The 54,693-nt window shown below is 63.5% G+C and carries 56 protein-coding genes (2 of these 56 running past the window's edge); 33 read left to right on the forward strand and 23 right to left on the reverse strand.

Going from position 1 to position 54,693, the window contains the following annotated elements; translation table 11 throughout:
* The 3 genes from PSELUDRAFT_RS16345 to PSELUDRAFT_RS16355 form a co-directional block, all read left to right on the forward strand.
* Positions 1–319, forward strand: partial view of an ABC transporter permease gene (locus PSELUDRAFT_RS16345; RefSeq protein ID WP_088967839.1) — the 3' end only. The gene continues 365 nt to the left of window position 1, outside the view; only the last 319 of its 684 coding nucleotides appear in the window; its start codon lies off the left edge, out of view; its stop codon occupies positions 317–319.
* Positions 320–359: 40 nt separating this feature from the next.
* Positions 360–1,529: a PLP-dependent aspartate aminotransferase family protein gene (locus tag PSELUDRAFT_RS16350; RefSeq protein ID WP_088967840.1), complete on the forward strand. Its 1,170-nt coding sequence runs from the start codon at positions 360–362 to the stop codon at positions 1,527–1,529.
* A gap of 102 nt (positions 1,530–1,631) precedes the next feature.
* Entirely contained in the window at positions 1,632–2,069 is a 438-nt protein-coding gene (locus tag PSELUDRAFT_RS16355) for an Lrp/AsnC family transcriptional regulator (protein WP_088967841.1), read from the forward strand.
* Positions 2,070–2,215: 146 nt separating this feature from the next.
* On the opposite strand, the gene PSELUDRAFT_RS16360 is transcribed toward PSELUDRAFT_RS16355, so the two are convergent.
* A complete protein-coding gene (locus PSELUDRAFT_RS16360; RefSeq protein WP_088967842.1) occupies positions 2,216–4,252 on the reverse strand; it encodes a Cache 3/Cache 2 fusion domain-containing protein in 2,037 nt (678 codons plus the stop codon).
* Positions 4,253–4,606: 354 nt separating this feature from the next.
* Here PSELUDRAFT_RS16360 and mnmC point away from each other — a divergent pair, with 354 nt between their 5' ends.
* From mnmC to PSELUDRAFT_RS16375, 3 genes are all read left to right on the forward strand, one after another.
* On the forward strand, positions 4,607–6,601 hold the full coding sequence (gene mnmC, locus PSELUDRAFT_RS16365; RefSeq protein WP_088967843.1) for a bifunctional tRNA (5-methylaminomethyl-2-thiouridine)(34)-methyltransferase MnmD/FAD-dependent 5-carboxymethylaminomethyl-2-thiouridine(34) oxidoreductase MnmC: 1,995 nt from the start codon (positions 4,607–4,609) through the stop codon (positions 6,599–6,601).
* Between the two features lie 176 nt (positions 6,602–6,777).
* Positions 6,778–9,351, forward strand: a complete 2,574-nt coding sequence (gene clpB / locus PSELUDRAFT_RS16370) for an ATP-dependent chaperone ClpB (RefSeq protein ID WP_088967844.1) — start codon at positions 6,778–6,780, stop codon at positions 9,349–9,351.
* A gap of 246 nt (positions 9,352–9,597) precedes the next feature.
* A complete protein-coding gene (locus PSELUDRAFT_RS16375; protein ID WP_088967845.1) occupies positions 9,598–11,580 on the forward strand; it encodes a site-specific recombinase in 1,983 nt (660 codons plus the stop codon).
* Between the two features lie 87 nt (positions 11,581–11,667).
* On the opposite strand, the gene PSELUDRAFT_RS16380 is transcribed toward PSELUDRAFT_RS16375, so the two are convergent.
* Together PSELUDRAFT_RS16380 and PSELUDRAFT_RS19520 are read right to left on the reverse strand one after the other, a co-directional pair.
* On the reverse strand, positions 11,668–11,892 hold the full coding sequence (locus tag PSELUDRAFT_RS16380) for a hypothetical protein (RefSeq protein WP_088967846.1): 225 nt from the start codon (positions 11,890–11,892) through the stop codon (positions 11,668–11,670).
* Positions 11,893–12,243: 351 nt separating this feature from the next.
* Entirely contained in the window at positions 12,244–12,618 is a 375-nt protein-coding gene (locus PSELUDRAFT_RS19520; protein WP_157725163.1) for a hypothetical protein, read from the reverse strand.
* A gap of 163 nt (positions 12,619–12,781) precedes the next feature.
* On the opposite strand from PSELUDRAFT_RS19520, the gene cyoA reads away from it, so the two are divergent.
* From cyoA to cyoE, 5 genes are read left to right on the forward strand one after another with little or no spacing between them, the layout of a single operon-like run.
* On the forward strand, positions 12,782–13,714 hold the full coding sequence (cyoA, locus tag PSELUDRAFT_RS16385) for a ubiquinol oxidase subunit II (RefSeq protein WP_088967847.1): 933 nt from the start codon (positions 12,782–12,784) through the stop codon (positions 13,712–13,714).
* 7 nt (positions 13,715–13,721) lie between these two features.
* Positions 13,722–15,761 (forward strand): cytochrome o ubiquinol oxidase subunit I, encoded by a 2,040-nt coding sequence (gene cyoB, locus PSELUDRAFT_RS16390; protein WP_088967848.1) that lies wholly within the window; start codon positions 13,722–13,724, stop codon positions 15,759–15,761.
* A gap of 6 nt (positions 15,762–15,767) precedes the next feature.
* Positions 15,768–16,385, forward strand: coding sequence for a cytochrome o ubiquinol oxidase subunit III (gene cyoC, locus PSELUDRAFT_RS16395; RefSeq protein WP_088967849.1), 618 nt, complete (start codon positions 15,768–15,770; stop codon positions 16,383–16,385).
* Positions 16,385–16,711 carry a cytochrome o ubiquinol oxidase subunit IV gene (gene cyoD, locus PSELUDRAFT_RS16400; protein ID WP_088967850.1) on the forward strand — a complete coding sequence of 109 codons (327 nt, stop codon included), beginning with the start codon at positions 16,385–16,387 and terminating at the stop codon, positions 16,709–16,711. The genes cyoC and cyoD overlap by 1 nt, the downstream gene beginning before the upstream one ends.
* Complete coding sequence (gene cyoE / locus PSELUDRAFT_RS16405) at positions 16,669–17,634, forward strand: heme o synthase (RefSeq protein ID WP_231895244.1); 966 nt, start codon at positions 16,669–16,671, stop codon at positions 17,632–17,634. Before cyoD ends, cyoE begins: the two co-directional genes overlap by 43 nt.
* Positions 17,635–17,810: 176 nt before the next feature.
* On the opposite strand, the gene PSELUDRAFT_RS16410 is transcribed toward cyoE, so the two are convergent.
* Together PSELUDRAFT_RS16410 and speB are read right to left on the reverse strand one after the other, a co-directional pair.
* Positions 17,811–18,917 carry a polyamine ABC transporter substrate-binding protein gene (locus PSELUDRAFT_RS16410; protein WP_231895245.1) on the reverse strand — a complete coding sequence of 369 codons (1,107 nt, stop codon included), beginning with the start codon at positions 18,915–18,917 and terminating at the stop codon, positions 17,811–17,813.
* Positions 18,918–18,937: 20 nt separating this feature from the next.
* On the reverse strand, positions 18,938–19,903 hold the full coding sequence (gene speB / locus PSELUDRAFT_RS16415) for an agmatinase (RefSeq protein ID WP_088968545.1): 966 nt from the start codon (positions 19,901–19,903) through the stop codon (positions 18,938–18,940).
* 124 nt (positions 19,904–20,027) lie between these two features.
* On the opposite strand from speB, the gene PSELUDRAFT_RS16420 reads away from it, so the two are divergent.
* Positions 20,028–20,909, forward strand: coding sequence for a LysR substrate-binding domain-containing protein (locus PSELUDRAFT_RS16420; RefSeq protein WP_162291272.1), 882 nt, complete (start codon positions 20,028–20,030; stop codon positions 20,907–20,909).
* Between the two features lie 316 nt (positions 20,910–21,225).
* On the opposite strand, the gene PSELUDRAFT_RS16425 is transcribed toward PSELUDRAFT_RS16420, so the two are convergent.
* Positions 21,226–21,978, reverse strand: a complete 753-nt coding sequence (locus PSELUDRAFT_RS16425) for a UTRA domain-containing protein (RefSeq protein WP_088967853.1) — start codon at positions 21,976–21,978, stop codon at positions 21,226–21,228.
* 285 nt (positions 21,979–22,263) lie between these two features.
* On the opposite strand from PSELUDRAFT_RS16425, the gene PSELUDRAFT_RS16430 reads away from it, so the two are divergent.
* The 8 genes from PSELUDRAFT_RS16430 to PSELUDRAFT_RS16465 are packed head-to-tail and all read left to right on the forward strand — an operon-like array spanning position 22,264 to position 30,168.
* On the forward strand, positions 22,264–23,313 hold the full coding sequence (locus PSELUDRAFT_RS16430; protein WP_088967854.1) for an ABC transporter substrate-binding protein: 1,050 nt from the start codon (positions 22,264–22,266) through the stop codon (positions 23,311–23,313).
* Between the two features lie 9 nt (positions 23,314–23,322).
* A complete protein-coding gene (locus tag PSELUDRAFT_RS16435; RefSeq protein ID WP_088967855.1) occupies positions 23,323–24,132 on the forward strand; it encodes an alkaline phosphatase family protein in 810 nt (269 codons plus the stop codon).
* Positions 24,129–25,019, forward strand: coding sequence for an ABC transporter permease subunit (locus PSELUDRAFT_RS16440; protein WP_088967856.1), 891 nt, complete (start codon positions 24,129–24,131; stop codon positions 25,017–25,019). The genes PSELUDRAFT_RS16435 and PSELUDRAFT_RS16440 overlap by 4 nt, the downstream gene beginning before the upstream one ends.
* The gene (locus PSELUDRAFT_RS16445) at positions 25,009–25,779 is read left to right on the forward strand and encodes an ABC transporter permease (RefSeq protein ID WP_088967857.1); all 771 of its coding nucleotides are present in this window, start codon (positions 25,009–25,011) and stop codon (positions 25,777–25,779) included. The genes PSELUDRAFT_RS16440 and PSELUDRAFT_RS16445 overlap by 11 nt, the downstream gene beginning before the upstream one ends.
* A 10-nt stretch (positions 25,780–25,789) precedes the next feature.
* Entirely contained in the window at positions 25,790–26,806 is a 1,017-nt protein-coding gene (locus PSELUDRAFT_RS16450) for an ABC transporter ATP-binding protein (RefSeq protein ID WP_088968546.1), read from the forward strand.
* A gap of 1 nt (position 26,807) precedes the next feature.
* Entirely contained in the window at positions 26,808–27,476 is a 669-nt protein-coding gene (locus PSELUDRAFT_RS16455) for an HAD family phosphatase (RefSeq protein WP_088967858.1), read from the forward strand.
* 45 nt (positions 27,477–27,521) lie between these two features.
* Entirely contained in the window at positions 27,522–29,147 is a 1,626-nt protein-coding gene (locus PSELUDRAFT_RS16460; RefSeq protein ID WP_088967859.1) for a Na/Pi cotransporter family protein, read from the forward strand.
* Between the two features lie 22 nt (positions 29,148–29,169).
* Positions 29,170–30,168 (forward strand): sugar phosphate isomerase/epimerase, encoded by a 999-nt coding sequence (locus PSELUDRAFT_RS16465; RefSeq protein ID WP_088967860.1) that lies wholly within the window; start codon positions 29,170–29,172, stop codon positions 30,166–30,168.
* A 294-nt stretch (positions 30,169–30,462) separates the two neighbouring features.
* Here the strand turns inward: PSELUDRAFT_RS16465 and PSELUDRAFT_RS16470 are convergent, their stop codons facing one another.
* A complete protein-coding gene (locus tag PSELUDRAFT_RS16470; RefSeq protein ID WP_088967861.1) occupies positions 30,463–31,494 on the reverse strand; it encodes a 1-aminocyclopropane-1-carboxylate deaminase/D-cysteine desulfhydrase in 1,032 nt (343 codons plus the stop codon).
* A 281-nt stretch (positions 31,495–31,775) separates the two neighbouring features.
* Between PSELUDRAFT_RS16470 and PSELUDRAFT_RS16475 the strand changes: the two genes are divergently transcribed.
* Together PSELUDRAFT_RS16475 and PSELUDRAFT_RS16480 are read left to right on the forward strand one after the other, a co-directional pair.
* A complete protein-coding gene (locus tag PSELUDRAFT_RS16475) occupies positions 31,776–32,441 on the forward strand; it encodes a helix-turn-helix domain-containing protein (protein ID WP_197693893.1) in 666 nt (221 codons plus the stop codon).
* A 296-nt stretch (positions 32,442–32,737) separates the two neighbouring features.
* Complete coding sequence (locus PSELUDRAFT_RS16480; RefSeq protein ID WP_231895246.1) at positions 32,738–33,037, forward strand: hypothetical protein; 300 nt, start codon at positions 32,738–32,740, stop codon at positions 33,035–33,037.
* Positions 33,038–33,143: 106 nt separating this feature from the next.
* Here PSELUDRAFT_RS16480 and PSELUDRAFT_RS16485 read toward each other — a convergent pair whose 3' ends face one another.
* On the reverse strand, positions 33,144–34,058 hold the full coding sequence (locus PSELUDRAFT_RS16485) for a LysR family transcriptional regulator (protein ID WP_088967862.1): 915 nt from the start codon (positions 34,056–34,058) through the stop codon (positions 33,144–33,146).
* Between the two features lie 142 nt (positions 34,059–34,200).
* Here PSELUDRAFT_RS16485 and PSELUDRAFT_RS16490 point away from each other — a divergent pair, with 142 nt between their 5' ends.
* The 4 genes from PSELUDRAFT_RS16490 to PSELUDRAFT_RS16505 all read left to right on the forward strand — a co-directional run bounded on the left by PSELUDRAFT_RS16490 (position 34,201) and on the right by PSELUDRAFT_RS16505 (position 38,568).
* Complete coding sequence (locus PSELUDRAFT_RS16490) at positions 34,201–35,199, forward strand: agmatine/peptidylarginine deiminase (protein WP_197693894.1); 999 nt, start codon at positions 34,201–34,203, stop codon at positions 35,197–35,199.
* Positions 35,200–35,229: 30 nt separating this feature from the next.
* Positions 35,230–36,147: an N-carbamoylputrescine amidase gene (aguB, locus tag PSELUDRAFT_RS16495; RefSeq protein ID WP_088967864.1), complete on the forward strand. Its 918-nt coding sequence runs from the start codon at positions 35,230–35,232 to the stop codon at positions 36,145–36,147.
* 77 nt (positions 36,148–36,224) lie between these two features.
* Positions 36,225–37,325, forward strand: a complete 1,101-nt coding sequence (locus PSELUDRAFT_RS16500) for an extracellular solute-binding protein (RefSeq protein ID WP_197693895.1) — start codon at positions 36,225–36,227, stop codon at positions 37,323–37,325.
* A gap of 220 nt (positions 37,326–37,545) precedes the next feature.
* Complete coding sequence (locus PSELUDRAFT_RS16505; protein ID WP_157725164.1) at positions 37,546–38,568, forward strand: agmatine/peptidylarginine deiminase; 1,023 nt, start codon at positions 37,546–37,548, stop codon at positions 38,566–38,568.
* 131 nt (positions 38,569–38,699) lie between these two features.
* Here the strand turns inward: PSELUDRAFT_RS16505 and PSELUDRAFT_RS16510 are convergent, their stop codons facing one another.
* Positions 38,700–39,125, reverse strand: a complete 426-nt coding sequence (locus tag PSELUDRAFT_RS16510; protein WP_088967867.1) for a thioesterase family protein — start codon at positions 39,123–39,125, stop codon at positions 38,700–38,702.
* A gap of 159 nt (positions 39,126–39,284) precedes the next feature.
* Here PSELUDRAFT_RS16510 and PSELUDRAFT_RS16515 point away from each other — a divergent pair, with 159 nt between their 5' ends.
* Positions 39,285–39,848 carry a thymidine kinase gene (locus PSELUDRAFT_RS16515; protein WP_088968548.1) on the forward strand — a complete coding sequence of 188 codons (564 nt, stop codon included), beginning with the start codon at positions 39,285–39,287 and terminating at the stop codon, positions 39,846–39,848.
* Positions 39,845–40,234, forward strand: coding sequence for a hypothetical protein (locus tag PSELUDRAFT_RS16520; RefSeq protein WP_088967868.1), 390 nt, complete (start codon positions 39,845–39,847; stop codon positions 40,232–40,234). Before PSELUDRAFT_RS16515 ends, PSELUDRAFT_RS16520 begins: the two co-directional genes overlap by 4 nt.
* A gap of 9 nt (positions 40,235–40,243) precedes the next feature.
* Here the strand turns inward: PSELUDRAFT_RS16520 and PSELUDRAFT_RS16525 are convergent, their stop codons facing one another.
* From PSELUDRAFT_RS16525 to PSELUDRAFT_RS16540, 4 genes are read right to left on the reverse strand one after another with little or no spacing between them, the layout of a single operon-like run.
* Positions 40,244–40,708 carry an SRPBCC family protein gene (locus PSELUDRAFT_RS16525; RefSeq protein WP_088967869.1) on the reverse strand — a complete coding sequence of 155 codons (465 nt, stop codon included), beginning with the start codon at positions 40,706–40,708 and terminating at the stop codon, positions 40,244–40,246.
* Positions 40,709–40,718: 10 nt separating this feature from the next.
* Positions 40,719–41,369, reverse strand: a complete 651-nt coding sequence (locus PSELUDRAFT_RS16530; protein ID WP_088967870.1) for a DUF1571 domain-containing protein — start codon at positions 41,367–41,369, stop codon at positions 40,719–40,721.
* A gap of 27 nt (positions 41,370–41,396) precedes the next feature.
* Positions 41,397–41,813 carry a quinol oxidase gene (locus tag PSELUDRAFT_RS16535; protein ID WP_088967871.1) on the reverse strand — a complete coding sequence of 139 codons (417 nt, stop codon included), beginning with the start codon at positions 41,811–41,813 and terminating at the stop codon, positions 41,397–41,399.
* A gap of 21 nt (positions 41,814–41,834) precedes the next feature.
* Positions 41,835–42,194, reverse strand: coding sequence for a hypothetical protein (locus PSELUDRAFT_RS16540; RefSeq protein ID WP_088967872.1), 360 nt, complete (start codon positions 42,192–42,194; stop codon positions 41,835–41,837).
* A 252-nt stretch (positions 42,195–42,446) separates the two neighbouring features.
* Here PSELUDRAFT_RS16540 and PSELUDRAFT_RS16545 point away from each other — a divergent pair, with 252 nt between their 5' ends.
* Entirely contained in the window at positions 42,447–43,394 is a 948-nt protein-coding gene (locus PSELUDRAFT_RS16545) for a chromate resistance protein ChrB domain-containing protein (RefSeq protein ID WP_088967873.1), read from the forward strand.
* The gene (locus tag PSELUDRAFT_RS16550; RefSeq protein ID WP_088967874.1) at positions 43,391–44,563 is read left to right on the forward strand and encodes a chromate transporter; all 1,173 of its coding nucleotides are present in this window, start codon (positions 43,391–43,393) and stop codon (positions 44,561–44,563) included. The genes PSELUDRAFT_RS16545 and PSELUDRAFT_RS16550 overlap by 4 nt, the downstream gene beginning before the upstream one ends.
* A 24-nt stretch (positions 44,564–44,587) precedes the next feature.
* Here the strand turns inward: PSELUDRAFT_RS16550 and PSELUDRAFT_RS16555 are convergent, their stop codons facing one another.
* The 5 genes from PSELUDRAFT_RS16555 to PSELUDRAFT_RS16575 are packed head-to-tail and all read right to left on the reverse strand — an operon-like array spanning position 44,588 to position 48,638.
* On the reverse strand, positions 44,588–45,391 hold the full coding sequence (locus PSELUDRAFT_RS16555; protein ID WP_088967875.1) for an alpha/beta fold hydrolase: 804 nt from the start codon (positions 45,389–45,391) through the stop codon (positions 44,588–44,590).
* A gap of 58 nt (positions 45,392–45,449) precedes the next feature.
* A complete protein-coding gene (locus PSELUDRAFT_RS16560) occupies positions 45,450–46,670 on the reverse strand; it encodes a pyridoxal phosphate-dependent aminotransferase (RefSeq protein ID WP_197693896.1) in 1,221 nt (406 codons plus the stop codon).
* A gap of 2 nt (positions 46,671–46,672) precedes the next feature.
* Complete coding sequence (locus PSELUDRAFT_RS16565; protein ID WP_197693897.1) at positions 46,673–47,314, reverse strand: RraA family protein; 642 nt, start codon at positions 47,312–47,314, stop codon at positions 46,673–46,675.
* Positions 47,311–47,973: an RraA family protein gene (locus PSELUDRAFT_RS16570; protein ID WP_088967878.1), complete on the reverse strand. Its 663-nt coding sequence runs from the start codon at positions 47,971–47,973 to the stop codon at positions 47,311–47,313. Before PSELUDRAFT_RS16570 ends, PSELUDRAFT_RS16565 begins: the two co-directional genes overlap by 4 nt.
* Positions 47,970–48,638, reverse strand: a complete 669-nt coding sequence (locus tag PSELUDRAFT_RS16575; RefSeq protein ID WP_088967879.1) for an RraA family protein — start codon at positions 48,636–48,638, stop codon at positions 47,970–47,972. Before PSELUDRAFT_RS16575 ends, PSELUDRAFT_RS16570 begins: the two co-directional genes overlap by 4 nt.
* A 104-nt stretch (positions 48,639–48,742) precedes the next feature.
* On the opposite strand from PSELUDRAFT_RS16575, the gene PSELUDRAFT_RS16580 reads away from it, so the two are divergent.
* A complete protein-coding gene (locus PSELUDRAFT_RS16580) occupies positions 48,743–49,651 on the forward strand; it encodes a LysR family transcriptional regulator (RefSeq protein ID WP_088967880.1) in 909 nt (302 codons plus the stop codon).
* Here PSELUDRAFT_RS16580 and PSELUDRAFT_RS16585 read toward each other — a convergent pair.
* The 4 genes from PSELUDRAFT_RS16585 to PSELUDRAFT_RS16600 all read right to left on the reverse strand — a co-directional run bounded on the left by PSELUDRAFT_RS16585 (position 49,648) and on the right by PSELUDRAFT_RS16600 (position 51,924).
* Positions 49,648–50,043, reverse strand: a complete 396-nt coding sequence (locus PSELUDRAFT_RS16585) for a VOC family protein (RefSeq protein WP_088967881.1) — start codon at positions 50,041–50,043, stop codon at positions 49,648–49,650. The genes PSELUDRAFT_RS16580 and PSELUDRAFT_RS16585 overlap by 4 nt on opposite strands.
* A gap of 20 nt (positions 50,044–50,063) precedes the next feature.
* Positions 50,064–50,924: a DMT family transporter gene (locus PSELUDRAFT_RS16590; protein ID WP_088967882.1), complete on the reverse strand. Its 861-nt coding sequence runs from the start codon at positions 50,922–50,924 to the stop codon at positions 50,064–50,066.
* 183 nt (positions 50,925–51,107) lie between these two features.
* The gene (locus PSELUDRAFT_RS16595) at positions 51,108–51,461 is read right to left on the reverse strand and encodes a hypothetical protein (protein ID WP_088967883.1); all 354 of its coding nucleotides are present in this window, start codon (positions 51,459–51,461) and stop codon (positions 51,108–51,110) included.
* Between the two features lie 109 nt (positions 51,462–51,570).
* Positions 51,571–51,924: a YkgJ family cysteine cluster protein gene (locus PSELUDRAFT_RS16600; protein WP_088967884.1), complete on the reverse strand. Its 354-nt coding sequence runs from the start codon at positions 51,922–51,924 to the stop codon at positions 51,571–51,573.
* Positions 51,925–51,953: 29 nt separating this feature from the next.
* On the opposite strand from PSELUDRAFT_RS16600, the gene PSELUDRAFT_RS16605 reads away from it, so the two are divergent.
* Positions 51,954–53,174 carry an alkaline phosphatase family protein gene (locus tag PSELUDRAFT_RS16605; protein WP_088967885.1) on the forward strand — a complete coding sequence of 407 codons (1,221 nt, stop codon included), beginning with the start codon at positions 51,954–51,956 and terminating at the stop codon, positions 53,172–53,174.
* 147 nt (positions 53,175–53,321) lie between these two features.
* On the opposite strand, the gene PSELUDRAFT_RS16610 is transcribed toward PSELUDRAFT_RS16605, so the two are convergent.
* On the reverse strand, positions 53,322–54,317 hold the full coding sequence (locus PSELUDRAFT_RS16610; RefSeq protein WP_088967886.1) for a hypothetical protein: 996 nt from the start codon (positions 54,315–54,317) through the stop codon (positions 53,322–53,324).
* Positions 54,318–54,532: 215 nt separating this feature from the next.
* On the opposite strand from PSELUDRAFT_RS16610, the gene PSELUDRAFT_RS20040 reads away from it, so the two are divergent.
* Positions 54,533–54,693, forward strand: partial view of a methyl-accepting chemotaxis protein gene (locus PSELUDRAFT_RS20040; RefSeq protein ID WP_304440658.1) — the 5' portion only. 1,105 nt of this gene lie beyond the right edge of the window; only the first 161 of its 1,266 coding nucleotides appear in the window; its start codon is at positions 54,533–54,535; its stop codon lies beyond the right edge, outside the window.

Raw genomic sequence — 54,693 nt, forward strand, 5'->3', positions numbered from 1 at the left:
CGTACCTGCTGGCGAAAAAGAAGCCGCAGCCAGCTTCGGCATGAGTCGCTTCATGATTACCTGGTTCATCGTGGTGCCGCGCGCCATTGGCATCGTGGCGCCCACGCTTGGCAACGAAGTGATCCTGCAGCTCAAATCCACCGCACTCGCCAGCACCATCACCGTGCTGGATCTCACCGGCGTTGCGCGCAGGTTATCCATCCAGGCCTACACCACCGACGCGCTGCTGCTGGCCGGCCTGATCTACGTCGGCGTCACCGCCCTGCTGTCCAGCCTGCTCAAGCTCGGCGAGAACAGGCTTAACCGGCACCTGCGCTAATCGAACAGCCATGCACCGCCAAGCACAAAGCGAGAACACTATGGAATACCAAATGGAAACCCTGGCCATCCACGCCGATGGCACCGTCTGCGCCGAGAAAACCGTGGCTCCAGCCATTCACTACTCGGCGGTATTCAAGGCCGATGACAGCGCCGAATTCATCGAGATGTCCAGCGTGCCGCAACACCCGCGTAACTACACACGCTACGGCAATCCGGTACACGAGCGGGTGAAGAAACTTGTGGCCGACCTGGAAGGCACCGAGACCGCGCTGGTCACCGCCTCCGGCATGGGCGCAATCGCCACCACCATCCTGGCGCTGGTAAAAGCCGGCGACCACGTGATCGGCCAGACGCGCCACTATATGAGCACCGCCAAGATGCTGGACGACATGCTGCAGCGCTTCGGCGTCGAAGTGACGCTGGTGGACCAGACCGATGCAGCCGCGTTCGAGCGGGCGATCCGCCCCAATACCAAGTTGATCGTGCTGGAAACACCGGTCAACCCCCTGCTGATGCTGACTGATATCGAGGCTGTCACCCGCGTGGCCAGAGCGCGCGGCATCCTCACCATGGCGGACAACACCTTTGCCTCCCCGATAAACCTGCGCCCGCACACACTCGGCGTCGACATCGTGGTTCATAGCGCCACCAAGTACCTGGGCGGTCATCATGATATGACCGGAGGCGTCATCTGCTGCAGCAAGGCACTGGCCGAGGACATCTGGCACACCCATATCACACTCGGTTCGGTGCTATCGCCGATGGATGCCTGGCTGCTACTGCGCGGCATGCGCACCCTGCCGATGCGCATCGAGCGGATCAACGCCAACGCGCTGGAACTGGCAGCTTTCCTTGAGCAGCAGCCACAGATCGAGCGGGTGTATTACCCTGGGCTTGCGAGCCATCCGCAGCACGCACTGGCGTGTCGGCAGATGAAAGGCTTCGGCGGCGTCGTGGCCTTCGGCGTCAAAGGTGGCTATGCCGAAGCGGAGCGGCTGGTATCTGCACTCAAGGTGCCACACAACGCCGGCAACCTCGGCGGGGTGGATTCGCTGGTCATCCATACTGCGGCAATGTGGGCCGGCACCATGAGTGCGGCACAGATGGCGGCAGCCGACATCCCGGTCAACTTCATCCGCTACTCGGTCGGCATCGAGCATATCGACGATCTCAAAGCCGATCTGCTGCAAGCACTTGCCACGCTGTAAACCGTCAGGGCGGCGCTGCCGCCCTGTTCGTCAAATGTGGTCCCACCACGCCATTGGTTCCAAACTGCGGCGTGGCCGCCCTATTTCCATCCGCGGGGAAGTATGAAACTGGATACCCTCGACCACAAAATCCTCGACGCGCTGGGCGCAGATGCCCGCCTCCCGCTCGCCACACTGGCCAGCCAACTGGGCTTGTCACGCCAATCGGTACGCCAGCGCATAGATAGGCTGGAGGGCCATAAGGTCATTGCCGGCTATACCATTCGTCGCGCCACGCCGGAGGCCGCCGAGCAGGTGCGGTCGGTACTGCTGGTTTATCGCAAAGATCGCATGCGGGGCGCCGACGTCACCAGCGCCATTGCCAAAATTCCGGAGGTGACCAGTTGCGTGGTGCTAAGTGGAGAGATTGACCTGATGGTGCAGCTTAATGCTGACTCCCATGCACGGGTAAATCAGATCTGGAGCGAGATCAGCGCGCTTGCCGGCGTGCAGAACATTACTACCTGCTTCGTGCTGGCGATGCTGGTAGACAGGCAATGATTTGGATATGAGGCATTCAAGCAGATAGCAACTGGTCGGATTCGCTACCACCAAATGATGTACATACGCTGCATATAAAAATGGCCGACTCATTTATTGAGCCGGCCATTTCTTAATAGCGAGCAGAAAAACCGGCCCGTTGCCGCTCAGGTGCGGAACAGGTTTACCTCGTCGCGCAGCGCATTGGCGAGGCCGCTCATCTGCTGCGCGGTTTCGGCGGAACGGTTGGCCGCATCGTTGCTGATACTGGCCAGGCTGGCCACCTGCGCTACCTGCGCCACGATCTGCTCCACGCTGGCGCGCTGATCCACCAGCCGCTGGTGAATCTGCGTCACCACCGCCATGGTTTCGCGCGAGGCATCCAGGATGCTGTCGATGGCCAGTCGCGCCTCGCCGGTGATGGCGGCGCCGTTGGCAGCCAGCGTCACCGACTGGCGCATGGCATCCACCGCCGAGCCGGTGGCCGTCTGCATGGAGCCGATCATGCCGGTGATTTCGCCGGTAGCGGCACTGGTGCGCTCGGCCAGCTTGCGCACCTCGTCGGCCACCACGGCGAAGCCGCGCCCGAACTCGCCGGCGCGCGCCGCTTCGATGGCGGCATTCAGCGCCAGCAGGTTGGTCTGCTCGGCAATGTCATGAATCACATTGATGATGGTGGAAATCTGCCGCGCGCTGTCTTCCAGGCTGCGCAGGCTGCCCGCCGCGGCATCCAGCGTGCCGGAGATGCGGTTTACCTCTTCCACCGCCGCCACTAGGCTGCGGCTGCCCTGGGTTGCCGCCTCGCCGGAAGCGTTGGCCGCACGGCTGGCTTCACCAGCCACCTGCTCGATGTGCAGCACGCTGCCTTCCAGCTGCTGACCATAGCCATGCATCAGCGTGGCGCTTTCGCGCTGCTCGCCGGAGGAATGCGCCGCCGCCGCAGCCTTGTCGGCCAGCTCGCGTGCGGCCAACTCCAGGTCGGTGGCGTGCCCGCTGGTGCGGTTCAGCGCATCGCGGAAGTTTTCCAGCAGGCTGTTGATGGCATCCGCCACCTCGCCCACCTCGTCGCGGCGCGCCACTTCGATGCGCCGGGTCAGGTCATGGCTGTCACGCACCTCGCCCACCGCGCGCACAAGGGTACGCACCGGGCGCCCCACCAGGCGACCGGTAAGCAGCCACAGCGCCAGCGACATCAGCACCAGCAACAGCACGCAGCCGCCGATCAGCCCCTGCAGCAGCAGGCGGTTGTCGCGCTGCAGCTCGCTGGACAGCTCGTCGCTGACGATCAGCCAGCCCCAGGCATCCAGCCGCTGCCAGCTCAGCATGTGCTCCACCGGCTTGCCGTTGTCGCCAGGCAGGCGCACCGTCATGCTGCCTTCCTTGCTGTCCAGAATGCTCTTCAGGTACGGCTGGCCGCCGGCATCCAGGTCCTTTTCGATGCTGCGCCCGGACAGCTTGTCGTGCAGCACGAAGCGGCCGTAATCGCGGCCTCCCTTGTTCACATCCACGATCCGGATGTGGCCGGAATCGCCGATGCGCACCTTGGTCAGGCGTGCCAGCAGGCCGCCCACCCCTTCGCTGGCCCCCACCGCCACCGAGGTGGCGCCGATCACCTTGCCCTGATCGTCCTTGATCGGGCTGAAGCTGACCACGTATTCCTTGTCGTACAGCACCATCTTGCCCTGGTATGGCATGCCCTCCAGCAGGCGCTGGTAGGCGGCGCTGTCGCGCTCCAGCTTGGTGCCGACCGCGCGCTTGCCGTCGCCGGTAAGCATCGAGGTGGAAACCCGAATGAAGTCGTCGCCCTGGCGCACCAGCACGGCGGAGCCGTTGCCGCTGCGCACCATGAATTCGCTGGCCAGGTCGTGATTGTTATTGATCACCAGGCTGCCGGATTTCAGCATCGGCAGCGCGCCGGCACCTTCCACCTCGGCCGTCTGCCCCGGCGTCAGCTGGATGGGGGCGGGAAAGCCGGCCACGAACATGTGCTCGAACTGCGCGGCGGAAATCTTCAACGCATCGTCAAAGCCGCCGATCATATTGATGGACTGGCTGATCAGCTGCTGCTGCACCGCCTGGGTACGCGCCATCAACAGCTTTTGCGAGAAGTAATAGGCCGGCAGCATGAAAGCGGCTACCAGTAGAACCATCAACACGACCTGGGCCAATACCAGTCGCGTGCCGATACGCATCGCGTGCTTCATTTCTGTCTCCACGTTTTGGGCGGTGGCGTCACGGCGTGCATGCGCCACATCTGTAATAGACCTCTGATTCTATAGGGTCTATTGAAGCCGACATGCAAAATATCGGCCAGCCCGCCAGCCCTCGGCATGAGCTGTCGATTGTAGACAAGCGAATATCTATACAATTCATGCGCTTGCCGGCTTTCCCGCACATTCGATAGCTGTGCCTTGCACACCACACCCCTGCCGCCGCGCCGCCACAGGCCACTGCCGCGCCCTGATCTGGAGCAAGTTCCAAACGCCGGCCATACCTCGCCAGCGCGGGCAAGGGCATACTATGCATCTTTGTGCAGCATTACCGACCCGAACACGACCATGCCTTCCCCCACACAGCCCGCCCGCCTCGACTGGAGCAGCGGCCAACCCGTGTCCAGCGATTACAACGACATTTACTTCTCCCGCGACAGCGGCCTGGACGAAACCCACCACGTTTTCATTCACCACAACCAGCTGCCACAGCGCTTTGCCGCATTGGCAGATGGCGCCTTGTTCAGCATCGGCGAAACCGGCTTTGGAACCGGCCTCAACTTCCTGGTGGCATGGCAGAGCTTTCTGCAGCACGCCCCGGCCGGCGCCCGGCTCGCCTTCGTCAGCACCGAAAAGCACCCGTTGCTGCCGGATGACCTGCAACGCGCACTGGCCATGTGGCCGCAGCTGGCGCCGCAGGCGCAGCAACTGCTGCAGCAATACGCCGAGCTGCCTCCCGGCTGGCACCGCTTCGTGCTGCAGGATGGCCGCATCAGCCTGACGCTGCTGGTAGGCGATGCGCTGGACACCCTGCCGCAGCTGGATGCCAGCATCGATGCCTGGTTTCTGGACGGCTTCGCGCCCAAGCTCAACCCGGACATGTGGCAGCCGGCGCTGTTCGCACAGCTGGCGCGCCTGTCGGCACCGGGGGCGACGCTGGCCACCTTCACCTGCGCCGGCATCGTGCGCCGCGGGCTGGCGGAAGCAGGTTTCAGTGTAGAAAAGGTGGCCGGACATGGCAGCAAACGTACGATGACCCGCGGCCAACTGCCGCAGCCTCCGGCGCAGGGCTGGCAGGCGCCTTGGTATGCGCGGCCACAACCGGCAGCAGGCGAGCGCAGCGCGCTGGTAATCGGTGCCGGCATTGCCGGTGCCAGCGTGGCACACAGCTTGGCCGTGCGCGGCTGGCAGGTTACCGTGCTGGAGCGCCAGCCGGCGCCGGCCAGCGAAGCCTCCGGCAACCCGCAGGGCGTGCTGTACACCAAGCTGTCGCCGCACTTCACCCCGCTTACCCGCCTGCTGCTGTCCGGCTACAGCCACAGCCTGCGCATGCTGGCGCAGCACCTGCCGCCGGGCGAAGACAGCTGGCAGCAGTGCGGCGTGCTGCAACTGGCCTACGATGCCGACGAAACCAAACGCCAGCAGGGGCTGGCGGGCGCCGGCCTGCCCGATGGCGTGCTGCGGGCGGTGGATGCCGGGCAAGCCTCCACCATTGCCGGCATCGCGCTGCAGCAGTCCGCGCTGTTCTTTGCGCAAGGCGGCTGGCTGCACCCGCCGGCACTGGTGCGGCAGCTGCTGAGCCACCGCAATATCCGGCTGGTAACCGGCGTCAGCATTAGCGAACTGAGCCGCGAACCGGGCAGCGGGCAATGGCTGGCCACCGCAGCGGACGGCAGCAGCTACCGCGCCCAGGTGGCGGTCCTGGCTACCGCCAACGATGCGCGCCAGTTCACCGCCGCCAGCCACCTGCCGCTGAAGCCGATACGTGGCCAGGTTTCCACCCTGCCGGCCACCGCTGCCAGCCGTGCCCTGCGCAGCGTGATCTGCGGGGAAGGCTATATTTCCCCGGCGCGCCACGACAGCCACTGCCTGGGCGCCACCTTCAAGTTCGAGCAGCCGGCCGGTGCCACCACGCCGGGCGAGCACGAGGAGAACCTGGCGATGCTGGCCGGCATGGCGCCGGCGCTGTACCAGGCGCTGGGCGGCGACAGCCTGGGCGCGGCAGATTGCGGCGGCCGCGCCGCGCTGCGCTGCACCAGCCCGGACTACCTGCCGCTGGCCGGCCCGCTGGTGGACAGCGCCGCCTTTGCCGCGCAGTACGCCATGCTGGCGCGCGATGCCACCTTGCAACCGGACACCCCCGCGCCCAACCTGCCCGGTCTGTATGTCACCACCGGCCACGGCTCGCGCGGCATGGTAACCGCCCCGCTGTGCGGCGAGGTGCTGGCCAGCCTGCTGGAAAACGAACCACTGCCGCTGCCCAAGCCACTGATGGACGCTCTGCACCCCAGCCGCTTCCTGCTGCGCGGCTTGATCCGCAACAAAAAGCCCCAGCCCGGCTGACAAGGTTGGCCGCATGCGGCCAACCTTTCTCCACCAGCCCGCGCCCAGCGCGGGCTGTTTTTTTGTCTACCATCAAACCACGCAGCATTCGCGACCACCGCACATGGCAGGAGCTTGAAATCCGGCAACCCCCTCCCAAACTTGCAGGTATTCAAGCTTTAGACGAGGAGCACAGCATGCGATTCGACAAACTGACCACCAAGTTCCAGCAAGCGCTGGGTGAAGCCCAGAGCCTGGCACTGGGCGAAGACAATGCCTATATCGAGCCGCAGCACACGCTGCTGGCCATGCTGGACGACGCCGACAGCGGCGTGGGCAGCCTGCTGGCCCGTGCCGGCGTCAACACCGGCGCGCTGAAGACCAGCCTGCGCGACGCCATTGCCCGCCTGCCCAAGGTGTCCGGCACCGGCGGCGAGATTACCGTGTCGCGCGAGCTTGGCAGCCTGCTCAACCTCACCGACAAGGCAGCGATGAAGCGCGGCGACCAGTTCATTGCCAGCGAGCTGTTCCTGCTGGTGCTGGCCGACGACAAGGGCGAAACCGGCCGCCTGCTCAAGCAGCACGGCGGCAGCAGCGCCGCCATCCACGCCGCGGTGGACGCGGTGCGTGGCGGCGACAATGTGGACAACGCCGATGCCGAAAACCAGCGCGAGGCGCTGAAGAAATTCACCCTGGACCTGACCGAGCGCGCCCGCGAAGGCAAGCTGGACCCGGTAATCGGCCGCGACGACGAAATCCGCCGCGCCATCCAGGTGCTGCAGCGCCGCACCAAGAACAACCCGGTGCTGATCGGCGAGCCGGGCGTGGGCAAGACCGCCATCGTGGAGGGGCTCGCGCAGCGCATCGTCAACGGCGAAGTGCCGGAAAGCCTGAAGCACAAGAAGCTGCTGGTGCTGGACATGGCCGGGTTGATTGCCGGCGCCAAGTTCCGTGGCGAGTTCGAGGAACGGCTGAAGGCGGTGCTGAACGACATCGCCAAGGATGAAGGCAACATCATCCTGTTCATCGACGAAATCCACACCATGGTCGGCGCTGGCAAGGCCGATGGCGCCATGGACGCCGGCAATATGCTCAAGCCGGCGCTGGCGCGCGGCGAACTGCACTGCCTGGGCGCCACCACGCTGGACGAGTACCGCAAGTACATCGAGAAGGATGCCGCGCTGGAGCGCCGCTTCCAGAAGGTGCTGGTGGACGAGCCGACGGTGGAAGACACCATCGCCATCCTGCGCGGCCTGCAGGAGAAGTACGAGATTCACCACGGCGTGGACATCACCGACCCGGCCATCGTGGCCGCCGCCGAGCTGAGCCACCGCTACATCACTGACCGCTTCCTGCCGGACAAGGCCATCGACCTGATCGACGAGGCCGCCAGCCGCATCAAGATGGAGCTGGATTCCAAGCCGGAGGAAATGGACAAGCTCGACCGCCGCCTGATCCAGCTCAAGATCGAGCGCGAAGCGGTGAGACGCGAGACCGACGAAGCCTCGAAAAAGCGCCTGCAGTTGATCGAGGAGGAAATCGAGACGCTGTCGCGCGACTACGCCGACCTGGAGGAAATCTGGAAGGCCGAAAAAGCCAGCCAGCAGGGCAGCCAGTCGATCAAGGAAGAGATCGAGCGCGTGAAGCTGGAAATGGAAGAGCTGAAGCGCCAGGGCAACTGGCAGCGCCTGGCCGAGCTGCAGTACGGCAAGCTGCCGCAGCTGGAAGGCCGGCTGAAGGATGCCGAAGCCGCCGGCAGCAGCGACAAGCCCAACCGCCTGCTGCGCACCCAGGTGGGCGCCGAGGAAATTGCCGAGGTGATCGCGCGCATGACCGGCATTCCGGTATCCAAGATGCTCACCGGCGAGCGCGAAAAACTGCTGCACATGGAACAAGAGCTGCATCAGCGCGTGGTGGGCCAGAACGAGGCGGTAACCGTGGTGGCCGATGCCATCCGCCGCTCGCGTTCCGGCCTGGCCGACCCCAACCGCCCGTACGGCTCCTTCCTGTTCCTCGGCCCCACCGGCGTGGGCAAGACCGAGCTGTGCAAGGCGCTGGCCGGCTTCCTGTTCGACAGCGAGGAGCACCTGATCCGCATCGACATGTCCGAGTACATGGAGAAGCACTCGGTGGCGCGGCTGATCGGCGCTCCGCCCGGCTACGTGGGCTACGAGGAAGGCGGCATGCTCACCGAGCAGGTACGCCGCAAGCCGTACAGCGTGATCCTGCTGGATGAAGTGGAAAAGGCGCACCCGGACGTGTTCAACGTGCTGCTGCAGGTGCTGGACGACGGCCGCCTGACCGACGGCCAGGGCCGCACCGTGGACTTCAAGAACACGGTGATCGTGATGACGTCCAATATGGGCAGCCAGCACATCCAGAGCATGGCCAGCGATGACTACCAGGTGGTGAAACTGGCGGTACTGGCCGAGGTGAAAACGCACTTCCGCCCCGAGTTCATCAACCGCATCGACGAGATGGTGGTGTTCCACAGCCTGGGCGAGACACAGATCAAGTCCATCGCCCGCATCCAGCTGAAACGGCTGGAGTCGCGCCTGGCCAAGCTGGACATCAGCCTGCAGGTGAGCGACGAGGCGCTGAGCCTGATCGCCGATGCCGGCTTCGACCCGGTATATGGCGCGCGGCCGCTGAAGCGCGCCATCCAGAGCGAGATCGAGAACCCGCTGGCCAAGGCGATACTGGCCGGCAAATACCCGCCGAAGTCCACCATCATGGTGGAGGCGCGGGCCGGCCAGCTGCAGTTCGACTAAGCCTGTCCGCTTGCCAAGCATGCGGCCAACCTGCCAAGGTTGGCCGCATTTTCCAGCCGGCAGCCATGCCGGGTGCAAGAAATTATTGAACTCCGGCCTGCATACGCTTGTCTGTAACGAAGCCTGTTCAGGCTATTCGCCTGGCGCCCTGCCCCCTGCGCAGCCGCGCCACTTGCCTTGTCACCCCCGTCCGCCCAGCCCAAGGCGCCATGATGCGGACGAACCACCCCTCATTCTGGATACCGCATGGATCAACTGCTCGACAGGCTGACCACACGTCAGCCGGATGAATCCCCCGTTGCCGCGCTCACCGCGCTGCTGGCCCAGCTGCGCCCGGACGATGCCGGCGATTTCGTGCAGGCCACCAGCAACCTGCGCGCGCTCACCTATCTGCTCGGCCGCAACGCCGAGCACCGCGCCGGCCTGCGCCGCGCGCTGATCGACCTGATGGCGCAGTCGCGCCAGGTTCAGCTGTACACCGACACCGGCCTGCTCTCCAACGAAACCTTCGCCCAGGTGATCAAGCGCCGCATCGGCGAACGCCTGCTGCCGCCGGCGCGCTCCAGCAGCCACCTGGCCGACCAGTTCGGGCTGATCTTCAGCGGCAAGAAAGACTATCGCTGGGTAGCCTCGGTGGAAACCGCCGTGTGGCAGCAGCTGTGGCAGGCGCTGGCCTGGCAGGAGGAAACCGCCGCTGCGGCCAACCCTACCCGGCTGCAGCTGCTGGAGGCGGTGCAGGTGCTGACGGCGCGCATCTCCGCCATCGGCCTGGAGCCGGAGCTGGTGCGCGTCTACCCGGACATCGAACGCTTCGAGTCGCCGTTCCTGCACCTGTCGGCGGAGGCGCTGCAGTTCGTGGAATCGGCACGCGCCGCCATGACCGACCCGGCACTGCAGGCCGAGGACGACCGGCAGATGCTGGTGCTGCTGGAGCAGTGCGAGCAGCTGATCTCCCGCCTGCGCAAGGTAGCCGGCGAGAGTGGCGTGTCGATCAGCCTCACCTACCACCTGCTGCGGCTGGAGCAGCACATCGAGCGGCTGCGCAGCGTGCTGCGCCTGCTGGACCCTGGCCTCGGCCCGGCCACCGACGGCACGCTGTTCACGCTGCTGGCCGAGCTGGTGCGTGCCGAGAACCGCAAGTACAGCGTGCGCGACGTGTTCACCGGCACCACCGAGCTGCTGGCGCGCCAGGTCACCGAGCATGCCGGCCGCCACGGCGAGCATTACATTGCCGAGAACCGTAGCGAATGGAAGGACATGGCGCGGGCGGCAATGGGCGCCGGCCTGATCGTCGGCTTCATGGCGCTGTTCAAGCTGCTGCTGGCCAAGCTGCATCTGCCACTGATCTGGGAAGCGCTGGCCTTTGGCCTCAACTACGCACTGGGCTTCATGCTGATCCACGTGCTGCACTTCACCGTGGCCACCAAGCAGCCGGCCATGACCGCGGCGCGCATTGCCGCGGTGATCCACCAGGGCAACGGCAAGCCGCATATGCGCGAGCTGGCCGAACTGGTGGCCAAGGTGGCGCGCACCCAGCTGGTGGCCATTCTCGGCAACGTGCTGGTGGCGATACCGGTGGCGTGGCTGATTGCGGTGGGCTGGAAGGCCGTTACCGGCGCGCCGGTGATCGACGTGGCCAAGGCCGGTCACCTGCTGGCCGACCAGAACCCGGTGGGCAGCCTGGCACTGCTGCACGCCGCCATTGCCGGGGTGTATCTATTCCTGGCCGGACTCATCGCCGGCTACTACGACAACAAGGCCATCTACCGGCAGATACCGCAAAGGTTGGCCGCATTGCCGTGGCTGAACCGCCTGCTGGGCGAAAAGCGCACCCGGCGGCTGGCGCACTACGTGGAACACAATCTGGGCGGCCTGGCCGGCAATTTCTACTTCGGCATGCTGCTGGGCATCACCGGCACGGTGGGCTTTCTGCTGGGGCTGCCGCTGGACATCCGCCACATCACCTTCTCCTCGGCCTACCTGTCGTACGCGGCGGTGAGCTACGACTACCAGATGCCGCTGCAGCTGATACTGCCAGCGGTGGGCGGCGTGGTGCTGATCGGCATGACCAACCTGCTGGTGAGCTTCAACCTGGCGCTCTGGGTGGCACTGCGCTCGCGCAAGCTGCGGGGCCACGATGCCCTGCCGCTGCTGCCGGCGGTGCTGAAGCTGGCCATCAGCAAGCCGCGCGACTTCCTGATTCCACCGCCGCAGCGCCACGACCCCTGAACGCTGCCTGCCCGGCCCAACGGGCAGGCAGCGCCGGACACAAAAAAGCCCCGCCTTGGCGGGGCTTGTTGCATGCGGAATTGACGTTCAAGCCTGCGGGTCGCTGCCGTCGCCGGCATCGGCAACATCAGCGGCATCAGCTGCCGGCTCTTCCTTCTTCTCCAGCATTTCTTCCAGCGCGCCAACACCTTTGAAACCGGCGATAGCCGCTGCGCCCTTGGCGAGCAGCCCTGCATCCGGATCCACTTTTTCCAGCGCTTCTACAGCGGCAACAGCGCCTGCGATTTCACCAACGGTATCGAGAATGCCCATACAGACCTCCTACTAAAGTGAATGAAATGGACGCTCATTATCATCCGGCCTGCACCGCGCCCCACAAGGCAGACCGCCAGGCAAATGTTTGTTAAGAAAGCGCCGATCAAATCAGCCATCGCACCTTGAAACCCGGGGCAGATAGATACCGTTCGCCCGGCTTGCGCCAACGGATTCGGAGCAGATGGCAACCGCTCCAGCTACGTTGCATGAGACAGACCCCGGGGTGCGTTCAAACACTTCGCCTCATCGATATTGTAGTTGCCGGCTGCCAATTTTTTGCGCCACAGCAAAATATGCCATGTGTTTTTTGGGAAACACATGATGCAGATCATGGAAAACATGTGTTTTTCATGAATGTTTTTTGCAACCGTTTGTAACACGGCAACAAAATGCACAAGGGATATGTTGATTTATATCAATTGCTTGCTGCAAAGCAGCAAAATCCGGCGGCCTGCGCAAGCTCCACAAACGACTTTTTTGTATCAAAATATTAGCCAACAACCTTGAGCCCACCCGCAAAATCGCGTCCAATCGCGCCCGTCCACTACAAGCCAAGGATGGAATGACCACCCATTCCATTCGCTTTTCAGCTTCAAAGCGAAGTACTGACTCGTTTCGCCAGCCCTCACCCGGCATGGCAGCCGCCAGGCACAGGTACCCCTGCTGCACAAGGCTGCTGCCCTGGCCCCAGTCACCAGTCGGGCAGTGAATGCTCACTGTCATGCCATCAGGTTTGGACAGCCGCCGGGCCAGCCCGCTGCGGCGGTGTTCCGCGTACGCCAGACCTGCACGTTCCGGCCCAGATCCGCCTTTCACCGCCCGCCGCATCCGGCCCTTCGCGCTGCTTGCCGCTAACCCAGAATTTCATAACCACCAAGGTCGCAGGATGATAAAACGTACTGTTGCACACATTTCGAGAGGGCTCGTCGGGCTTGGCTTTGCCGCCTTGCTCGCCGGCTGCAAGGAGGGGATTTTCGAGCCCAAGGGCCAGGTCGCTGCCGATGAAAAATCCCTGATCATCACCGCCACGCTGCTGATGCTGCTGGTCGTGGTGCCGGTCATCCTGATGACCCTGGGCTTTGCCTGGAAGTATCGCGCCAGCAACCAGAACGCCACCTACACCCCGAAATGGTCGCACTCCGGCAAGATCGAAGCCGTGGTGTGGATCATCCCCATCATCATCGTGTCCTTCCTGGCCGTGATCACCTGGAACAGCACCCACAAGCTGGACCCGTACCGCCCGCTGGATTCGGCCGTGAAGCCGATCAACGTGCAAGTGGTGGCGCTGGACTGGAAATGGCTGTTCATCTACCCGGATCTGAACATCGCCTCCGTGAACCAGCTGGCGTTCCCGGTGGGCACCCCGGTGAACTTCAAGATCACCTCCGATGCGGCGATGAACTCCTTCTTCGTACCGCAGCTGGGTGGCCAGATCTACGCCATGGCCGGCATGCAGACCAAGCTGCACCTGATCGCCAACGAAGCCGGCAGCTATGACGGCATGTCCGCCAACTACAGCGGCGCAGGTTTCTCCGGCATGAAGTTCAAGGCCCTGGCCATGAACAGCCCGGCCGAGTTCGACAACTGGGTGAAACAGGCCCGCGCCGCCAAGCCGCTGGATGCGGCCAGCTACGCCAACCTGCTCAAGCGCAGCGAGAACAACCCGGTGCAGTACTTCTCTTCCGTCACCCCGGGCCTGTTCCACGGCGTGCTGAACAAGTACATGGCCGGTCACCAGACCGCCATGGAATCCGGCCTCAGCGCCAGCCAGCTTGCTGCGCTGAGCAAGAGCCTGTGTGCCCCCGTAGTCAAGGAGTAATCAAGCAATGTTCGGAAAACTGACTCTGGAAGCGATACCCTTCCACGAGCCCATCATCATGGGGGCGCTCTCGGGCGCCGGCCTGCTTGGCCTGGCCATCATTGCCGCCATCACCAAGTTCGGCAAATGGGGCTACCTGTGGAAAGAGTGGCTGACTTCGGTCGACCACAAGAAAATCGGCGTGATGTACATCGTTGTAGCGCTGGTCATGCTGCTGCGCGGCTTTGCCGACGCACTGATGATGCGTACCCAGCTGGCCATGGCCACCGGCGGCGCGCACGGCATCTTCCCGCCTGAGCACTACGACCAGATCTTTACCGCCCACGGCGTGATCATGATCATCTTCATGGCCATGCCGTTCATGACCGGCCTGATGAACATCGTGGTACCGCTGCAGATCGGCGCCCGCGACGTGGCCTTCCCGTTCCTGAACTCGCTGAGCTTCTGGCTGCTGGTAGCCGCTGCGGCGCTGGTTAACCTGTCGCTGGGCGTGGGCGAATTCGCCAAGACCGGCTGGGTAGCCTACCCGCCGCTGTCCGAGCTGGCCTACAGCCCGGGCGTGGGGGTGGATTACTACATCTGGGCACTGCAGATATCAGGTATCGGTACCACGCTGACAGCCATCAACTTCCTGGTGACCATCCTCAAGATGCGCGCACCGGGCATGAAGCTGATGCAAATGCCGATCTTCACCTGGACCTGCACCTGGGCCAACGTGCTGATCGTAAGCTCGTTCCCGATCCTGACCGGCGCGCTGGCGATGCTGACTCTGGACCGCTACCTGGACTTCCACTTCTTCACCAGTGAAGCCGGCGGCAACCCGATGATGTACCTGAACCTGTTCTGGGCATGGGGCCATCCGGAAGTCTACATCCTGGTTCTGCCGGCCTTCGGCGTGTTCTCCGAAGTGATCTCCACCTTCTCCGGCAAGCGCCTGTTCGGCCATACCTCGATGATCGTCGCCTCCGGCGTGATCACCGTACTGGGCTTCATGGTGTGGCTGCACCACTTCTTCACCATGGGTTCCGGCGCTGATGTAAACGCCTTCTTCGGTATCGCCACCATGGTGATTTCGGTACCCACCGGCGTGAAGCTGTTCAACTGGCTGTTTACCATCTACCGCGGCCGCCTGCGCTTCACCGCGCCGGTACTGTGGACCCTGGGCTTCATGGTGACCTTCTCCATCGGCGGCATGACCGGCGTGCTGATGGCAGTACCGGGCGCCGACTTCATGCTGCACAACAGCCTGTTCCTGATCGCCCACTTCCATAACACCATCATCGGTGGTGCGGTGTTCGGCTACCTGGCCGGCTTCGCCTTCTGGTTCCCGAAAGCCTTCGGCTTCAAGCTGGACGAGCGCCTGGGCAAGGCATCGTTCTGGTTCTGGCAGACCGGCTTCTACTTCGCCTTCGTGCCGCTGTACGTGCTGGGCTTCATGGGCATGACCCGTCGCCTGAACCACACCGACAACCCGCTGTGGACCCCGTGGCTGTACGTGGCCGTTATCGGCGCACTGCTGATCGCTGTCGGCATCGGCTGCCAGCTGCTGCAGCTGTTCGTGAGCCTGCGCAACCGCAAGGCACTGGCCGATGTGACCGGCGACCCGTGGAATGGCCACACCCTGGAGTGGTCCACCTCCTCGCCGCCGCCGTTCTACAACTTCGCTACCCTGCCGCAGGTGCATGACATCGATGCATTCACCGACATGAAGGAAAAAGGCGTGGCCTACGACATTCCCAAGCAGTACGCGCCGATCCACATGCCGAAGAACACCGCGGCCGGCGTCTACATCGGCGGCTTCACCCTGGTATGCGGCTTTGCGCTGATCTGGCACATCTGGTGGCTGTCCATCGTTGGCCTGGTAGGCATCATTGCCAGCATGCTGGCCCGCGCCTACGACAACGACAAGGACTACTACGTGCAGCCGGAAGAAGTGGAAGCCATCGAGCGCGAGCGCTTCGAGAAGATGGGCATCGACTTCGACCGTTACGAGGAGCGCGACAACAGCGCCCGTCCGCACAAGGCCAAAACTCTGGAGCAGGTGTAATCAGCCATGACTTCGCAAGTAAACGCATTGCATGACCACGATCATGTTCACGACCATGAGCATCACGACAGCGGCGCCAGCGTAGAGCTGGGCTTCTGGCTGTACCTGATGACCGACTGCATCCTGTTTGCCAGCGCCTTTGCCGCCTACGCGGTACTGGTGGGCAACGTGGCAGGCGGCATCAGCGGCCACGACATCTTCGAGCTGAAGTACGTGCTCGTGGAAACCTTCGCGCTGCTGTTCTCTAGTATCACCTACGGCTTCGCCATGATCAGCGGCCACAAGGGCAGCAAGGCCGGCCTGCTGGGCTGGCTGGCGGTGACCTTCCTGTTCGGCGCCACCTTTATCGGCATGGAGGTGAACGAGTTCCACCACCTGATCGCCGAGGGCCACGGCCCGGACAAGAGCGCCTTCCTGTCCGGCTTCTTCGCCCTGGTAGGCATGCACGGCCTGCATGTGACCGCCGGCCTGTTCTGGATGGCGGTAATGATGCTGGAAGCGCTCAAGACCGGCCTTACCGGCCGCGTGATGACCCGCCTGAACTGCCTGAGCATGTTCTGGCACTTCCTGGATATCGTGTGGATCTGCGTGTTCACCGTTGTGTACCTGAAAGGGGTGATCTGATGAGCCACACTCACGACCACGCCGCCAGCCACGGCAGCGTTTCCTCCTACCTGACCGGCTTCGTGCTGTCGGTAATCCTGACCGTGATTCCGTTCTGGCTGGTAATGAACGGCGGCCTGAACCCGCACGACACCCTGCTGACCATCGCCGGCTTCGCCGTCGTGCAGATCCTGGTGCACCTGAAGTACTTCCTGCACCTGAACTTCAGCAGCGAAGGCCGCATCAACAGCCTGGCCTTCCTGTTCACCGGCCTGGTGATCGTGCTGCTGGTGGCGCTGTCGGTATGGATCATCTTCAGCGCCGACGCGCTGATGATGCCGAGCTGAGTGCGGCCAACGTGAAGCTCAAGCGCTATCTGCAGGTCACCAAGCCGGGCATCATCTTCGGCAACCTGATCTCCACCGCCGGCGGTTACCTGCTGGCGGCACAGGGTCATGTCGACCTGCTGCAGATGCTGGCCACCCTCATCGGCCTGTCGCTGGTGGTGGCCTCCGGCTGCTCGCTGAACAACTGCGTGGACCGCGACATCGACAGCAAGATGGCGCGCACCAAGGGCCGCGTGCTGGTTACCGGCGTAATGTCGGTACGCGCGGCGCTGGCGCACGGCATCGTGCTCGGCGTCGCCGGCTTTGCCACGCTGTGGTTCGGCACCAATGCGCTGGCTACCGCCTGCGCACTGTTCGGCTTCGTGATCTACGCCGGCGTGTACAGCCTGTACATGAAGCGCAAGTCGGTATACGGCACCGTGGTGGGCAGCCTGTCCGGCGCGGTACCGCCGGTAGCCGGCTACTGCGCCGCCACCGGCCGCTTCGACATGGGCGCGGCGATTCTGCTGCTGATGTTCTGCCTGTGGCAGATGCCGCACTCCTACGCGATTGCCATCTTCCGCTTCCAGGACTACCAGGCAGCCGGCATCCCGGTACTGCCGGTGGTGCGTGGCGTATCCGCGGCCAAGCGCCAGATCGTGCTGTACATCCTGGCCTTCATGGTGGCGACCATCATGCTGATGCTGGGCGGCTACGTGGGCTACGGCTACCTGGTGGTGGCAGTGGCCACCAGCCTGTGGTGGCTGAAGATGGCGCTGTCCGGCCACAAGGCCGAGGACGACCGCGTGTGGGCGCGCCAGGTGTTCGCCTTCTCCATCGTCACCATCACCGCCCTGTCGGTAATGATGGCAGTGGACAGCCGCATGGCGGTGCCCGGTGCTGCCGGCAGCCAGCTGGCCAGCCTGCTGCACGCACTGGCCTGAAGCGTTTCCGATCAGTAACAGCAATCGGCCGCAGAGCAATCTGCGGCCGATTTTTATTTGCCGCCGCGCCAGGGCGAGCCTCTCCGAGACAGTGACTCCGGGCACCCTGCGGCCAACATAAAAAAACTCCCGGCACGGGTTTCGCGCCGGGAGCAAGTGGATGGCCGGTAACGGAATCAGCGCCCGTTTTTAAGCTGGGTCCACAGCCGGTTTTCCAGCCGCTGGATTTCCGCCGATATCGCTTTTTCCAGGAACAGGGTCTTCAACACCGATTCCGGCGGGTACACCGAGGCGTCCCTGGCGATCTCGGGCTTCACGTACTTGAGCGAGGCCGCATTGGCGTTCGGGTAGAACACCTCGTTGGTGATGCCGGCGTGCACCTCCGGCCGTTCGATGTAGTTGATCCACTTGTAGGCGGCCTCTACGTCCGGGGCGCCTTTCGGAATGGCCATCATGCTGAACCAGATCGGCGCCCCGCTCTTGGGAATCACGTAACGCAGCTCGTAGGGCTTGCCGGCTTCCCGCGCCCGGCGCTTGGCCATGGCCACGTCGCCGGACCAGGCAAAGGCGAAGCAGATGTCGTTGTTTGCCAGGTCGTTGATATAGCTGGTGGTGTTGAACTGCGAGATATACGGGCGAATCTTCTTCAGCTGTTCGAAGGCGGCCTGGTAATCCGCCGGGTTATTGCTGTTCGGGTCCTTGCCGAGGTAATGCAGGGTAACGGCAAAGACATCCAGCGGCGAATCCAGCACAGAGACACCACAGGGTTTCAGCCTGGACAGGTACTCCGGCTTGAAGAAGATATCCCAGCTATCGTACGGCGCATTCTTGCCAAGAAGCGGCTGCACCTTGCTCATGTTGTATCCAAGCCCGGTGGTGCCCCAGGCCCAGGGCACGCCGTATTTGTTGCCCGGGTCGCCGTCTTCCGCCAGCTTCATCAGCGTCTTGTCCAGATTGGCCAGATTGGGCAGCTTGCTCTTGTCCAGCTTCAGGTAGATGCCGGCCTGAATCTGCTTGGCCATATAGCTGCTGGTTGGCACTACCACGTCGTAGCCGGATTTGCCGATGAGCATCTTGGCCTGCAGGGTATCGTCGGAATCGTAGACGTCGTAACGCACCTTGATTCCCGTTTCCTTCTCGAAATTCTTTACCGTGTCCTTGCCGATGTAGTCGGAAAAATTATAGAGATTCATCACCTGCTCGCCGGCATGCGCCGTCACGCTCAGCAGGCCGAGTGCCAGCGGCAGCAGCAGTTGCTTCAGTTGTTTGCCATGGTTTTCCACTTCATTGCTCCTAGCAGTGCTCACCGTTGCCGGTAGTGTTTTTTCAGCCGCAACACGCACAACAGGTCGTAGGCGATGTGTGCGGCCGCCAGGGCGGTGATTTCGCTCTGGTCGAACGGCGGTGCCACTTCCACGATGTCCATGCCAACCAGGTCGAGCGCCCCCAGGCCGCGCACGATGGTGAGCGCCTGCGCCGTGCTGAGCCCGCCAGCCACCGGCGTACCGGTACCGGGTGCGAAGGCGGGGTCGAGACAATCGATATCGAAGGTCAGGTAGGCGGGTGCATCACCAACGATGGCCAGGATTTTTTCCAGCGTCTTTTTCGGCCCATCCAGCTGCACCGACTCGGCATCCAGCACCTTGATGCCCATGAAGTCGTCGTTCCAGGTACGGATGCCTACCTGCACCGAGTGCTCGACATCCACCAGGCCGTCCTTGACTGCCTTGTAGAACATGCTGCCGTGGTTGAGCGAATGCGGGCTGTCATCCGGCCAAGTGTCGCAATGGGCGTCGAAGTGGATCAGCGCCACCGGCCGGCCGAGTTTTTCCACGTGTGCGGCCAACAGTGGGTAGGTGATGTAGTGGTCGCCACCGAAAGTAAGCATCCGCGCACCGGATGCCAGAATGTGGCGCGCGTGGGCAACGATGCTTTCGTGGATGGTGTGCGGGTTGTGCGCGTCGAACCAGCAATCGCCGTAATCGATCACCGCCAGGTCGTCGAAGGGGTCGAAACCCCAGGGGTAGCCTTTCAGATCGCTCAGCGTGACCGAAGCGGCACGCACGGCTGCCGGCCCCAGGCGCGCACCTGGGCGAAAGGTGGTGGCCAGGTCCAGCGGCACCCCCGACACCACCACGTCGGCCCCCGTCAGGTCGCGGCTGTAATTGCGGCGCAAAAACGAGAGCACACCCGCATAGGTGTTTTCCACTGCGCCGCCACACAGCTCGCGGCGGCGGATCGCCCCGTCACCGAATATCGTTTCATCCATCTTGTCGTCCATCTCTCCTCCTCGGCTTTTCATGCCTGTCTAAGGTGGGAGGATGGTGACGCCAGTGACGGCTGGCGAAAAGCGATGTATTTTGCTCGTACTATTAAAATTTTTAATATCAGTGATGCGCCGACTCCCTCCCCTGCAGTGCATGCTGGCCTTCGAGGCATCCGCCAGGCTTGGCAGCTTTTCCCGTGCCGCGGCCGAACTGGCCCTGACACAATCGGCCATCAGCCACCAGATCCAGCATCTGGAAGAATGGGTGGCACAACCGTTGTTCCGCCGGATCGGCCGCGGTGTTGCGCTGACGGCGGCGGGCGAGCTGTTCCTGCAAACCGTGCAGGACACCATCAAGCTGCTGAGCAACGGCCGCGACCGCATCGAGCCTTACGGCAACCTCAATTCAGTGCTGCTGTACAGCCCGCCGCACGTGACATATGGCTGGCTGATGCCGCGCCTGCCGGCGCTGAAAGCACGCTATCCGGAACTGGAGATCTGGCTGCTGTCGGAGCGGGAAATCCGCGAGATAGACCGCATCGATGTCGACCTGATCATCTCGGCCCACCCGAGCAACAGCCCCGACATGGTTTGCATGCCGCTCATGAACGACGGTGCCGTGGCGGTATGCGGGCCGCAAACGGCGCAGCGGCTGGCGGCGCGCCCCTTTCCGCAGGTGCTGAGCGAGGTGCCGCTGCTGAGCGACGAGGCACGGCCGGAATGGGCGCCGTGGATGCCGGAACTGCGCCGGCAAGGGTTGGAGATCACCCGGGCGCTGACAGTGGAAGATCAGCGCCTGCTGCTATCGGCAGCGGAACAGGAAATGGGCATCGCCATGGTCTCGCGCCTGCTGGCGGACGATGCCTTGCGGCACGGCAGGCTGGTGGAGCTGACGCAAATCCCAGGCTTTGCCCTGCCGCCGCTGTGGCTGAAGAAATCACGCCTGCCACCACGTACCGAAGCGGCCGAAGTCACCTTCGACTGGCTGCTGGCGGCGGCGACCGGCTAGCCCGGTAGAGCATCAACACAGGATGCCCAGCAAAACGCCCATGCTGGAGCTATGTAAACTTTTAATGGGTTACTCGCCTGTGTAACAGGGCTCAGCGGCAGTGCTATCGGCGTGTCATCGGCCACTGCAGGCTGCCGCCCCATATGGGCCGAGCGTCCATGCAGGACCACAGACTTGCTGCTTGCACCAAAGCCCACGCTTGGCTATTCGCCTGCATAAGGACAAATGGCAGCTTCCATAGTGGAAGCCGCCATTAAAGGTGAACCAGAGAAAATCTACTTCTATCTACCAGCCTTGCGGCCAACTCTTTATCCAGTCACACCTGCGTGTTAGCCCTCATGCGCTCCAGTTCCTGGCTATCGACCAGGATGCGTACCGCGTCATGGCGCCAGTACTCATGATCGCAATCGATGATCTCGCCGTGCTGGTCATAGTTGACGCAGGAAATCAGCAGAATCGGGCTCCCCTCGGTCAGCATCAGCGCCTGCGCTACTTCGCCCCACGCCGCAGTAGGGTTGATTTCGAAGCGGGAGCGGCCATAACGCACACCATACTGCTGCTCGTAAAGGGTGGTCAGCGACTGGCTAAGATCATGCTCCAGAATGCCGGGAAACCGCTCCGGCTTCAGGTAATGCCGCGCCAGCAGTACCACGCGGCCATCCAGCTTGCGTAGCCGCGTGACCTCGTTCACCCGCGACAAGGTTGGCAGAGACAGCTCCTGACACAGTGCCGGCGTGGCCACAATGGAGCGGGATGACAACACCAGCGTTTCAAGCTGTCGCTTCTGCTCAGTGACAATCTGATGGAAGGGTGAGCGATACAGCGGGTTGTAGATTAGCCTCGGCGGCGCAACGAACCAGCCACGTCGGTCCTCACAATAAATCCTCCCCTCTGCCTCCATCGACAGTAGCGCCTCCTTCACTGTTATCCGGGTGGTATCGAACAGCTCGGACAGCTCACGCTCCGACGGCAACTTGACCCCAGGCAGCAGCATTTTGCTATCGATCTGCATCTCTAGTGACTGCCTGATCTGGGTGGCAAGAGTGGTATTGCGCTCAACTGCAGCCATCTGGACTACTCCAATGTTTCAATATGGTGACAAATCTATCACGGAACAATGATTTCTCAAAGACATGTCAAGGTAATGACAGCGCTATTCAACTGGTAACCCCACACAGAAAACCACACCAGAAATTTTCATGCATTTTCTTGCAAATCAATATGTTGTGCAAAATAAAATCTTGCCGACTCCATTTTTTACGGCCTGGAAAAACACAACACAATTGACAGTTGGAAAGCCTCTCGACTATGGTTCGCCTGCAGTTCAAATCTGGACTAGACCAAAGGAGTAATCATGAAGAATTTGCTGGTTACCGTTGTATCCGGGGGGCTTTGCCTCAGCGTGGCACCGGCCAAGGCCGAGAACCTCAATGTGCTGATCCAGGCCGCCAAGAAAGAAGGCGCCGTTTATAGCGTGGGCATGCCGGACGACTGGGCCAACTGGAAAGACACCTGGGCGCAGATTACCCAGAAATATGGTCTGAGTCACCGCGATACCGATCTGAGTTCGGCAGAAGAGCTGGCCAAGTTCGATGCGGAAAAAACCAACGCTACGGCAGATATCGGCGACGTTGGTCACACTTTCGGCCCGGTGGCACTGCAAAAAGGGCTGACCCAGCCGTACAAGCCCAGCACCTGGGGTGATATTCCGGCCTGGGCCAAGGACAAGGATGGACAATGGGTACTGGCCTATACCGGCACCATTTCCTTCATTACCAATAACCAGCTGGTGAAAGAGCCGCCCAAATCCTGGGCCGACCTGCTCAAAGGCAAATACAAGGTCACGCTGGGTGCCGTCGGGGTATCCGCTCGCGCCAACAGCGCGGTACTGGCGGCCGCGCTGGCCCGAGGCGGCGACGAGAAAAACCTGAAACCCGCACTGGAGCTCTTCAGCCAGCTGGCCAAGCAGGGCCGCCTGTCGCTGATCGACCCGAGCCTGGCCAACCTGGAAAAAGGCGAGATCGAAGTGGGCATCCTGTGGGACTTCACCTCGCTGAGCTACCGCGACCGTATCGACAGCAAGCGCTTTACGGTAAGCATCCCGACCGACGGCTCGGTGACTACCGGCTACACCACCATCATCAACAAGTACGCCAAGCACCCGAATGCGGCCAAGCTGGTGCGTGAATATGTGCTGAGCGATGCCGGCCAGGTCAACCTGGCACGCGGCTATGCCCGGCCGATTCGCGGCAATGTAACGATTCCGGCAGACGTGCAGGCCAAGTTGCTGCCAGCCAGCCAGTACCGCGTCGCCAAGCCGATCCGGGATTTTGCTGCGTGGGAAGAGTCAACCAAAAACCTGCCGCGCCAATGGCAGGAAACGGTCATGGTGAACATGCAGTAAGGAGCGGTCATGTCCAGCAAGGTCATCCTGGTATTGATCGACGGCCTGGCCTGGCAGGCGGCCCATGACGGCATGGGCTACCTGCAGGGCTTGTGCGAGGCGGGTCAGGCCGCTCTCTATCAGCTGCGGTGCGAACTGCCATCGCTGTCGCGCCCGTTGTACGAGTGCATTCTCAGTGGTGTGGCACCTGTGCACAGCGGCATCGTGCACAACTACGCCGGCCCGGCATCCTGCCAGCAAAGCATTTTCCACCTGGCACGCGATGCCGGCCTGACCACCGCGGCAGCGGCTTATCACTGGATCGCCGAACTGTACAACCGGGCACCGTACGTTGCCGTGCGCGACCGTTTTACCGACGACAGCCAGTTGCCAATCCAGCATGGCGTGTTTTACCACGGTGACGACTACCCGGATGACCACTTGCTGCTGGACGCCGAAGCCATGCGCTTGAAACACCAGCCGGACTTGCTATTGGTGCACCCGATGGAGACCGATGTGGCTGGACATCGCCACGGCTACGGCAGTGCGCAGTACCGCAATTCGGCACGCCGCTTTGACAAGCGGCTGGCCGAGTACCTGCCCGGATGGTTGGCCGCAGGCTATCAGGTGCTGGTCACCAGTGACCACGGCATGAACCACGACGGCAGCCATGGCGGCCTGCTGCCGGAAGAGCGGCTGGTGCCACTGTTCGTGATCGGCCAGCGTTTCAGCAAATTGCCGGACATCCAAGTGCAACAGACCGAGCTATGCGGCCTTGTCGCCGACCTGCTGGGGCTGATGCACACCAAACCGCGCCACCCGGAGTTACTTTTGCCATGAAAACCACTTCGCTACCCCTGACCGGCAAGGCGGCCACGCCACACCTGGTGCGCGGCAGGCTGCGGCACTGGCCGGCAGCGCTGTTGCTGCTGCCCTTTTTTGCCATGCTGACCCTGTTCTGCCTGGCGCCTATGGTGTGGGTGCTGATCAACAGCGTGCATACCGAGCAAGGCCTGTCACTGGCCAACTACAGCGACATCCTGTCATCCCCGTTCTATCGCCAGGCCTTTGACAACAGCCTGCGCATTTCCGTGTGGTCCAGCGTGATCGGGCTGGTGATTTCGCTACTGGGCGCCGCCTCGTTGCGGCGGGTTTCCGGCCGGTTGCGCCGACTGGTGGTGTCCATTACCAACATGACCAGCAACCTCACCGGCGTCCCGCTGGCCTTCGCCTTCATCATTCTGGTGGGCACCAATGGCGCGCTGACCCTGCTGCTGCGCCAGTGGGGGCTGATCGAGGACTTCCGCCTCTACTCCAGCAACGGCGTGATCCTGATCTACACCTACTTCCAGATTCCGCTGGGCGTGCTGCTGCTGTACCCGGCATTCGATTCGCTCGACGACGACTGGCAGGCCGCCGCCTCGCTCTTGGGTGCCAGGCTGTGGCAGTACTGGCGCTACGTGGGTTTGCCGGTGCTGGCCCCCGCCATCCTCGGCACCTTCATCCTGCTGTTTGCCAATGCCATCGGCGCCTATGCCAGTGCCTATGCGCTGACGCAGGGCAACTTCAACCTGATCACGGTGCGCATTGCCAGCCTGGTTTCCGGCGACATCTCGCTGGAGCCGAACATGGCCGCCGCGCTGTCGGTATTGCTGATGCTGATGTTGCTGCTGGTCACTACCGTCAACCAGTGGCTGCTGAAGAAAGGAGCCCGCCATGCGCGCTGACCTCTATCACCGCAGCGTGGTTGCCGTGCTGATCCTGCTGCTGACCGTGCCGGTGCTCGCCACCTTGCTGTATTCGCTATCCGAACACTGGGGCGCCACCATCCTGCCGGATGACCTGTCGCTGGCCTGGTACCTGCAACTGTGGCAGGACAGCGCCTTCCTGGCCGCCTTCGGCCGCTCGCTGGCGGTGTGCCTGGGCACCCTGCTGCTGAGCACGCTGATCATTGTGCCGGCCGTATTCGTGGTGTTTTACCGCTTTCCCGCGCTGGACAAGCTGATGAACGGCCTGATCCTGATTCCGTTCGCGGTGCCGCCCGTGGTGACCTCGGTAGGCTTGCTGAACATCTATGCCGATGGCCCGCTGAACATCACCGGTACGCCATGGATTCTGGTGGGCTGCTATTTCACCATCGCCCTGCCGTTCATGTACCGCTCGCTGGCCAACAGCCTGAGCAGCATCAATGTGCGTGACCTGATGGATGCCGCCCACTTGCTGGGTGCCAGCACACCCGTGGCCTTTTTGCTGGTGATCCTGCCCAACCTGCGCAAGGGGCTAATGGCTTCGTTGTTCCTGGCGTTTTCCTTCCTGCTGGGCGACTTCGTGTTTGCCAACCTGCTGGCAGGCTCCCACTACGAAACCCTGCAGGTCTACCTCTACAACATGCGTCAGACGAGCGGCCACTTCACCAGCGCCATCGTCATGAGCTACTTCCTGTTCACATTGTTCCTGACGTGGCTCACCGCCCGTTTCAGCAAATAGGATGACTGCCATGAGTTACGTCGAAGCTAGCGGACTGGCCAAGAAATACGGCGCCGCCACCATTTTCCAGGACATCAATTTCTCGCTGCAGAAAGGCGAGTTCGTCACCCTGCTGGGGCCTAGCGGCTGCGGCAAGTCCACCCTGCTGCGCAGCCTGGCCGGGCTCACCGACATCGATGCCGGCTGCATTCGCGTCGCTGGCGAGGACATTACCCGTGCCGCGCCGCAAAAACGCGGCATCGGCATGGTGTTCCAGAGTTACGCGCTGTTCCCCAACATGACGGTGGAGCAGAACATCGCCTTCGGCCTGAAGCTGCAAAAGCTGCCCGGCGGCGAGATTGCCCGCAAGGTGGCCGAGGTGATCAAGCTGGTGGCACTGGCCGGCAAGGAGCAGCACTACCCGCACGAACTGTCGGGCGGCCAGCGCCAGCGCGTGGCACTGGCACGCGCACTGGTGGTGGAGCCGCGCATCCTGCTGCTGGATGAGCCGCTGTCGGCACTGGATGCGCGCATCCGCAAATCGCTGCGCGAGCAGATCCGCGACATCCAGCAACGCCTGGGCCTGACCACGGTGTTTGTTACCCACGATCAGGAAGAAGCGCTGACCATGTCCGATCGCATCTTCGTGATGGATCAGGGCCGCATCGTGCAGGAAGGCACCGCCGAGATGATCTATACCCGCCCGGCCACCGAATTCGTGGCGCGCTTCATGGGCAGCTACAACCTGCTGGCGCCAACCGACGCCCGCCACCTGCTGGGCCTGGACGTCCGGGGGCATCTGGCCATCCGGCCGGAGGCGATCCAGATCTTCACCCCGGAGCAAGCCTGCCCGGCGCACCTGGGCGCACCACTGCCGGCCACCGTCCGTCAGCACCAGCTGCTGGGCAATGTCATTCGCTACCAGGTGCAGGCCCAGGGCATCACCCTGCAGGTGGACCAGCTGAACCGCCGCGCCGAAGACCTGCTGGCCGCCGGCACAGCAGTAAACCTGATGATCGATCAACAACAAATGCGGGAGGTGCACTGAGATGGCACTGGGAATTTTCGATATGGACGACACCCTGGTTGACGGCGACAGCGCCAACCTGTGGATGCACTACCTGGTGGAACGCGGCCTGGCGCCAGCCGAGATGTTGCCGCGCGAGGCGGAGCTGCTGCAGGCCTACCGCGATGGCCAGGTAGACATGCACGAGTACATGCGCTTTGCCCTGATTCCGCTGCGCGGCCTGAGCCTGGAGACCGTGCAGGGCTGGCTGACGCCGTTTGTGGAGCAAGTGATCCTGCCACGCATTTTCCCGCAGGCACTGCAGCAGCTGGCGTGGCACCGCGCCCGACAGGACCGCCTGCTGGTGATCTCCGCCACCGGCGAGCACCTGGTCAGCGCCATCGCCCGCCGGCTGGACGTAGCCGACGCCATCGGCATCCAGCTGGAAACCCGCGACGGCTGTTACAGCGGCGATACCCATGGCGTGCTGAGCTACCGCGAAGGCAAGGTGACCCGCCTGCACGACTGGCTGCGCCAGGAGAACGAATCCCTGCATGACAGCTACGGCTACAGCGACTCGCTGAATGATGTGCCGCTGCTGGAAGCCGTGACGCATCGCCATGCCATCAACCCGGACGCCACGCTGCAGCAGATTGCCGGCGAACGAGGCTGGCAGATACTGCGCTGGCAGCACGCTGCGCAGCAGGCCTGATCCGGCAACCATTGTCACGCCGGCAAGGCGTAAGTGAGGTCAAGCATGTTCACAGTACTCCTGCACCTTGCCGGCGGCGTCGCCCTGCTGACCTGGGGTCTGCATATGGTGGAATCCGGCATCATGCGCGCCTGGGGCGCCAGCCTGCGCCAGGTGATGGCCGGCAGCCTCAGCAACCGCTTCAAGGCTTTCATCGCCGGCATGGGCGTAACCGCCGTGCTGCAAAGCAGTACCGCCACCGGCCTGATCGCCTCGGCCTTTGCCGGCCGCAAGCTGATGACACCGGTTACCGGCCTGGCCATCATGCTGGGGGCCAATGTCGGCTCCACGCTGATTGTGCAGGCGTTTTCGCTGGACTTGAGCTGGCTGTCGCCGGCCTGTCTGATCATCGGCATGGCCATGTTCGAGCGTGGCAAGGGCTCGCAACACGGCAACGTTGGCCGCGCGCTGATCGGCCTTGGGCTGATGCTGCTGGCGCTGTCGCTGCTGGTAAGCAGCATGCGGGGCGCGGAAAACACGCCGGCCATGCACAGCATTCTGGCCCTGCTATCCAGCCAGCCCCTGCTCACCGCCGTCATCGCCGCAGTACTGACCTGGGCGGCGCACTCCAGCACCCCGGTAGTGCTATTGGTTATGTCGCTGGCCGGCAGCCACGCCATGCCGCTGGACAGTGCCCTGTCCATGGTGCTGGGTGCCAATATCGGCAGTGCGCTGAACCCGTATATCGAAGGCAGCAAGAGCGAAGACAATCTGCGCAAGCGCCTGCCCACCGGCAACCTGCTGCTGCGCGGCGGCGTCTGCCTGCTGCTGTTGCCGTTTGTCTCCCTGCTGGCATCGTTGCTGCAGTCGAGCAGCAGCAATGCCAGCCAGCTGATCGCCCATGTACACACGCTACTCAATCTGGCGATTGCCCTGCTGTTCATCGGCCTGCTGGATCCGCTGGCGGCGGCCCTGGAGCGACTGCTACCGGACAACCGTGAAGCGGAAAGCCCGGATGCACCGCGCTATCTGGACCCATCCGCCATCGCCTCCCCGTCACTGGCGCTGGCCTGCGCCACACGCGAAGCGCTGCACATGGGCGACGTCGTGGGCGACATGCTGCGTCGCAGCCTGCCCGCCCTGCTGCAAGGCGATCGTCGCGCAGTAAACGAGGTAATGCGCCGCGACGATGCGGTAGATAGCCTGCACGAAGCAATCAAGCTGTATGTCACCGCGGTGACTAGGGAAGGACTGGAGCCAGCCGATGCGCGCCGCGCCATGGCCATCATGGCTTTCGTCATCAACATGGAGCATATCGGCGACATCGTGGACAAGAATCTGATGGAACTGGCCAGCAAGAAGATCAAGGGCAAGCTGAGCTTTTCTGCCGAAGGTGCCACCGAACTGCAAGCGCTGCATGAACAGGTACTGGAAAGCTTTCAGCGCGCCCAGGCTGCGTTTGTCTCCAGCTGCGTAAAAACGGCCGAGCGCATTCTGGACGACAAGGTCACCGTGCGTGGCCTGGAGCGCGAAGGCGCCGACAACCATCTGCTGCGCCTGCGCGACGGCCGCCCGGAAAGCATTCTGTCCAGCTCGCTGCATCTGGATGTGCTGCGGGACCTGAAGCGCATTCACTCGCATATCTGCGCCACCGCCTACCCGATTCTGGAACAGCAGGCACCCCTGCCCTAAACCCTTTCATGGAGGACACCGCATGTTAACCACGGCCAACGCCGCCAAGGTAGTACAGCGCATCGACAGCATCCCGCTATTCCTGCATGCCTACGCCTACCACTTCAACATGCGTTGCGGCAGCATCCTGCCTGCCGACCTGCTGGACATCGCGCACCGGCAACAGCTGGCCGGCGTGAAAATCCATGTACTGGATGGCGAAGCCGCCGCCCTGCGCCATGCCACCCCGGCACAGCTGCAAGCATTCGGCGAGCGGGCGGCTACGCTGGGCCTGGCGTTGCATATCGAAACCAGTTCCTCCAGCGCTGCCGCCATCGATGAGGCCGTGCATATCGCGCGTCATACCGGCGCCAGCTCGGTGCGTTTCTATCCGCGTTACGAAGGCCACCTGCAACAGGTATTGCAGCTGGTAGCTGCAGACATTCAGTACATGAAAACACGTCATGGCGACAGTGGCCTGCGCTTCACCATCGAACAGCACGAAGACCTGACCAGCCATGAGCTGGTAGCACTGGTAAGCGCCAGCGACTGGCCGCAGTTGTCGATCCTGTTCGACTTTGCCAACATGATCAACGCCAATGAAGCCCCGCTGGCCGCGCTGGACATCATGGCTGGCCATATCACCGAAGTGCACATCAAGGACGCGCGCATCGTGGCCGAGGCCAACGGCAGCGGCCACCTGGCCTGCCGCTCCGGCCAGGGCGAGCTGCCGATGCGCGCATTACTTACCCGCCTGCTCTGCCTGGGCGATACGCAGGCACAGGTCAGCGCGTATGGGCTGGAAGAAGAAGTGGATTACTACGCCCCGCCCTTTCGCCACGACAACGAAGGCCCGGACCCATGGATTCCCTGGCGCGAAATGAGCGAAACCCCACTGCCGGAGCACGATCTGCCCGCAAGACTGCAGCAGGAAATCGACGATGCCGCCGCACAGCTTGCCTTCGTGCGCCAGACACTGGCACTTATTCGCCTTGAAGCCATGGGCTTGCTCGAAGGGGAAAGCCGAGCTGAGCATTCTTGACTAGCTGGCCTTGTGAGTCGCCATGGGTCTATCACTTCCATCCATTGGCGACAAAACAAGGCCATTAGCTGTCGATATCTCGGTGAAGCCGCACCGTAGCTTCAGCCAAGCTTAGTCAGGGCAATACCGTCGCCACCCGGTTTTCGGCCGAAGCTGTCGGTGCGTTCTTCAAAGAAATATGGCCGGTTCTGTTTACAAACCGGCCATTGCCATTTTCCCTAGGTCAGGGCGACCTACAAGAGTCGGGGCGATTCAATCCCAGAGTGCCCATGTGGATGCTGGGCTGTAACGGGGTTACAACTGCATGGCTGAAAGTCGCTCAATGCCGGACCAGACTTTTCGAGAGTAATGGGGATCGAAAAGGGAATGATATCCACCGGTGTGCCAGAAAACGACGGGGCCCTCCAACTCCTTCTTTGCGGCAAGATCGATGAGGGCGGCGACAGCTTTGGCACTGTAGACCGGATCCACGAGGATACCTTCAGTTGTGGCGAGAAGATCGATCGCTTCCATAACCCCGGGAGCAGGCAGGCCGTAACCCTCCCCGAGATAATCCTCTGTGAGATTGATATCACTTCGCGTCAGCTCAAGCTCGGCACCGATCAGACGGGCACCACCCTGTGCAAAAGCGAGGTATTGACCCGGCACATCGTCGTATACCTCGCCTGCGACGACGACACCCCTGATTGTGCTTGGCGAGCCGAACAGTGCATTGCCAAGCACCAAGCCGGAGTGGGTTCCCCCCGATGAACTGGCGTGCAGGACCGTTCCTACCTCGCGTCCCTGCTTAGCCATTTGCTCGCGAAGTTCTGCATATGCAAGGGCAAAGCCCAATGAGCTTCTCGCAGAGGCACAACCGATGGGAAGCCGGTAGACCTGCTCACCGGCATTCTCGAGTTCGGTCACTACAGCCTCCGCATGCAGGGCAAGTTCAGCCCAGCTGGCATTGCCAACAAAGCGTAGATTCGCTCCGTATAAACCATCCAGTAGCAGATTACCCACTGCTTCACTTGGCTCATCGTGGCACAGCACAAGTGTGCATCGCAGGCCGATAGCAGCCGCTGCTGCTGCGACGGCACGCGCCGCATTGGAAAGGCGCGACCCCTCAACGACCAGGTGTTTGGCCCCCTGGGAGATAGCGTAGGCGAGTTCGACTTCAAGCTTTCGTACCTTGTTGCCTGCTAAGCCAACCGTGCCGATATCGTCACGCTTGCACCATACTTCGACACCAATTTTCGCGCTGAAGCGTTCAAGGTGTTGTACTGGCGATGTAAATCCCCGCAGATTGAGCCTGGGAACTTGGGCTAGTGTATTGAGTGCCTTCATTTGGATACCTCACTTTGGCAATGACTGGACAGGAGATGCGGTATGGAGGCGGGCGCCTGGGTTAAATGAGGCGCTGTCCTTCATGGCGGCCATTGTGGGTGTGGCTGATAAGGCTTATATAATGAAAACCAGACAACGCATGCGAGGATTCCGACAATATGCCGGGTGCCCAGATTTCCTATCCGTCCGGGAGCGCTCTGCCACACTCGCTGGTTTTCCGGACGATGCGGCTGAACGAGGTAACGACCTACCCCACGGAGCGACACGACTGGGGAGAGTTTGTGTTCTCGTTCAATGGCGTTATCGAACTGACGGTAGGAAGCCGCCAGTACCTGACACCACCGCATTACGGTTTGTGGCTGCCGCCTCAGACGGTGCATGGCGCCAGTACACGGTCCGCGGCTTGCTACTGCGTGCTCGACATTGCATCCGACCGCTGCGACAGGCTGCCGACAGCCGTATGTACCCTCGCTGTCGGCCCCATAATCAAGGCGATCCTGGCCGACCTGGTTGCACGCCAGGTGGACTACCCGCGTAACAACGACGACGAGCGGCTGATGCAGGTACTGATCGACCAGATGAGCCTGGCGCCATGCCAAGACACTTATCTGCCTATCTCAGGTGATCGAGCACTCAACCAGGTACTGGAAGCGCTTCGCCAGCAACCGGGGGATAATCGGTCGCTGGCGGAATGGGCAAGGATGGCGCACAGCACGGAACGCACGCTGTCACGGCGCTGCCAGCGCGACCTGGGCATGTCTTTTGTGGAGTGGCGGCAGCGCCTGCGACTGGTGCGGGCACTTTCCATGCTTGAGGATGGGCAAACTGTGCAGGCGGTGGCTCTGGAGCTGGGCTACAGCACATCATCTGCATTCATTGCGATGTTCCACCGCCTGATGGGGACAACGCCTGACGAGTTCCGTAAACGGATCGTGCAGCTGGCTTGATTAGAGCGGCGATCATGTTGTCACGACGCATATTGCTGAATTGTCTGCAATAGAAAAAGACTGGCTACGCGCAAGTATCATAAGCCAGCTTTTAACATGAAGTTGCCACTCCAGACATCCGCCATGTACGGCTGCTTTGGCCTCCGCTCTGCCGCTACTCACGGCTGTCAGGCCGCAGGTCGGCCGAAGCTACCCTTCGAAAAGGCTGCAATCAGATTAAAAGCAGCCATAAAACCATCTAGCAAGCGAGGTGCAATTCACACACCGACCCATGGCAGACCGGCCTTGCCTTCCTGATGCTGCTGCTCTTTACCGACATCAGTGGCATCAGCCACCTACTGCAGAAACTGGGGGTGGTGGCAGCAACAGGCTGGATCTACATGACCCCGGTGGTAGCGCTGCTCATCGGCGGGGCTGCCGGAGAGCAGGTCGGGCTGCTGGAAATACTGGCTGTCATCGTGATTTTCGGCAGCATAGCCATGCTGGAGGCGGGCCGCCGGCAACTTGCCCGCAGAGAAAGCGATTGGTTTCGAATGAGCCGGAGAAGCCACACCCCTGGCGCCCGCTGCTCGGAGCGTGCGGCCATTGCTTGCTAGCGGCCTTCGCCTTGCCGATATGGCTTGTCCGCTCTGCCGACCTTTACCCCTGCGCAAGCGTAAAGGTTGGCCGCATCAGGCGCGTATTTGTCCGCACCGTGCTGTTTCAAGCAAGCGGCAAAGTTTGATCGCTACTGGTGCCCAGCCTGCCTTGCGCAAGCAGCCACTCGAATACAAGGGCGACGATCTCTGTTCGCGGCTTGCCTTCCACCCGCGAAATCCACCAGGTCACCCCCGGCAGACGTGGATAGCCCGCAAGAATTTCGAGCTTTCCTGTCTGCAAGCTGCTTTCAACAACCAGCTTGGAAAGCAGCGCGATACCTCGTCCACGCTCCACGGCGTCAAGCACCAGGCGCTGATCATCATAGATGGCCCGCTGCTTGAATCCGGCCAGGCGCGTGCGAAATAGCGAGCCAGTCAGCTCATCCGTCAGTTGTTGTTCCAGACAAATCAGCCCGGTGTGTTGCGGATGCTGGTCAATTGGCAGCTCCCCCAGGGCCTGACACACCTCGGCTTTGGCAACCATCACCCATTCATCCTGGAACAGCGGCACTTCATGCAAGCCCGGCTGCTGGATCGGCGGCGAACCGATAGAGATATCCACATTGATTTCGTCGATGTAGTGAACCGACTCATCTGTCGACAGCAAGGGGCAGAGGGCGGGCAATTCTTGCTGCAACTGCTCCAGCCGGGGTTGCAACCAGCCATGCAGGATTGGCGCCGGGCCGACCAGGACAACCAGCCCGGGGTCCAGGTAAGTCGCTATCCGGCCAAGGCCGCTGCGCAGGGACTCCACCGAGCGCTGCACACTTCGTTGCAGCACTTCGCCGGCCACGGTCAACTCCACACCCCGCCCTTTGCGGCGGAACAGCTGCAGGCCAATCTGTTCCTCCAGCTGCTGAACCTGATGGCTGATAGCCGACTGCGACAGACAGAGTTCCTCGGCCGCGCGGGCAAAGCTGCCAAGCCTGGCCGCCGCTTCAAACCCCATCAGCAACTTGAGCGAAGGAATTCGGTTCATTGCACACAACTCATGAGAAAACTTGGTCAATCCTACTAATAAACATCATTTTTCATCAAGTTTTCTAAGCATTAAAGTGAGCTCATCACAAGAGGAGGACTGAACGATGAGCCGTTTCGATGCAACAAAGCAGGGGTACCGGATGCCCGCCGAATGGGAGGCCATGGCCGCCACCTGGCTCGGCTGGCCCATTCTGGAAAACCGCGAGGAAGTATGGGGGGAGCATTACCAACAAGTGTGCCGGGAGTTCGCCCTGGTAGCCCGCACCATTGCCAGATTTCAGCGCTGCATCGTTACCGCGCATCACAGTCAGGCCAGCATGGCGCGCGAATTGTGCGGCCCGGGCGTAGAAGTGCTGCCGGTAGCCGCGGAAGACAACTGGCTGCGCGACTGCGGGCCCATCTTCTTGCAGGGCTCGCAGGGGCAGTTTGGCGCCGCCTTGTTCCGCTTCAATTGCTGGGGCGAGAAATACCAGCCTTACGACGGCTGCCAGCAACTGGGCCAGGACATTGCCCGCCAGGCAGGCGCGCAGATTTTCAATTCCCATATGGTGCTGGAGGGCGGCGCATTCTACGTGGACGGCCAGGGCACCCTGCTCACCACGGAAAGCTGCCTGCTGCACCCGAACCGCAACCCCCACATGAGCAAGGCCGAAATCGAGGCCGAGCTGCGACGCATGCTGGGTGTGCAGAAGATCATCTGGCTGCCGGGCAACCCGGCAGAGGTGGAAACCAATGGCCACGTAGACGGCATTGCCTCCTTCATCGCCCCAGGCAAGGTGCTGTGCCAGACCGCTGCCCCGGATCAGGGCGACTACTACCGGGTCATGATGGAAAACCGTCGGGCGCTGGCGCTGGCGACCGACGTCAACGGCCGTCATTTCGAAATGCTGGACCTGCCTTCCCCCATCGTGAGCGAACGATTCGGCTCCGAGCGTTACTGCGACTGCTACGCGAATTACATCCTGACCAACGGCGCGGTGATCGGTACGGCATTCGGCGTGGAAGAAGACCGCCTGGCATTCGACACCTTCAGCCAGGCCTTTCCCGACCGGCAGATCATCCTGCTGCCGGTACCGACCCTGTCCATTGGTGGCGGCAGCCTGCACTGCTCCACGCAGCAGCAGCCCGCAAGTCTCTGATCAACACCCTTTGCAAGCGAGAAAGCAACCATGACCGCAAGAACCATTACCGTAGCATCCGTTCAGATGGCGTCCGGCAGCTGGACCATCGAACACAATATGGACCGGGCAGAACACCTGATCCGGCAAGCGGCGGCACAAGGCGCCAACCTGATCCTGTGCCCGGAACTATTCATGATGCCCTACTTCTGCCTGGACCAGAACGTGGACCATCTGCGCTGGGCCGAACCGTTGGAGGGCAATCCGCGTATTGCCCGTTTTGCCGCCCTGGCGGGCGAACTGGGCATCGTGCTGCCGATCGGCTTCTTCGAGCGCGCCGGCAACGCAGCCTACAACTCGATTGCCGTTGCCGATGCCGATGGCAAGGTGCTGGGGGTATACCGCAAGACCCATATCCCGGATGGCCCCGGCTATACCGAGAAATTCTATTTCACTCCCGGCGATACCGGCTTCAAGGTATGGGATACCCGATTCGGCAAGATCGGTATCGGCATCTGCTGGGACCAGTGGTACCCGGAAACCGCCCGTAGCCTGGCCCTGATGGGCGCAGAAGTGCTGTGCTTCCCGACCATCATCGGTTCGGAACCCTTCAGCAGCGAATTCGATTCGTCCGGCCATTGGCAGCGCACCATGCAAGGCCATGCCGCCGCCAATATGGTGCCGGTCGTTGCGGCCAACCGTATCGGCCAGGAAGCCGGCCTTGGCAATGGCAACTCCAGGCAGCAAGGGCTTACCGGTACTTTCTATGGCTCCAGCTTCATTGCCGACCATACCGGCGCCAAGGTGGCGGAGGCCAACCGCAGCGATGAAACCATTTTGCTGCACACCTTCGATCTGGACGCCATCCGCGCCGCACGCCAATGCTGGGGCTTTTTCCGTGACCGCCGTCCGGAAATGTACCGCACCCTGCTGACCAGCGACGGTCAGTCGTCCTGTTATCAAAAATAAATAAAGACAGCCAAGCGCTACGACATCCGCCGCCCTGGAGGGCGGCGGGAATAGCAGCCGGAAAACAGAGGAGAGACATGATGAGAATCGACAAATACCCAACGATGGCATTGGCTGCGGGCCTGTGCCTGGCAGCCTGTCTGGCTCAGGCCGCAGGTGTACTCAACATTGCAAACTGGGCGGACTACACCGGCAAAGACACCGTTCCCCGCTTCACGAAGGAAACCGGCATCAAGGTCAATCTTGATCCGATCGACAGCGAAGAAACCCTGCAGACCAAACTGCTGCTTGGCAAATCTTCGATTGATATTGCGGTGCCGGCCAGCAGTTTTCTGCACAACCAGTTACAGGCCGGCTTGTATCAGAAACTCGACAAAAGCCGCCTGAGCAAGCTGGACAAGCTCGATAAAGAGCTGATGAAAAAACTGGCAGTCGTCGACCCCGGCAATCAGTATGGCATTCCGTATGGTTGGGGCACTACCGGCCTGGCCATCAATGTCACCAAGGTACGCCAGATTCTCGGGCCGAACGTGCCGCTGGACAGCTGGGAATTGCTGTACAACCCGCAATACGTCTCCAGGCTCAAACAGTGTGGCGTTGGCTTGCTCGAATCCCCGGTCGATGTACTTGGCTCGATGCTTAAATATCAGCATAAAGATACAACCCGCTTTTCCGGCAGCGATGTGCAGGAAGCTTTTGCCAGGCTCAAGGAAATTCGTACCTATGTGACCCAGGTAAACTCCAGCAGCTATACCAGTGACCTGGCTCAGGGAGACCTGTGCCTGACGATGGCCTGGTCCGGCGATGCGGCAAGAGCGATCCAGCAGGCAAAACAGGGCAAGAAGCCCTACGAAATCAAATACGTACTTCCCAAGGAAGGCGCGGCAATCTGGTTCGACGTCATGGCCATCCCCAAGGACGCACCACACCTGGATGCCGCTTATCAGTGGCTGAACTACATAGAAACCCCCGATGTTCATGCCGGCATCAGCAATGAAACCCTTTATCTGAGTGGCAACAGGGAAGCCAATGCACTGGTAAAGCCGGAAATTCGCAACGACCCGACCATCAGCCCGACACCGGCCCAGATTCTGACCTTGAGCCCGGTGGCAGGCATTACTTCCGAGCAGCAGCGCTTGCTGAATCGTTTGTGGACAGCCTTCAAAGCTGGCCGCTGAGGGCGGGCTGATGGCCACGCAAAAGACCATGCAGGCTAGCCTGCGGCCAACCCTCTCCCGCCTTGCTGTCGCCGACGGCAAGCGCGCTGATGCCCTCAGCGCTGATGTCCTCAGCATTCAAGCCGTCCACAGCTTCTGAGCCGGGGAAGCTTCACCCCGCGCCACTTCTCCCTTGGTACACCGGCCCAGTGCCGGTGCTTTTTTTCAAGGAGCACCACTCGTGAATATCAACACATTCAGCGGTTTTCGCATGCCTGGCGAATTCGAACCCCATGCTGCCTGCCTCATGGCCTGGCCTGGCAAGCCCGTCGCGTGGGACGGGTTTACGCTTGATGCAGTCCAGCAGGATTATCTGCGCGTGGCGCGCGCCATCAGGCAGTTTGAGCCAGTCACATTCGTCGTCGACCCAAGCGCCGAGCGCGAGGCCCGCAATCGGCTTGGCAGCGATTTCGACATCATCACCTTGCCGCTTGCGGAAGCATGGTTCAGAGACACCGGGCCAAGCTTTGTAAAGCAACAGGATGGCAGCCTTGCCGGCGTTTGCTGGCGCTTCAATGGCTGGGGAAACTACAGCCCCGATTACGCGGCAGACACCATGCTCGCGCGTCGCCTGCTTGCAGCGAAAGACCTTCCTGCAATCAGTTCAGCACTGGCAATGGAAGGTGGCGCGCTGCATGTCGATGGCCAGGGAACGCTACTTACCACCGAAACTGTCGTACTGAACAACAACCGCAACCCGGGGATGACGCGCGAGGCCGCGGAAGCGGAATTTCAGCGCACGCTGGGCATCGAGAAAACCATCTGGCTGCCAGGCAGCCACCTCGAAAAAGGTACCGATGGCCATATCGATGGTATTGCCTGCTTTGTTCGGCCAGGCGTCGTGCTTTTCGAAACAAGCTCATCCTGCCGCCCCGCCTATGCCGGGATAACGCAGCGCAACCTTGCCGCCTTGCAAGGCCAGGTGGATGCACAGGGTCGTCAACTGGACATCCTGTTTGTGGCAGAAGCACCGGACCAGCGCTCCTTGAGCCATCAGGCATGGGGCTACTCCACCTCCTACATCAACTGCTATTTGGCCAATGGCGCTGTGGTCATGCCAAAGTTCGGCATCCCGGAGGATGCGCCCGCCTTTGATGCCATCTCAGCGGCCTTCCCGGACCGCACGGTAGTGCAGGTGGACATTTCCGTGCTTGCCGCCGGCGGTGGCGGCATTCATTGCATTACCCAGCAAATCCCGGGGTGACTCTGCGCGTAACAGTTTGCGAACCCGTCAGGCGCTGCCCCGGCAGTGGGCAGCGCCTGGTGCGCATGTACGGCAAGACAGGCCGGAGCCACAAGCACGCCGGCGCAGCCCCTGCTACAAGGTTGGCCGCATCAGGCCTCGGCGCCTGCCGCGCGCAGCATGGCGCGCACCGGCTCGGGTATCGACACCGTCTTGCCGGCCTGATAGTCCACCCACACCAGCGTGGCCTCGCCCACCGCATACACGGCAGTGGGGTCACCTTCCTTGTAGAAGTGGTGCCGCAGCTTGAGGCTGCTGCGGCCAACCTTTTCCACTTCGATGGTGATCGCCACCGTGGCCGGGTAGGTCAGCTCGCGCTTGTAGCTGCAGCTGGTATGCCCCAGCACCGGGCCGATGCCGGCGGGGTCGATGGGGAAGCCGGCGGCTTCCAGCCACTCCACGCGGATCTGCTCCATGTAGCGGAAGTAATAGGTATTGTTGAGATGCCCGACCGCATCCATGTCGCCCCAGCGCATGGTGATGATGCGGGTATCCAGCAGCGGTAGTTGTTTTTCCATGTGTTAGCCCGTGTTGTTGGCGCCCGTCCGTAGCGCAGGCGCTTTATATGTGCAGCGCAGCAATGATACCCGCGCAGTGACGTTAACGTAAGCAGTGTCCGGTTCACCCGGCGCCCGCCGGCGGGTACAATGCCGCCCTTTCCGTATCACGCTGCCGCCATGGCCAAACTTTTCTACCGCTATGCCGCCATGAACAGCGGCAAGAGCACGATGCTGCTGCAGATCGCCCATAACTACGAAACCATGGGCAAGGCAGTGCGGCTGTACACCGCCGCCATCGACGACCGCTACGGCCGCGGCAAGATCACCTCGCGGCTGGACATCCAGCGCGATGCCGACACCTTCGACGCCGGGCATGATTTCCTGGCCGGCAACTACGACGGCCTGGCCTGCCTGCTGCTGGACGAGGCACAGTTCCTCACCCCGGAGCAGGTACGCCAGCTGCACCGTCTGGCGCACACCAGCCAGCTGCCGGTGATCTGCTTCGGCCTGCGCAGCGATTTCCGTGGCGAGCCGTTCCCCGGCGCCGCCTGGCTGCTGGCGCTGGCCGAGGATATCGAGGAGATCAAGACCATCTGCGCCTGCGGCCGCAAGGCCACCATGCACATTCGTACCGATGCCGCCGGCCAGCGCCTGCACCATGGCCCGCAGGTGGAAATCGGCGACGAAAGCCGCTACCACGCGGTATGTGCCGATTGCTTCTACGCCGGAGACCCCGCATGAACGACAAGACCCGCAAACCCGCCGGCAACAAGCAGGCCGAGCAACAGCGCTTTGCCCAGGCCGAGGCTGCCTGCGGCCAGACGCTGGCCCTGTTCGCCACCCTGGCGGAAGACCCGGCCTGGCAAGCGTGCGAGCTGGCCGGCAAGTACGCGCAGATGGCGGCGGTGTACGCGCGCCGCATCCGTAACGGCCGGGTGCTGTGCGCCGCCGATTTCAACGCCGCGGTGGAGGTGTGCACCAGCGCCCGCCGTGCACTGCGCGCGCTGGATGCCGAGCTGCAGTTCGCCGGCCACCCGCAGGCCGCGGCGCTGCAGCAGGCGGCGCAGGGCTGCTACCAGGTGCTGGCCGCCCACCACCAGCTCACCGGCGGCAAACGCCAGGGTTGAGCCAGCCGGCTAGGCAGCCGGCCGCGCCAGCTGCCGGCACAGCCCGCGCCGGCCGGCTTCCATCAGGTAGTCGTGATTCCACTCGAACAGCGGCCGCGCCAGCGGCGCCAGCCAGTTCATCCAGCGTCGGGTGGTACGCACCTGCCACAGGTAGCGCACCACGGTGGCGCCCTGCTCGCGGCTGAACTGCCAGCAGCCCACGCCTTCGACCTCGCCGCTGGCCCGCCCCACCAGCAGCGCCAGCGGCTGTACCGCGGTGATGTGCACGTCGAAACTCAGCCGATACGGCAGCGCGCCCTTCCACACGTAGCGCTGGCGCGCCCCCACGCCGGCGGCGTCGCCGGGCGCCAGTTCCAGCACTTCCTCCACGCCCTGCCACCACTGCGGCCAACTGCGCACGTCGTAGATCACGCGCCACACCTCCTCCAGCGGCGCATCGAAACGCCACTGGGTGCAGAAGCGGTATTCGGCCATGCCTGCCACCTCACTGCGAAGCGCGCTGCGGCTGGAACCAGTCGTCCGGCAGCGTCACGTCGAACTCGACGTCATCCATCCACACCGTTTCCAGCTCGGCGCCATCCGCACCGTAGCTGACCACCTTGAGCGGGAACAGGTGATCGCGCTCCAGCCACAGCTGGAAGCGGTGCACGCCGTCCACCGCCTGGCCATCGCCGCCGGTAACCGTTACCGGCCAGGCCTGCCAGTGCCCCAGCGGCGCCATCTGCGCCCGCTCCAGGCTGCCGTGCTGCAGCAGACGCTGCACGTTTTCCAGCAGCACGCCCACGTGCGAGCGGTCCACGGTATGGCCGTAGGGGTCGCGGATCAGCCGGTTGTCCGGCGCCAGTTTCAATTGCGGGAAATGCCCCAGGCCGAACGGCCACAGCCGCACCTCGCGGCTGCCGGGGTCGTAGACCAGCACCGCGCCGTGGTGCGGGGTATCGAAATCCAGGCGCAGCCACCCAGGCCGGCGGTAGCTGTAGTGAATCCGCTGCGGCGCATGCCTGGCCGACGCCGAGCGCAAGGTGACGCGGTAGCTGTCCAGCGCCTGGAAGTGCGCCATGGCCGCGGCCAGCAGGTCCGCTTCGTCAGCGGGCGCGCCGGCCAGCGCGGCCACGGCAAGCAGGGTCAACAGCATGTTCGGGAACCTCCCTCCCTTGCCGCGCTACTCCACCACTTCCAGCACACCTTCCATGCCGCGCGCGCGGTGGCTGGCGAAGAACAGCAGCTTGTGCGCGCAGTAGTAGGGATAGCTCCCCACCACCGTGGGCACGAAGCGGACCAGCTTGGGCTGTGCGGCCAACTCGGTGCGGATGTTCATGCCGGCCTGCGGCGCTTCCAGCACGAAGCTGTGCGGAATCAGCCCCGACTCCATCTGCAGCGACAACTCCACCGGCACCCCGGCGCGCACGATGATGTGGGCGGGGTGGAAGAAATAACTGCCGCCCACCACCTGCACACGCTGCACGCCGTCGCCATCCACCTTGGCGCGGTAGGGCTCATCGCCGGCCCGCGCCCCTGCCGTAACAGTCAGCAGCGCCAGCAGCAACAGGCCGCGCCAGCTCAGGCAGTTTCCATCCATAGTCACCTCCCGAACGTCGTATCAGGGCCGGGCCACGTGCCACATGCCACCCATGCCATCACCGCTGTGTTCACCCGGTTTGCTGTCCCCGGACCAGCGGTACAGCGGCCGCCCCTGGTAGGCCCACTGCATCTTGCCGTCCGCCCGCTTGAACATGCTCCACTTGCCAGCGGCCTTGTCATACGCATCGGCCACCACCGGCAGCCAGGAGCTGCTGCAACCTTCATTACAGGCACTGTTGCCCGGCTTGTCCTTGTCGAACACATACAAGGTCATGTGGTGCTCATCCACCAGCATGCCTTTGCCCACTTCCGGCTGCTCGGCCATTGCCGGCAGCACGCCACCGGCCACCAGGGCCAGCAGCAACATGATCTGCTTCATCTCACTACTCCTTGCCGATGCGCCGGTCGCCGCGCCCCTATGGGCAAAGGCGTCACCATGCACGCCACGGCGGCACAACGCTTCACTCCCCCTATAGCCCGCTTTTGCCCGCAGGGCCATATAAAATCCACCATCTTTTGCCCGCACGCACCGGTGGCCGGCAGCCACGGAAGGGGCATGACCACCGCCCGGCACATGCATAGCAGAAAAACATATTTGTAGTACTCGCTACCAGAAAGTAGCATTCACTACATGAATACCTGGCTACTGCTGATCACCACCCTGCCCACCGAAAACGCCACCGCACGCATGCGCGCCTGGCGCGCGCTGAAGGCATCCGGCGCCGCCGTGCTGCGCGACGGCGTCTACCTGCTGCCCGACCACCCACCCTGCACCGATGCGTTACGCGCCGTGGCTGCCGACGTGCAGGACAACGGCGGCAGCGTGTACCTGCTGCCGCTGGCGGCGGATGGCATGCCGCCGTTTGCCGGCCTGTTCGACCGCCAGCAGGACTACGCCGCGCTGCTGGCCGAGGTGACGCAGCTGCGTGCCACGCTGACAGCAAGCAACGCCGACGATGCCTTGAAGCCGGCCCGCAAGCTGCGCAAGACCCTGGCGGCACTGGCCGCCATCGATTTCTTCCCCGGCGAGGCGCAGGGCCAGGCGGAAGCCGCCGTGGCCGAGCTGGAGCAGCAACTGGCCCGCCTTCTGTCTCCCGACGAGCCGCAGCCGGCGGCCGGCACCGTCCCCCGCCTTGATGAGGCCAACTACCAGGGCCGGCTGTGGGCCACGCGCCGCCGCCCCTGGGTGGACCGGGTGGCCAGCGCCTGGCTGATCCGCCGCTTCATCGATGCCGATGCCCGCTTCCTGTGGCTGGAGCAGCCACAACACTGCCCGGCCGATGCGCTCGGCTTCGATTTCGACGGTGCCAGCTTCAGCCACGTCGGCCAGCGGGTGACTTTCGAAGTGCTGCTGGCCAGCTTCGGGCTGGAGCAGGATGCAGGCCTGCTGCGGCTGGCCGCCATGGTGCACACGCTGGACGTGGGCGGGGTAATGGTGCCGGAGGCCGGTGGCTTCGAAGCCATGCTGCACGGCGCGCGCCAGCGCCTAGCCGATGACGACCAGCTGCTGGCCGAGGCCTCGCTGATGCTGGATTCGCTGTACGCCTACTTCTGCCTGCCACAAGGGAGCCCGACATGACCGCCACCACCCTCGCCGCACCGCGCTACACCCTGTGGCAGCTGCTGCGCTACTTCCTGCAGCTGGGCACGCTGGGCTTTGGCGGCCCGGTGGCGCTGGTGGGCTATATGCATCGCGATTTGGTGGAACGCCGCGGCTGGATCAGCGAAGCGGACTACAAGGAAGGGCTGGCGCTGGCCCAGCTCGCGCCCGGGCCGATGGCAGCCCAGACCGCCATCTACCTGGGCTATGTGCACTACCGCGCACTGGGCGCCACCCTGGTGGGGCTGGCCTTCGTGCTACCGTCGTTCCTGATGGTGCTGGCGCTGGGCTGGGCTTACCAGCGCTTTGGCGGTTTGCAGTGGATGCAGGCGGTGTTCTACGGCGTGGGCGCCGCGGTCATCGGCATCATCGCCATCAGCGCGCACAAGCTCACCGTCAAGAGCCTGGGCCGCGACAAGCTGCTGTGGGCGATCTACCTGACCCTGCTCGCCGTCACCGTCATCACCGAATCGGAAATCGCCTGGCTGTTCCTGGCAGCCGGCGTGCTGGGCTGGCTGTGGCATGCGCCGCCGCGCTGGCTGCCCCGCTCCGGCGCCAATGCGGTGGCCGCCGTGCAGCTGCCCGCCGCCGGCAGCCTGCTGAGCGGGCTGGACTGGCCGCTGCTGAGCCAGATCGGCGTGTTCTTCACCAAAGCCGGCGCCTTCGTGTTCGGCTCCGGGCTGGCCATTGTGCCCTTCCTGTACGGCGGCGTGGTCACCGAGCACCACTGGCTCAGCGACAAGCAGTTTGTGGACGCGGTGGCGGTGGCGATGATCACCCCCGGCCCAGTGGTGATCACCGTCGGCTTCATCGGCTACCTGGTGGCCGGCCTGCCCGGCGCCTGCGTGGCCGCGCTGGGCACCTTCCTGCCCTGCTACCTGTTCACCGTGCTGCCGGCGCCGTACTTCAAGAAATACGGCAAGCTGCCGGCGGTAGTGGCCTTCGTCAACGCCATCACCGCCGCTGCGGTGGGCGCCATCACCGGCTCGGTGATCGTCATCGCCCGCCGCTCGCTGGTCGACATCCCCACCGTGCTGCTGGCACTGGCCGCCGTACTGCTGCTGTGGCGCTTCAAGAAACTGCCGGAGCCGCTGCTGGTGGCCGGCGCAGCCGCACTCGGCCTACTGCTGTACCCGCTGCTGCACTGATGGTTGGCCGCAAGCTGCCCCACGTCAGGCGCCGATGAAATCCGCCAGCGCCCGCCACATGAACGGCGGGTTGGCATACATAGGAAAGTGGCCGCACGCCGGCACCTCGGCCAACCGTACGCCGTGGCGGCGGATGTGCGCCAGGTAGCTCAGGCCGGCGTTCTGCTCGCCATACATGAACATCTTGCGGCAAGGCAGCGACAGGAAGCGCGTCATCAGCTCGCCGTGATCCGACAGCGCCACCATGGATTCGAAGATGCCGCGCACCGCGCCGGCGCGCACCTTGTGCCGCAGGTTGGCCGCATACAGCGCACTGGACCACGCCGGCGCCTGATAGGTACGGGCGATGAAATCGTCGAAGAAGGCCTGCACATCCGGGTTGGCATGCTCGACGATCTGCCGGCTCAAAAAGCAGTCCTCCGGCGCGATATTGCCCTCGATATTGCAGAAGCTGATAACGCGGCCCGGCAACTGCGACGCCAGCAGCAAGGCGGTGAGCCCGCCCATGGAGTGTCCCACCAGGTGGAATTTGTCCACCCGGTAGTGCTGCAGCACCCGCAGCGCGGTGCCAAGCAGCAAGGGTATCGACACCCTAGTCAGGTCGCTGCAGCCGCTGTCGCCACAGCCCGGCGCATCGTAGGCGATGAGCGGATGCCCGTCGAAGGCGGCGTGCCGCACCATGTCGGCGTAGTCCTCCTTGCTGGAGCCGAAGCCGTGCAGAAACAGGATGGGCGCCTTGTCGCCAGGGCGATGGAGGGCAGCCAGATCCAGCGCCACGCCATCGATTTCGAATGCCAGCCGCTGGCTGGCGAGTTGCTTTGTCGTCATATGCAGTTCACTGAGTAAAGTGTGCGGCCAACCTTGCAGGCAGGCCGCAACGGGTGGCCTAGTCGCCGGCGTACATCACCGCTTCGCAGAAATCGCGTATCGCCGCACAGGCCTGCTCCAGCGCGGCATCGTCCAGCGCGTAGGCGATGCGCAGATAAGGCCCCAGCCCGAAGGCACTGCCCTGCACCACTGCCACGCCGGCTTCGTCCAGCAGTGCGGCGGCCACGTCGGCATCGCTATGCAGCGGTCGGCCCGCCGGGCTGCGGCGCCCCAGCAGGGCGGCGCAGTCGGCGAACACGTAGAACGCACCGCCCGGCGCCTCGCAATGCAGGCCGGGGATGGCGTTCAGCCACTGCAGCATGCGGTCGCGGCGGCGGGCGAATACCTCACATGCCTGGCCGATGAAATCCTGCGGCCCGTTCAGCGCTGCCAGTGCGGCATGCTGCGCAATGGAGCAGGCGCCGGAGGTCTGCTGGCCCTGCAGTTTTTCCATCGCTTGCAGCAGCCAGCGCGGGCCGGTGGCATAGCCGATGCGCCAGCCGGTCATGGCATAGGATTTCGACACGCCGTTCATAGTCAGCGTGCGCGGCTGCAGCCGCGGCTCGACCTGGGCCAGGGTGTGGAAGGGCTGGCCATCGAACAGCAGGTGCTCGTAGATATCGTCCGACAGCACCAGCAGCTGCGGGCGGGCCAGCAGCACCACCGCCAGCGCCTGCAGCTCCTCGCGGCGGTATACCGCGCCACTGGGGTTGGACGGTGAGTTGAGGATCAACCAGCGCGTACGCGGGGTAATGGCCGCCGCCAGCGCCTCGGCAGTGAGCTTGAAGCCGCTGCCCTGCCCGCAGGGCACGATCACCGGGCGGGCGCCGCACAGCTGCACGATCTCCGGGTAGCTCACCCAGTACGGCGCCGGCACGATCACCTCATCGCCCTCGTTCAGCGTGGCCGCCAGCGCATTGAAGATCACCTGCTTGCCGCCGGAGCAGACGATGGTGTCCTGCCAGTCCACCGCCAGGCCGTTTTCACGGCGGAACTTGTCGGCCACCGCCTCGCGCAGTGCGCGCAGACCGGCCACCTGGGTGTAGCGGGTGTGGCCGGCGTCAATAGCGGCAATGGCTGCGGCGCGGATGTGTGCCGGCGTATCGAAATCCGGCTCGCCGGCACACAGCGAAATCACCGGCCGACCAGCGGCGCGGCGTGCCGCCACGCGATCCATCACCTGGTAGGTGGCCGACGCCCTGGCGCTCGCCAGGTGCCGGTTCAAGAATTGCTCGCTCATATTCATACCCTCTCGCGCCAGGCAGCCAGGCCCATCAGCTCCAGGGTGGTCGCCCCCTGCGTCAGCTGGCTCATCATCATGCTTTCCTTGTCGGCGCGCGCTTCTCCGGCCTGCAGCGTACGCGCCGCATCCACCGCCGGGATGATCACCACACCGTCGTCGTCCGCCACCAGCAGGTCGCCGGCAGCCACCGGCGCGCCGCCGAAGATCAGCGGCTGGCCCACTGCCGGCGCACTGGCCTTCACCGTGCCGCGCACCGATACGCCACGGGCAAATACCGGGAAGCGTCGCTTGGCGATGGCGGCGATGTCGCGCACGCCGCCGTTGATCACCAGGCCGGCAAGGCCGGCCGCCTCCGCCGCCACGGTCAGCACCTCGCCCCAGTAGCCGGCGATGAAGCCGGCGGCATCCACCACCAGCACGCTGCCGCGCGGCGCGCGCTCCAGCGCAATGTGGATGGCCAGGTTGTCGCCGGGCGAGCACTGCAGCGGGTAGGCCGGCGCAGCGATGAAGGCGCCGGGCCAGATGCTGCGGATCTGCGGGTCCACCGCGCAAGGTTGGCCGCATGCCTCGTACAGGGTGGCGCTACCCAGCTGGCGGCAGCGCGCCGCCAGCGCCGGGTCGGTAAACAGTTGCTCCATCATGCTTTCCTTTGCAGGGTGTGGTAGCCCAGCGCGGCGCGCGCCTCGGCCAGGCTGCAGCCGTCGGCCAGTTGCTGGCGGATGCCGGCTTCCACGGTTTCGATCTGCTGTGCCAGCGCCGCCACTTCCGCCGCACGCCCGCGCGGCACCACCACCACGCCGTTGGCGTCGGCCACCACGATGTCGCGCGGCTCGACGCGCGCATTGCCTATCGATACCGTGCCGTTCACCGTCTCCACCTGCACGCGGTCCTTGCCGGTGCGCATGAAGCGCCCACGGCTGAACAGCGGATAGCCATCGCCCAGCGCCTTGTTCACGTCACGGCACACGCCGTCGATGACGGTGCCGGCGATATGCCGCAGCCCGGCGTACTGGGTCATGATGTCGCCCCAGACCGTGCAGTCGCTGCGGCCATCGTTGTCGATCACCACCACGTCGCCGGCGGCTACATCGTCGATGAAATCGCCCACCGTGCCCGGCGGCGTACTGGCCGCCACGTATTTGACGGTGAATGCCGGCCCAACCACCACCTGGCAGTAGTTGTCCAGCGGCAGAATGCCCAGGCACTGCCCCGACAGGCCCAGCCTGTCCATGGCGTCGGATACGCCGGCGGTGTCCAGGCCGGCGAACAGCGCCACCAGCTCGCGATCTTGCTGATTCATTTGCCGCCCTCCTGCCTGATGGCCTCGAATTGGCTGTCGTGCATCACCTCTTCCACCGAGCGGCCGCTGCGCACCGCCGCCACCATGCCGTCCTGCCGCCGCGCGATGCGCTCGGCCAGCGCCAGCACTTCTTCGATGCGCGCCGCCGGCACGAATACCGTGCCGCAGTTGTCGGCAATCACGTAGTCGTCCTGCGCCACCTGCACGCCGGCCATGTTCACCGGCTGGCCGGACGACAGCTGGATCAAGCGGTTGCGCGCGCTGATCATGGTGACGCCGCGGCCAAACACCGGGTAGCCGATATCGGCACTGCCGTCGATATCGCGGCTGAAGCCGTCGATCACCGTGCCGCGCACGCCCTTCACCTGCGCGGCATTGGCCAGGATGTCGCCCCAGCAGGAAATACCGTCCACGCCGCCGGCAATCACCAGCACGCGCTCGTCGCTGTCCACGGCGGCAATTACCGGCGAGATCAGGTGCACGGCCGGGGCGCTGTCGGTCTTGCGCCCCAGCTGTACGGTGCTGGCGCGGCCAACTACCGTGGGGCACGGCCATAGCGGGCGCAGGCCGCAGCTGGCGCCGGGCAGGTCCAGAAAATCGAGCGCATCGGACACCGTGTTGCTGTCCAGCCGGCTCAGGCGCTGCAGCAGGTTTGCTTCACTCATCGAACTCTCCTTGTGGGCTTGTGTGCTGCTACTTTCCACCCTACAGTTCGATAGGTAAATTCCGTATTTTGTAACGTTCACATACGCCAAACCTATCAATCGCCATGATCAACTTCCGCCTTATCCGCCACCTGTGGCTGTTCCTCGCCGTAGCCGAGGAACAGCATTTCGGCCGCGCCGCCAAGCGCCTGGGCATGTCGCAGCCACCGCTTACCGAGCAGATCCAGATCCTGGAACAGGCACTGAAAGTGAAGCTGTTCGAGCGCTCGCGTCGTGGCGCGCAGCTCACCGCGGTTGGCCACGCCATCCTGCCGGCAGTAAGAAAATTCGCCGAACAGCTGGAAAGCCTGGAGCTGGCGGTAAGGGAGGCGGCAGCCGGACAGACCGGCACACTGACCATAGGTGCCATCACCTCGGCTATGCTGGACGTGCTGCCGGGGCTGATCACGCGCATCCGCCAGGAGCACCCGGGGCTGACGGTGGCGGTAAAGGAAATAGACAGCTACGAGGCGATACCGGCGTTGCAGAGTGGCGATATCGATCTGGCGTTTGCCAGGCTGGAAGGCAGGCTGGACGAGGATATCCAGTCGCTGCCATTGCAGGAGGACCCGCTGGCGGTGGCGCTGCCGGCCGGCCACCCGCTGAGCGACGGCGAGGCCCTGCCGCTGGCGGCATTGGCGCAGCAGGACTTCATCATGTTTGCGCGCAAGGTGAGCCCGCTGTCGTACGACACGCTGATCACCGCCTGCCGCAACAGCGGGTTTTCCCCGCGCGTGCTGCACGAGGTGCGCTCGGTTGCCTCGCAGATCGCCTTCGTCGGCATGGGACAGGGCGTGGCGCTGGTGCCGGCGTCAGTGCGCGGCATGGCGCCAGCCAATGTGGTGATCCGCCCGCTGGCGGACCAGCTGCACGTGGTCACCACCGCCATGGCGTGGAACAGCCGGCGGGAAAACCAGCTGACGCGCGAGGTGATTGCCACCATCACCCGCCAGCCGCCGGCCGGTGACAGCTAGGGCTGGTAGCTGGAGATTTCTACCAGGTTGCCGTCCGGGTCGCGCACGTAGAGCGACAGGATGCGGCCCATGGCGCCGGTGCGCGGCACCGGGCCTTCTTCTATGGCTACCCCGTGCGCCTTCAGCTGCGCGGCCACCTGTTCCAGCGGCAGGCTCGCCACGAAGCACAGGTCCAGCGCGCCCGGCGTCGGCAGCAGCGCCTTGGGCTCGAACTCGCGCCCCTTGAGATGCAGATTGATCTTCTGGCTGCCGAACTTCAGTGCCAGGCGCTCCACCGGCGGGGTGCCGCCGACGAAGCTTTCCAGCGTCATGCCCAATACGTCGCGATAGAAAGCGATACAGCGCGCCAGGTCGGCGGTGGTCAAAACAATGTGGTCGATGGCGGCGATCATGCGTGTCTCCCGGGTGATGTCTAGCGGCGGCTGGCCAGCAGTACGCCGCCGATCACCAGCACGGTGCCGGCCAGCTGCGGCAGCGATACCGGCTCATGCAGCAGCCACCAGCCAAAGAAAATGGTCAGCGCCGGGCCCAGCGTGCCGATCAGCACGGTACGCGCCGCACCCAGGTGGCGGATGGCGGTGGACTGCCAGAAGATGGGCAGCATGGTGGAAAACAGCGCCATGCCCAGGCTGTAACCGTACACCGGCAGCGGCAGCTGCAGCACCTGCAACGGGCGCGACAGCACGAAGTGCAGCGTCACCGCCGCGGTGGCGGTGAGGATGGCCAGGATGGAAAAACGCAGCGAACCCAGCCGCTGGATGGCCAGCTCGGAGCCGGCGCTGTACAGCGCATACAGCACCGCGCAGCCGAACACGAAGCCGGCGCCGATCAGCACGCTCTGCAATTCGCGGCTCTGGCTGGCGTCGTGCACGAAGGCAATGGCGATGCCGCCATAGGACAGCGCCGCAGCCAGTAGCATGCGCCCTTCCGCCTTGCGCCCCAGGAACAGCACGCCTATCAGGATGGTAAGCGTGGGATAGGTGAACAGGATCAAGCGCTCCAGCCCGGCGGAGATGTATTGCAGGCCGTAGAAATCGAGCATGCTGGAACCGTAGTAACCGGCCACGCCCAGCATGAGCAGCAGGCCGACATCCCTTGCGGCCAACCTTGGCATGTCCCGCAGCACCGGCAGCGCCGCCAGCAGTACAAACGGCAGGCACAGCACCATGCGCAGGGTGAGCAGGGTTACCGCATCCACCGTGGCCGCGGCGTAGGCCAGTTTGACGAAGATGGCCTTGAAGGAAAAACCGAATGCCGCCAGCAGGGCAAACATGACGCCGCGTCGTGGCGCGGCCTGTACCGTATTCAATTTTCGACTTTCGTGATCAGACCCCGCCATGGTCTTTGCCGGCGCCGGCATTGTGAAATACTTTTAGCCTAAGGCGGTGATACGCGCCGCATATCGCCGGCGGCGGCAGCAAGCAAAAAGGTTGGCCGCGGCCAACCTTTTTTACTGTCAGGCACCCTTGTGCCGCCGCGTTTTGCGCCGCGCCGGCGGCGGCTCGATGTCGAACTCGAACAGCGAGGCGGTGCGGCCGGTCTGCGACTGGCAGGCAATCAGCATGGCACGGTTGATGGCTTCCTTCTTGCTCACCCCCCACCACTCGATCATCTTGTCCAGCGCCTTCTGCGCATCGCGCGACAGCTCCACCGTGACCGACAGCTCCTGCAGCCGGTTGCGCCGCAGTTCACGGCTGCGGCGCTTGCGCTCCGCCGGCGTCATAGCCCGCTCCCCCAGCGGTTTGCGACCGGGCTTGGCGCGTACGCCGCCAATCAGGTCAATGGTGTAGTGATCGCAGGGGTCTCGCATGGGTTGGGTGACGCGTCACGCTGAAAAAAGGGGCGCAAGGATAGCACGAAGCGTGCCCCCGGCCCAAGCCGTGGCGCACAATACCCCTACAGCATGGCGGCCGGCGACCCTACCAGTCCTCCACCGGCAGCGGCGGCAGGCCGTGGCGGCTGCGCGCGCGGTTGCAGGCTTCCTCGTAGATGCCTACCGAGGCCAGCTGGCCGAATTCGCGGCACGGCGACGGGCGATGCTCGTAGATGCTGCACGACACCTGCACGCCCACCTCGCCCACCAGCGCCACGCAGCGCGATACCGATTCGTCGGTGCCGCACATGCGCATGGTGTTGTTCACCTCGTGCACCGCCATCTGCGGCGGCACACCCGGCACGTCGCCATGGGCGAGTTCGGACTTGTGGAAGGACACGCGGAAGGCGGCGCAGCAGGCGCCGCACTCGGTACAGCTGACGCGAAGAGCAGATTGCATGGCAAGCGGATGGGCAGGCACGGCCCGGCATGGTAAAACCCGCACTATACCCGCCACTTGCCACCCTCGCCATGCACACGCCCGACCAGCTTCCCGCTACCCTGCCCCGCCCCGACTACCTGCTAAGCCTGGCCAACCTGGCGGCGCGCCTGCATGGCCGCCACGGCGTGCCGCCGCTGCAGCATGCGCTGCTGGACGGGCTGGAAGAAATCGAAACCGTGATCCTGCTGCTGATCGACGGCATGGGCGAGGCACAGCTGGCCGAGCTGGCGCCGGATGGCTGGCTGGCGCATCAGCCGCGCACCCGGCTGCACTCGGTGTTCCCCAGCACCACCACGGCGGCAATCACCACCCTGCTCACCGGCGCGGCGCCGTCCGAGCACGGCCTGCTGTCCTGGCACGTGTGGGCGCCGCAGGCCGGCTGCATCGCCACGCCGCTGCCACTGCGCGAGCACTGGCGTGCGGAAGGCGAAGCGCTGCCGGACCAGACGCTGGCCGCCGCGCTGTACACCCAGCCTTCGGCACTGGCCGGCGGCGACCGCCGCCACTACGTGCTGCAGCCCGAGTACATTGCCGATTCGCAGTACAGCCGCCACCACGGCGGCGCGGCCGAGGCGCTGCCCTGGCACGGCTACGATGCGCTGTTCGCGCAGCTGGCGGCACTGGCACGCCAGCCGGGGCGCAAGTTCATCTATGCCTATATTCCGGACCTGGATTCGCTGATGCATCACAAGGGCACCCGCCACCCCAGGGCAGCGCAGCTGCTGCAGCGTATCGATGCGCACTGCGCCGCGCTGGCGGTCACGCTACCCGCCAGTGCGCGGCTGCTGGTCACCGCCGACCACGGCCAGCTGGACATTCCGCCGGAAAAGCTGCTGTTCATCAACGACTACCCCGAGCTGGCCGCCATGCTGGCGCGGCCGCTGTGGGGCGAGCCGCGGGTGGCGTTCTGCACGCCGCGGCCGGAATGCCGCGATGCCTTCCCAGCCTCCATCGAGGCGGCACTGGGGCATGTGCTGTGGGTATTGAAGGCGGAAGACGTGCTGGCGGCGCAGTGGTTCGGCCCGGCGCCGCAGCACCCGCAGTTGGCCGCAAGGGCCGGCGACTACGTGCTGCTGCTGAAGGATGACTGGGGCCTGCTGCAGATGGTGGATGACAGCGAGCGGCCGCGGCTGATCGGCAACCACGGCGGCCTGAGCGCCGCCGAGATGCAGATTCCGCTGATTGTGTATCAGGGCACGGCCGGCTGAGCGCCTGCCCACGATCTGCTGCGCGTCGGCGATACGGCGTTAAAAACGGCCCAGGAAGGCTCGTTTACTCTGTATAAACTCCGCGCCCCTCAGTTTTTGCCTTGTCTCGCCCTAGCTCGCCAGATCGTGAACACACTCGGCGCACGCTCACAGTACCGGCGTGCTCTCCTGCTGCGGCCAACGTTGCTGCCATTCGCGCCAGGCCTCGCGGCTGAGCGTGGCCGGAAACACCGCGCGGCGGCGCTGCTGCAGGTAGCCCAGCAGCACTTCGGCATAGTCCAGCTGCTGCCCGCCCTGCTCCGGCGGCGTCAGCACTCCCATGCGATTCACCCAGACCGTATCCTGCCGCGCCTGGATGTATTCCTCCGGGCCATCCAGCACCTGCTGCAGCAGGAGCAGCTTGCCGCTGAGCGAGCCCGGTTGGCCACCGGCCAGCAGTTCGCGCTCCACCTCATCCAGCCGCTGCTCGGCCTGCTCGCGGCTCAGGTTGCTGCCCAGGCTCAGCGCCTCGGCATTGAGCAGGCTGCTGCCGCTCTTCAGCTGCAACTGCAGCGCCTGGCGTTCGATCTGCAGCAGCTTGTGCCGCGCCTCCAGCTGCTGCATGCCCTGCCCCAGGCTGGCGCACCACACCGCAAACGCATGCTCGCGCCCCTTGCGCACCGCTTCCTCGCGGGTGCTGCCGGCGGCAACGAAGCGGTGGCGGTCGAAGCTCAGCACCGTCTGCGGCACGTCCTTGCGAATGGAGCCATCCGGCAGCAGCACGCTGCCGAGGCGGTGCGATTCGGTAGGCTGCATCGACAGCATCAGCTGCACGGTGTCGGCGGACGACGGGTGGGAAAAATACTCGTGCAGCGATTCGCTGCCGGCCAGGATGTCACTGAGCGACTGCGGCGAGGCAAACAGCAGGCCGACGCGGCGGTCCAGGCTGTAGCCGGGCACGCTCAGGTCCAGCGAATCCGGCAGGTGGTCGCACAGGTCGTGCATGTACTGCAGGGTGCGTTTCACCCCGCGGCGCAGCTTGCGGCGGCCGTCCGGCAGCAGGCGGATGCGCGGGTCAACCTCCTCCACCAGCAGCTCCATCGCCGCTTCCACGTTTTGCCGGGTAATTGCCTGGGCATTGCCCAGCAGCCATTCCCACATCATTGCCCTGCCCTCGCCATGTATATAGCCGCCAACAAGGCCTCGCAGAGAACCTGGGCCAGGGTGCGCCGACGCAGGTTCAGGGGTTTGTTGCGGATATCAAGCTATGTATATTGAAATATTGTCGTTTACCGGCTTGCCAGTCGGTTATCGGCACGGATAATACACCCGCTTCCCGCAGGAATATGCCCACTGCTGCCGTCAGGCCAGGAATAACAATGAACCGCTCCCTGATCCGTTTTGCCGCACCGGCACTCATTCCGCTGCTCGTGCTGCCGCTCGCCAGCCTGCTGCTCCCTGCCACCATGCTGCTGCAGACACTGCTGGCGCTGGGCTGCGGCTTGCTGGTAATGGCCATATGCGCCTGGCAGGCACAGCG

Source organism: Vogesella sp. LIG4, from assembly GCF_900090205.1.
Classification (GTDB): Bacteria; Pseudomonadota; Gammaproteobacteria; order Burkholderiales; family Chromobacteriaceae; genus Vogesella.

Bases quoted from the DNA above. Each gene is read 5' to 3' on its own strand.
- PSELUDRAFT_RS16360 (WP_088967842.1), bottom strand. From the start codon at position 4,252: ATGAAGCACGCGATGCGTATCGGCACGCGACTGGTATTGGCCCAGGTC.
- PSELUDRAFT_RS16585 (WP_088967881.1), bottom strand. From the start codon at position 50,043: ATGATCGCCGCCATCGACCACATTGTTTTGACCACCGCCGACCTGGCG.
- PSELUDRAFT_RS16605 (WP_088967885.1), top strand. From the start codon at position 51,954: ATGGTAAAACCCGCACTATACCCGCCACTTGCCACCCTCGCCATGCAC.
- PSELUDRAFT_RS16485 (WP_088967862.1), bottom strand. From the start codon at position 34,058: ATGAACCGAATTCCTTCGCTCAAGTTGCTGATGGGGTTTGAAGCGGCG.
- speB (WP_088968545.1), bottom strand. From the start codon at position 19,903: ATGGATGAAACGATATTCGGTGACGGGGCGATCCGCCGCCGCGAGCTG.
- PSELUDRAFT_RS16610 (WP_088967886.1), bottom strand. From the start codon at position 54,317: ATGATGTGGGAATGGCTGCTGGGCAATGCCCAGGCAATTACCCGGCAA.
- aguB (WP_088967864.1), top strand. From the start codon at position 35,230: ATGACCGCAAGAACCATTACCGTAGCATCCGTTCAGATGGCGTCCGGC.
- PSELUDRAFT_RS16525 (WP_088967869.1), bottom strand. From the start codon at position 40,708: ATGGCCGAATACCGCTTCTGCACCCAGTGGCGTTTCGATGCGCCGCTG.
- PSELUDRAFT_RS16440 (WP_088967856.1), top strand. From the start codon at position 24,129: ATGAAAACCACTTCGCTACCCCTGACCGGCAAGGCGGCCACGCCACAC.
- PSELUDRAFT_RS16555 (WP_088967875.1), bottom strand. From the start codon at position 45,391: ATGACGACAAAGCAACTCGCCAGCCAGCGGCTGGCATTCGAAATCGAT.
- PSELUDRAFT_RS16465 (WP_088967860.1), top strand. From the start codon at position 29,170: ATGTTAACCACGGCCAACGCCGCCAAGGTAGTACAGCGCATCGACAGC.
- PSELUDRAFT_RS16510 (WP_088967867.1), bottom strand. From the start codon at position 39,125: ATGGAAAAACAACTACCGCTGCTGGATACCCGCATCATCACCATGCGC.
- PSELUDRAFT_RS16490 (WP_197693894.1), top strand. From the start codon at position 34,201: ATGCCCGCCGAATGGGAGGCCATGGCCGCCACCTGGCTCGGCTGGCCC.
- cyoB (WP_088967848.1), top strand. From the start codon at position 13,722: ATGTTCGGAAAACTGACTCTGGAAGCGATACCCTTCCACGAGCCCATC.
- PSELUDRAFT_RS16430 (WP_088967854.1), top strand. From the start codon at position 22,264: ATGAAGAATTTGCTGGTTACCGTTGTATCCGGGGGGCTTTGCCTCAGC.
- PSELUDRAFT_RS16350 (WP_088967840.1), top strand. From the start codon at position 360: ATGGAATACCAAATGGAAACCCTGGCCATCCACGCCGATGGCACCGTC.
- PSELUDRAFT_RS16455 (WP_088967858.1), top strand. From the start codon at position 26,808: ATGGCACTGGGAATTTTCGATATGGACGACACCCTGGTTGACGGCGAC.
- PSELUDRAFT_RS16590 (WP_088967882.1), bottom strand. From the start codon at position 50,924: ATGTTTGCCCTGCTGGCGGCATTCGGTTTTTCCTTCAAGGCCATCTTC.
- PSELUDRAFT_RS16565 (WP_197693897.1), bottom strand. From the start codon at position 47,314: ATGATGGAGCAACTGTTTACCGACCCGGCGCTGGCGGCGCGCTGCCGC.
- PSELUDRAFT_RS16435 (WP_088967855.1), top strand. From the start codon at position 23,323: ATGTCCAGCAAGGTCATCCTGGTATTGATCGACGGCCTGGCCTGGCAG.
- PSELUDRAFT_RS16445 (WP_088967857.1), top strand. From the start codon at position 25,009: ATGCGCGCTGACCTCTATCACCGCAGCGTGGTTGCCGTGCTGATCCTG.
- PSELUDRAFT_RS16550 (WP_088967874.1), top strand. From the start codon at position 43,391: ATGACCGCCACCACCCTCGCCGCACCGCGCTACACCCTGTGGCAGCTG.
- PSELUDRAFT_RS16515 (WP_088968548.1), top strand. From the start codon at position 39,285: ATGGCCAAACTTTTCTACCGCTATGCCGCCATGAACAGCGGCAAGAGC.
- PSELUDRAFT_RS16500 (WP_197693895.1), top strand. From the start codon at position 36,225: ATGATGAGAATCGACAAATACCCAACGATGGCATTGGCTGCGGGCCTG.
- PSELUDRAFT_RS16580 (WP_088967880.1), top strand. From the start codon at position 48,743: ATGATCAACTTCCGCCTTATCCGCCACCTGTGGCTGTTCCTCGCCGTA.
- PSELUDRAFT_RS16380 (WP_088967846.1), bottom strand. From the start codon at position 11,892: ATGGGCATTCTCGATACCGTTGGTGAAATCGCAGGCGCTGTTGCCGCT.
- PSELUDRAFT_RS16540 (WP_088967872.1), bottom strand. From the start codon at position 42,194: ATGAAGCAGATCATGTTGCTGCTGGCCCTGGTGGCCGGTGGCGTGCTG.
- PSELUDRAFT_RS16425 (WP_088967853.1), bottom strand. From the start codon at position 21,978: ATGGCTGCAGTTGAGCGCAATACCACTCTTGCCACCCAGATCAGGCAG.
- PSELUDRAFT_RS16535 (WP_088967871.1), bottom strand. From the start codon at position 41,813: ATGGATGGAAACTGCCTGAGCTGGCGCGGCCTGTTGCTGCTGGCGCTG.
- PSELUDRAFT_RS16560 (WP_197693896.1), bottom strand. From the start codon at position 46,670: ATGAGCGAGCAATTCTTGAACCGGCACCTGGCGAGCGCCAGGGCGTCG.
- PSELUDRAFT_RS16530 (WP_088967870.1), bottom strand. From the start codon at position 41,369: ATGCTGTTGACCCTGCTTGCCGTGGCCGCGCTGGCCGGCGCGCCCGCT.
- PSELUDRAFT_RS16545 (WP_088967873.1), top strand. From the start codon at position 42,447: ATGAATACCTGGCTACTGCTGATCACCACCCTGCCCACCGAAAACGCC.
- PSELUDRAFT_RS16470 (WP_088967861.1), bottom strand. From the start codon at position 31,494: ATGAAGGCACTCAATACACTAGCCCAAGTTCCCAGGCTCAATCTGCGG.
- PSELUDRAFT_RS16450 (WP_088968546.1), top strand. From the start codon at position 25,790: ATGAGTTACGTCGAAGCTAGCGGACTGGCCAAGAAATACGGCGCCGCC.
- PSELUDRAFT_RS16355 (WP_088967841.1), top strand. From the start codon at position 1,632: ATGAAACTGGATACCCTCGACCACAAAATCCTCGACGCGCTGGGCGCA.
- PSELUDRAFT_RS16600 (WP_088967884.1), bottom strand. From the start codon at position 51,924: ATGCAATCTGCTCTTCGCGTCAGCTGTACCGAGTGCGGCGCCTGCTGC.
- PSELUDRAFT_RS16570 (WP_088967878.1), bottom strand. From the start codon at position 47,973: ATGAATCAGCAAGATCGCGAGCTGGTGGCGCTGTTCGCCGGCCTGGAC.
- cyoE (WP_231895244.1), top strand. From the start codon at position 16,669: ATGGATCATCTTCAGCGCCGACGCGCTGATGATGCCGAGCTGAGTGCG.
- PSELUDRAFT_RS16575 (WP_088967879.1), bottom strand. From the start codon at position 48,638: ATGAGTGAAGCAAACCTGCTGCAGCGCCTGAGCCGGCTGGACAGCAAC.
- cyoD (WP_088967850.1), top strand. From the start codon at position 16,385: ATGAGCCACACTCACGACCACGCCGCCAGCCACGGCAGCGTTTCCTCC.
- PSELUDRAFT_RS16420 (WP_162291272.1), top strand. From the start codon at position 20,028: ATGCGCCGACTCCCTCCCCTGCAGTGCATGCTGGCCTTCGAGGCATCC.
- PSELUDRAFT_RS16520 (WP_088967868.1), top strand. From the start codon at position 39,845: ATGAACGACAAGACCCGCAAACCCGCCGGCAACAAGCAGGCCGAGCAA.
- PSELUDRAFT_RS16595 (WP_088967883.1), bottom strand. From the start codon at position 51,461: ATGCGAGACCCCTGCGATCACTACACCATTGACCTGATTGGCGGCGTA.
- clpB (WP_088967844.1), top strand. From the start codon at position 6,778: ATGCGATTCGACAAACTGACCACCAAGTTCCAGCAAGCGCTGGGTGAA.
- PSELUDRAFT_RS16480 (WP_231895246.1), top strand. From the start codon at position 32,738: ATGCTGCTGCTCTTTACCGACATCAGTGGCATCAGCCACCTACTGCAG.
- PSELUDRAFT_RS16460 (WP_088967859.1), top strand. From the start codon at position 27,522: ATGTTCACAGTACTCCTGCACCTTGCCGGCGGCGTCGCCCTGCTGACC.
- mnmC (WP_088967843.1), top strand. From the start codon at position 4,607: ATGCCTTCCCCCACACAGCCCGCCCGCCTCGACTGGAGCAGCGGCCAA.
- PSELUDRAFT_RS16375 (WP_088967845.1), top strand. From the start codon at position 9,598: ATGGATCAACTGCTCGACAGGCTGACCACACGTCAGCCGGATGAATCC.
- cyoA (WP_088967847.1), top strand. From the start codon at position 12,782: ATGATAAAACGTACTGTTGCACACATTTCGAGAGGGCTCGTCGGGCTT.
- cyoC (WP_088967849.1), top strand. From the start codon at position 15,768: ATGACTTCGCAAGTAAACGCATTGCATGACCACGATCATGTTCACGAC.
- PSELUDRAFT_RS19520 (WP_157725163.1), bottom strand. From the start codon at position 12,618: ATGACAGTGAGCATTCACTGCCCGACTGGTGACTGGGGCCAGGGCAGC.